General features: G+C 64.2%; 55 protein-coding genes and 1 pseudogene (1 of these 56 cut by a window edge). 30 read left to right on the top strand and 26 right to left on the bottom strand.

The genetic code is table 11. The features are described 5' to 3' along the window. Both BVH01_RS23720 and BVH01_RS23715 read right to left on the bottom strand, forming a co-directional pair. Positions 1-69: the 5' portion of an argininosuccinate synthase gene (locus BVH01_RS23720; RefSeq protein WP_075932686.1), read on the bottom strand. It extends 1,149 nt beyond the left edge of the window; the window shows 69 of its 1,218 coding nt (coding positions 1-69); it begins with the start codon at positions 67-69; the stop codon falls past the left edge of the window. A 99-nt stretch (positions 70-168) separates the two neighbouring features. Beyond that, entirely contained in the window at positions 169-1,047 is an 879-nt protein-coding gene (locus BVH01_RS23715) for an OmpA family protein (protein WP_218189127.1), read from the bottom strand. A gap of 418 nt (positions 1,048-1,465) precedes the next feature. Between BVH01_RS23715 and pyrC the strand changes: the two genes are divergently transcribed. The 5 genes from pyrC to bfr all read left to right on the top strand — a co-directional run bounded on the left by pyrC (position 1,466) and on the right by bfr (position 5,218). Beyond that, positions 1,466-2,512: a dihydroorotase gene (pyrC, locus tag BVH01_RS23710; protein WP_075932684.1), complete on the top strand. Its 1,047-nt coding sequence runs from the start codon at positions 1,466-1,468 to the stop codon at positions 2,510-2,512. Continuing rightward, positions 2,509-3,183 (top strand): ribonuclease T, encoded by a 675-nt coding sequence (gene rnt / locus BVH01_RS23705; RefSeq protein ID WP_075932683.1) that lies wholly within the window; start codon positions 2,509-2,511, stop codon positions 3,181-3,183. The genes pyrC and rnt overlap by 4 nt, the downstream gene beginning before the upstream one ends. Positions 3,184-3,188: 5 nt before the next feature. Next, complete coding sequence (argC, locus tag BVH01_RS23700; protein ID WP_075932682.1) at positions 3,189-4,121, top strand: N-acetyl-gamma-glutamyl-phosphate reductase; 933 nt, start codon at positions 3,189-3,191, stop codon at positions 4,119-4,121. Positions 4,122-4,331: 210 nt separating this feature from the next. Next, the gene (locus BVH01_RS23695) at positions 4,332-4,550 is read left to right on the top strand and encodes a bacterioferritin-associated ferredoxin (RefSeq protein WP_075932681.1); all 219 of its coding nucleotides are present in this window, start codon (positions 4,332-4,334) and stop codon (positions 4,548-4,550) included. A gap of 197 nt (positions 4,551-4,747) precedes the next feature. Continuing rightward, a complete protein-coding gene (bfr, locus tag BVH01_RS23690) occupies positions 4,748-5,218 on the top strand; it encodes a bacterioferritin (RefSeq protein ID WP_075932680.1) in 471 nt (156 codons plus the stop codon). A gap of 235 nt (positions 5,219-5,453) precedes the next feature. Here the strand turns inward: bfr and fpr are convergent, their stop codons facing one another. Next, positions 5,454-6,233, bottom strand: coding sequence for a ferredoxin-NADP reductase (gene fpr, locus BVH01_RS23685; protein WP_075932679.1), 780 nt, complete (start codon positions 6,231-6,233; stop codon positions 5,454-5,456). Between the two features lie 122 nt (positions 6,234-6,355). On the opposite strand from fpr, the gene BVH01_RS23680 reads away from it, so the two are divergent. Then, positions 6,356-7,282, top strand: coding sequence for a LysR family transcriptional regulator (locus BVH01_RS23680; protein WP_075932678.1), 927 nt, complete (start codon positions 6,356-6,358; stop codon positions 7,280-7,282). Between the two features lie 3 nt (positions 7,283-7,285). On the opposite strand, the gene BVH01_RS23675 is transcribed toward BVH01_RS23680, so the two are convergent. Both BVH01_RS23675 and erdR read right to left on the bottom strand, forming a co-directional pair. Then, positions 7,286-7,657 carry a diacylglycerol kinase gene (locus BVH01_RS23675; protein ID WP_177344627.1) on the bottom strand — a complete coding sequence of 124 codons (372 nt, stop codon included), beginning with the start codon at positions 7,655-7,657 and terminating at the stop codon, positions 7,286-7,288. Positions 7,658-7,732: 75 nt separating this feature from the next. Further along, positions 7,733-8,383 carry a response regulator transcription factor ErdR gene (gene erdR / locus BVH01_RS23670; RefSeq protein WP_075932676.1) on the bottom strand — a complete coding sequence of 217 codons (651 nt, stop codon included), beginning with the start codon at positions 8,381-8,383 and terminating at the stop codon, positions 7,733-7,735. Between the two features lie 158 nt (positions 8,384-8,541). On the opposite strand from erdR, the gene BVH01_RS23665 reads away from it, so the two are divergent. After that, on the top strand, positions 8,542-9,438 hold the full coding sequence (locus BVH01_RS23665) for a DMT family transporter (RefSeq protein ID WP_075932675.1): 897 nt from the start codon (positions 8,542-8,544) through the stop codon (positions 9,436-9,438). Here BVH01_RS23665 and BVH01_RS23660 read toward each other — a convergent pair. Beyond that, positions 9,422-10,132, bottom strand: coding sequence for a tRNA-uridine aminocarboxypropyltransferase (locus tag BVH01_RS23660; protein ID WP_075932674.1), 711 nt, complete (start codon positions 10,130-10,132; stop codon positions 9,422-9,424). The genes BVH01_RS23665 and BVH01_RS23660 overlap by 17 nt on opposite strands. Positions 10,133-10,376: 244 nt before the next feature. On the opposite strand from BVH01_RS23660, the gene BVH01_RS23655 reads away from it, so the two are divergent. Continuing rightward, complete coding sequence (locus BVH01_RS23655) at positions 10,377-10,778, top strand: quorum-sensing-regulated virulence factor family protein (protein ID WP_075932673.1); 402 nt, start codon at positions 10,377-10,379, stop codon at positions 10,776-10,778. Between the two features lie 51 nt (positions 10,779-10,829). Further along, on the top strand, positions 10,830-11,891 hold the full coding sequence (locus BVH01_RS23650) for an LOG family protein (RefSeq protein ID WP_075932672.1): 1,062 nt from the start codon (positions 10,830-10,832) through the stop codon (positions 11,889-11,891). Between the two features lie 64 nt (positions 11,892-11,955). On the opposite strand, the gene recX is transcribed toward BVH01_RS23650, so the two are convergent. The 3 genes from recX to BVH01_RS23635 form a co-directional block, all read right to left on the bottom strand. Next, positions 11,956-12,420 carry a recombination regulator RecX gene (gene recX, locus BVH01_RS23645; RefSeq protein ID WP_075932671.1) on the bottom strand — a complete coding sequence of 155 codons (465 nt, stop codon included), beginning with the start codon at positions 12,418-12,420 and terminating at the stop codon, positions 11,956-11,958. Continuing rightward, positions 12,420-13,469, bottom strand: coding sequence for a recombinase RecA (gene recA, locus BVH01_RS23640; protein ID WP_075932670.1), 1,050 nt, complete (start codon positions 13,467-13,469; stop codon positions 12,420-12,422). The genes recX and recA overlap by 1 nt, the downstream gene beginning before the upstream one ends. Before the next feature lie 83 nt (positions 13,470-13,552). After that, on the bottom strand, positions 13,553-14,065 hold the full coding sequence (locus BVH01_RS23635; RefSeq protein ID WP_075932669.1) for a CinA family protein: 513 nt from the start codon (positions 14,063-14,065) through the stop codon (positions 13,553-13,555). A 78-nt stretch (positions 14,066-14,143) separates the two neighbouring features. Here BVH01_RS23635 and mutS point away from each other — a divergent pair, with 78 nt between their 5' ends. Both mutS and fdxA read left to right on the top strand, forming a co-directional pair. Next, the gene (gene mutS, locus BVH01_RS23630; RefSeq protein WP_075932668.1) at positions 14,144-16,717 is read left to right on the top strand and encodes a DNA mismatch repair protein MutS; all 2,574 of its coding nucleotides are present in this window, start codon (positions 14,144-14,146) and stop codon (positions 16,715-16,717) included. 282 nt (positions 16,718-16,999) lie between these two features. Next, the gene (gene fdxA, locus BVH01_RS23625; RefSeq protein ID WP_070885600.1) at positions 17,000-17,323 is read left to right on the top strand and encodes a ferredoxin FdxA; all 324 of its coding nucleotides are present in this window, start codon (positions 17,000-17,002) and stop codon (positions 17,321-17,323) included. A 526-nt stretch (positions 17,324-17,849) separates the two neighbouring features. Here fdxA and BVH01_RS23620 read toward each other — a convergent pair. The 3 genes from BVH01_RS23620 to BVH01_RS23610 form a co-directional block, all read right to left on the bottom strand. Beyond that, positions 17,850-18,206 (bottom strand): PilZ domain-containing protein, encoded by a 357-nt coding sequence (locus BVH01_RS23620; protein WP_075932667.1) that lies wholly within the window; start codon positions 18,204-18,206, stop codon positions 17,850-17,852. 61 nt (positions 18,207-18,267) lie between these two features. Further along, on the bottom strand, positions 18,268-18,690 hold the full coding sequence (locus BVH01_RS23615; RefSeq protein ID WP_075932666.1) for a DUF4124 domain-containing protein: 423 nt from the start codon (positions 18,688-18,690) through the stop codon (positions 18,268-18,270). A 34-nt stretch (positions 18,691-18,724) separates the two neighbouring features. Then, positions 18,725-19,102 (bottom strand): tol-pal system YbgF family protein, encoded by a 378-nt coding sequence (locus tag BVH01_RS23610; RefSeq protein ID WP_075932665.1) that lies wholly within the window; start codon positions 19,100-19,102, stop codon positions 18,725-18,727. A 180-nt stretch (positions 19,103-19,282) separates the two neighbouring features. Between BVH01_RS23610 and BVH01_RS23605 the strand changes: the two genes are divergently transcribed. Next, positions 19,283-20,191 (top strand): universal stress protein, encoded by a 909-nt coding sequence (locus BVH01_RS23605; RefSeq protein ID WP_075932664.1) that lies wholly within the window; start codon positions 19,283-19,285, stop codon positions 20,189-20,191. Between the two features lie 71 nt (positions 20,192-20,262). Further along, positions 20,263-21,714 carry a pyruvate kinase gene (gene pyk / locus BVH01_RS23600; protein ID WP_075932663.1) on the top strand — a complete coding sequence of 484 codons (1,452 nt, stop codon included), beginning with the start codon at positions 20,263-20,265 and terminating at the stop codon, positions 21,712-21,714. Between the two features lie 61 nt (positions 21,715-21,775). On the opposite strand, the gene BVH01_RS23595 is transcribed toward pyk, so the two are convergent. Beyond that, on the bottom strand, positions 21,776-22,714 hold the full coding sequence (locus BVH01_RS23595) for an iron-sulfur-binding ferredoxin reductase (protein ID WP_075932662.1): 939 nt from the start codon (positions 22,712-22,714) through the stop codon (positions 21,776-21,778). Further along, positions 22,707-23,834, bottom strand: coding sequence for a diguanylate cyclase (locus BVH01_RS23590; protein ID WP_075932661.1), 1,128 nt, complete (start codon positions 23,832-23,834; stop codon positions 22,707-22,709). The genes BVH01_RS23595 and BVH01_RS23590 overlap by 8 nt, the downstream gene beginning before the upstream one ends. A 195-nt stretch (positions 23,835-24,029) precedes the next feature. On the opposite strand from BVH01_RS23590, the gene BVH01_RS23585 reads away from it, so the two are divergent. Then, the gene (locus BVH01_RS23585) at positions 24,030-25,553 is read left to right on the top strand and encodes a fumarate hydratase (protein WP_075932660.1); all 1,524 of its coding nucleotides are present in this window, start codon (positions 24,030-24,032) and stop codon (positions 25,551-25,553) included. A 151-nt stretch (positions 25,554-25,704) separates the two neighbouring features. On the opposite strand, the gene BVH01_RS23580 is transcribed toward BVH01_RS23585, so the two are convergent. The 3 genes from BVH01_RS23580 to BVH01_RS23570 form a co-directional block, all read right to left on the bottom strand. Further along, positions 25,705-28,113 (bottom strand): TonB-dependent receptor, encoded by a 2,409-nt coding sequence (locus tag BVH01_RS23580; protein ID WP_075932715.1) that lies wholly within the window; start codon positions 28,111-28,113, stop codon positions 25,705-25,707. Between the two features lie 118 nt (positions 28,114-28,231). Next, positions 28,232-29,203, bottom strand: a complete 972-nt coding sequence (locus tag BVH01_RS23575; protein WP_075932659.1) for a FecR family protein — start codon at positions 29,201-29,203, stop codon at positions 28,232-28,234. After that, positions 29,200-29,787: an RNA polymerase sigma factor gene (locus tag BVH01_RS23570; protein WP_083659530.1), complete on the bottom strand. Its 588-nt coding sequence runs from the start codon at positions 29,785-29,787 to the stop codon at positions 29,200-29,202. The genes BVH01_RS23575 and BVH01_RS23570 overlap by 4 nt, the downstream gene beginning before the upstream one ends. A gap of 150 nt (positions 29,788-29,937) precedes the next feature. Here BVH01_RS23570 and BVH01_RS23565 point away from each other — a divergent pair, with 150 nt between their 5' ends. Further along, complete coding sequence (locus BVH01_RS23565) at positions 29,938-30,612, top strand: DUF1028 domain-containing protein (protein ID WP_075932658.1); 675 nt, start codon at positions 29,938-29,940, stop codon at positions 30,610-30,612. An 88-nt stretch (positions 30,613-30,700) separates the two neighbouring features. After that, positions 30,701-31,249 carry a cysteine hydrolase family protein gene (locus BVH01_RS23560; RefSeq protein WP_075932657.1) on the top strand — a complete coding sequence of 183 codons (549 nt, stop codon included), beginning with the start codon at positions 30,701-30,703 and terminating at the stop codon, positions 31,247-31,249. Between the two features lie 123 nt (positions 31,250-31,372). Here the strand turns inward: BVH01_RS23560 and metE are convergent, their stop codons facing one another. Continuing rightward, complete coding sequence (metE, locus tag BVH01_RS23555) at positions 31,373-33,670, bottom strand: 5-methyltetrahydropteroyltriglutamate--homocysteine S-methyltransferase (protein WP_075932656.1); 2,298 nt, start codon at positions 33,668-33,670, stop codon at positions 31,373-31,375. Between the two features lie 191 nt (positions 33,671-33,861). Here metE and BVH01_RS23550 point away from each other — a divergent pair, with 191 nt between their 5' ends. From BVH01_RS23550 to BVH01_RS23535, 4 genes are read left to right on the top strand one after another with little or no spacing between them, the layout of a single operon-like run. Beyond that, positions 33,862-34,677, top strand: a complete 816-nt coding sequence (locus BVH01_RS23550) for an AraC family transcriptional regulator (RefSeq protein WP_075932655.1) — start codon at positions 33,862-33,864, stop codon at positions 34,675-34,677. 45 nt (positions 34,678-34,722) lie between these two features. Continuing rightward, on the top strand, positions 34,723-36,129 hold the full coding sequence (locus BVH01_RS23545; protein ID WP_075932654.1) for an FAD-binding oxidoreductase: 1,407 nt from the start codon (positions 34,723-34,725) through the stop codon (positions 36,127-36,129). Between the two features lie 30 nt (positions 36,130-36,159). Next, positions 36,160-36,501, top strand: coding sequence for a cupin domain-containing protein (locus BVH01_RS23540; protein WP_075932653.1), 342 nt, complete (start codon positions 36,160-36,162; stop codon positions 36,499-36,501). Between the two features lie 42 nt (positions 36,502-36,543). Continuing rightward, positions 36,544-37,620: a polyamine ABC transporter substrate-binding protein gene (locus tag BVH01_RS23535; protein WP_075932652.1), complete on the top strand. Its 1,077-nt coding sequence runs from the start codon at positions 36,544-36,546 to the stop codon at positions 37,618-37,620. Positions 37,621-37,665: 45 nt separating this feature from the next. On the opposite strand, the gene BVH01_RS23530 is transcribed toward BVH01_RS23535, so the two are convergent. The 7 genes from BVH01_RS23530 to BVH01_RS23500 all read right to left on the bottom strand — a co-directional run bounded on the left by BVH01_RS23530 (position 37,666) and on the right by BVH01_RS23500 (position 44,555). After that, entirely contained in the window at positions 37,666-38,049 is a 384-nt protein-coding gene (locus tag BVH01_RS23530; RefSeq protein ID WP_075932651.1) for a cupin domain-containing protein, read from the bottom strand. A 49-nt stretch (positions 38,050-38,098) separates the two neighbouring features. Further along, on the bottom strand, positions 38,099-38,923 hold the full coding sequence (locus BVH01_RS23525) for an AraC family transcriptional regulator (RefSeq protein WP_075932650.1): 825 nt from the start codon (positions 38,921-38,923) through the stop codon (positions 38,099-38,101). Between the two features lie 113 nt (positions 38,924-39,036). Beyond that, a complete protein-coding gene (locus BVH01_RS23520; protein WP_075932713.1) occupies positions 39,037-39,963 on the bottom strand; it encodes a cation diffusion facilitator family transporter in 927 nt (308 codons plus the stop codon). Positions 39,964-40,050: 87 nt separating this feature from the next. Next, positions 40,051-41,223 (bottom strand): MFS transporter, encoded by a 1,173-nt coding sequence (locus tag BVH01_RS23515; protein ID WP_075932649.1) that lies wholly within the window; start codon positions 41,221-41,223, stop codon positions 40,051-40,053. Positions 41,224-41,300: 77 nt separating this feature from the next. Continuing rightward, complete coding sequence (locus BVH01_RS23510; protein WP_075932648.1) at positions 41,301-41,789, bottom strand: DUF3237 domain-containing protein; 489 nt, start codon at positions 41,787-41,789, stop codon at positions 41,301-41,303. Between the two features lie 40 nt (positions 41,790-41,829). Next, the gene (locus tag BVH01_RS23505; RefSeq protein WP_075932647.1) at positions 41,830-43,164 is read right to left on the bottom strand and encodes an alginate export family protein; all 1,335 of its coding nucleotides are present in this window, start codon (positions 43,162-43,164) and stop codon (positions 41,830-41,832) included. 128 nt (positions 43,165-43,292) lie between these two features. Continuing rightward, positions 43,293-44,555 carry a serine hydrolase gene (locus BVH01_RS23500; RefSeq protein ID WP_075932646.1) on the bottom strand — a complete coding sequence of 421 codons (1,263 nt, stop codon included), beginning with the start codon at positions 44,553-44,555 and terminating at the stop codon, positions 43,293-43,295. 143 nt (positions 44,556-44,698) lie between these two features. Here BVH01_RS23500 and BVH01_RS23495 point away from each other — a divergent pair, with 143 nt between their 5' ends. From BVH01_RS23495 to BVH01_RS23450, 10 genes are all read left to right on the top strand, one after another. Continuing rightward, positions 44,699-45,316 carry a TetR/AcrR family transcriptional regulator gene (locus tag BVH01_RS23495; RefSeq protein WP_075932645.1) on the top strand — a complete coding sequence of 206 codons (618 nt, stop codon included), beginning with the start codon at positions 44,699-44,701 and terminating at the stop codon, positions 45,314-45,316. A gap of 69 nt (positions 45,317-45,385) precedes the next feature. After that, positions 45,386-46,060, top strand: a complete 675-nt coding sequence (locus BVH01_RS23490) for a thermostable hemolysin (RefSeq protein WP_075932644.1) — start codon at positions 45,386-45,388, stop codon at positions 46,058-46,060. Then, complete coding sequence (locus BVH01_RS23485) at positions 46,050-47,528, top strand: AMP-binding protein (protein WP_075932643.1); 1,479 nt, start codon at positions 46,050-46,052, stop codon at positions 47,526-47,528. The genes BVH01_RS23490 and BVH01_RS23485 overlap by 11 nt, the downstream gene beginning before the upstream one ends. Continuing rightward, the gene (locus BVH01_RS23480) at positions 47,525-48,211 is read left to right on the top strand and encodes a TenA family transcriptional regulator (protein WP_075932642.1); all 687 of its coding nucleotides are present in this window, start codon (positions 47,525-47,527) and stop codon (positions 48,209-48,211) included. Before BVH01_RS23485 ends, BVH01_RS23480 begins: the two co-directional genes overlap by 4 nt. Beyond that, complete coding sequence (locus BVH01_RS23475) at positions 48,198-49,001, top strand: SDR family oxidoreductase (RefSeq protein WP_075932641.1); 804 nt, start codon at positions 48,198-48,200, stop codon at positions 48,999-49,001. The genes BVH01_RS23480 and BVH01_RS23475 overlap by 14 nt, the downstream gene beginning before the upstream one ends. 66 nt (positions 49,002-49,067) lie before the next feature. After that, the gene (locus BVH01_RS25370) at positions 49,068-49,655 is read left to right on the top strand and encodes a hypothetical protein (RefSeq protein ID WP_139317906.1); all 588 of its coding nucleotides are present in this window, start codon (positions 49,068-49,070) and stop codon (positions 49,653-49,655) included. 26 nt (positions 49,656-49,681) lie between these two features. Then, the gene (locus BVH01_RS23465) at positions 49,682-50,338 is read left to right on the top strand and encodes a response regulator transcription factor (protein ID WP_075932640.1); all 657 of its coding nucleotides are present in this window, start codon (positions 49,682-49,684) and stop codon (positions 50,336-50,338) included. Between the two features lies 1 nt (position 50,339). Beyond that, the gene (locus BVH01_RS23460; protein ID WP_075932639.1) at positions 50,340-51,728 is read left to right on the top strand and encodes a sensor histidine kinase; all 1,389 of its coding nucleotides are present in this window, start codon (positions 50,340-50,342) and stop codon (positions 51,726-51,728) included. 32 nt (positions 51,729-51,760) lie between these two features. Continuing rightward, positions 51,761-52,321: a cytochrome b gene (locus tag BVH01_RS23455; protein WP_075932638.1), complete on the top strand. Its 561-nt coding sequence runs from the start codon at positions 51,761-51,763 to the stop codon at positions 52,319-52,321. 457 nt (positions 52,322-52,778) lie between these two features. After that, on the top strand, positions 52,779-54,251 hold the full coding sequence (locus tag BVH01_RS23450) for an inorganic phosphate transporter (protein ID WP_075932637.1): 1,473 nt from the start codon (positions 52,779-52,781) through the stop codon (positions 54,249-54,251). A gap of 49 nt (positions 54,252-54,300) precedes the next feature. Here BVH01_RS23450 and BVH01_RS23445 read toward each other — a convergent pair. Continuing rightward, positions 54,301-54,526, bottom strand: a pseudogene (locus tag BVH01_RS23445) (hypothetical protein); the annotation flags it as partial.

Here is a 54,526-nt window from a genome sequence, read left to right as displayed (position 1 = left end):
CCACTTGAGGATCACCGAGGTGTCCAGGCCACCGGAATAGGCCAGAACTACCTTTTTGACGTCCGCCATGCCATCCACTCCACGAGGTTGTTCGAAAGCCCGTGATTCTACTTGCCATGGGCCATGATTTACAGGGGTGCGACAGGCGATGGCGTCGAGGCGACAGGCTCAGGAGGTGGCAGCAGGCGTTGCCGGTACCGGTGGCGCCGCCGGAATGGCCTGCTCGGTGGGCTGCACCGGCGCATCCGGCACCTTGTCCAGCCGCACGGACACGCGACGATTCTTGTCCCGATTGGCGACGCTGTTGTTGGGCACCAGCGGATAACGCTCACCGTGGAAACGCATGATGATGCGCTCCTCGGGCACGCCCTGGGCCTTGAGATACTCCATCACTGCCAGAGCGCGGCGGCGGGACAGATCGCGGTTGGTCAGGCGGTTGCCACTGTTGTCGGAATGCCCGTCCAGCTCGATGCGATTGACCGTGGGGTCGGCCTTCATGAAGTCGAGGATGATTTCCAGCCGGGCCTTGGCCATGGCATCGAGTTCGGTGCCGCCGCCGGGAAAGCCGATGTTTGACTGGCGCACCTGGTCGAAGTTGACCGGCAGAAGCTTGGCGGTGCAATCGAGGTAGTCATCGTAGGCCTTGCGAAACCGCACGGGCAGCAGCCGCACTTCCAGGCTTTCACCGCCCATCGAGGTGCGGTGACGCACCAGCGGGCTACGCCCTTCCAGCAAACCAGTAAGCAGCCGCCCGGCCTGCTCCTGGCTGCTGTTGAAAGGCACCTCGCCACTGCGCACGCTCACCGCGCCCAGGTTGATATCGCCGCGCCCCGGTTGCCAGGGTGCCGCGGCGGCCAGCAAGGTGGCCGAGCCGCTGCCCAGCCAGCGCTCCCGAGCCTGCAGGCGGAAGGTGGCCTGCTCGCCGGCGCGCCGCACGAACTCCCCGGCACCGAAATCGGTGATCGGCTGGCTGAGGCGGCATTCGAACTTGTCACCGGCCACTTGCCACTCGACCTTTTCCAGCCGGGTCTGGAAGCTGATCGCCATGGCAGGCAGGCTCGCGCCAGCACTGACGATCAATCCGATGAGTAGGAAAAGAGGCTGACGCACAGCGAGCTCCGGGAAAAACGACCACTTACCCTCTGGGTATCGGTGGCCACCGGGAAAACTTGAGTGCGCAGCCTAGGGTCTGTTGCCGTTTCACGCACGGCCCCTCGGGTGGGGCCGCCTGGGTTGTGCGAGAAATCTCGCCACGCGTCGCTGGAGGACTTGCCAAGGGAAAACGCGGACAGCTAATCCATTCCTGCGCCCTCCGCCTAGCGGATCGCCGCCCGGCCTGGCGAGATTTCTCGCGGCAACGCGGCTCGCGTTGAAACGGCAACGGACCCTACCTATCTGCGGCGTGCCCCCGTCGCCCTTTTCCGGTAGCATTCCGGGCATGTTTTCGCCCCGCCTGGAAGCCTCAATGACCGACCGCATCACCCTGCTGCGTCCTGACGACTGGCACATTCACCTGCGCGACGGCGCCGTACTGCCGCACACCGTGGGTGATGTGGCCCGCACCTTCGCTCGCGCGATCATCATGCCCAATCTGGTTCCGCCGGTGCGCAACGCCGTCGAGGCGGGCGAGTATCGCCAGCGCATTCTCGCCGCACGGCCAGCCGGCAGCCCGTTCGAACCGCTGATGGTGCTCTACCTCACCGACCGCACCACGGGCGACGATATCCGTGCCGCCAAGGCCAGCGGCTACGTATATGCGGCGAAGATGTACCCGGCGGGCGCGACGACCAACTCCGACTCCGGCGTCACCAGCCTGGACAACATCAGTGGCGCCCTGGAAGCCCTGGCGGAAACCGGCTTGCCGCTGCTGGTACACGGCGAGGTGACGCGCTCGGAAATCGACGTTTTCGACCGCGAGAAAGCGTTCATCGACGAACACCTGTGTCGCGTCGTCGAGCGCTTCCCGACGCTCAAGGTGGTGTTCGAGCACATCACCACCGCCGATGCTGCGCAGTTCGTCAAAGAGGCGCCAGCCAACGTCGGGGCGACCATCACCCCCCAGCACCTGCTGTACAACCGCAACCACATGCTGGTGGGCGGCATTCGCCCGCACTTCTACTGCCTGCCGATCCTCAAGCGCAACACCCACCAGCAGGCGCTGCTCGACGCCGCCACCAGCGGCAGCCCGAAATTCTTCCTGGGTACCGACTCGGCACCCCATGCCAAACACGCCAAGGAAAACGCCTGCGGTTGTGCCGGTTGCTACACGGCCTACGCCGCCATCGAGCTGTACGCCGAAGCGTTCGAGGAGCGCGGCGCGCTGGACAAGCTGGAAGGTTTCGCCAGCCACTTCGGCCCGGATTTCTACGGCCTGCCGCGCAACACCGACACCATCACCCTGGTGCGCGAAGCCTGGACCGCCCCGGCCAGCCTGCCGTTCGGCGAGCAGACCGTCATCCCCCTGCGCGCCGGCGAAACACTGCGCTGGCGCCTGCTGGAGGCCGGCCAATGAGTGAAGAACTGTACGAAGACGATCAGGACCTGCCGACCAGCAGCGGGCCGCGCCACCCGATGGCCGCGCGCTTTCGTGGCTACCTGCCGGTGGTCGTGGACGTCGAGACCGGGGGCTTCAACAGTGCTACCGACGCCCTGCTGGAAATCGCCGCCACTACCATCGGCATGGACGAAGGCGGTTTCCTGTATCCGGATCACACCCACTTCTTCCGGGTCGAACCCTTCGAGGGCGCCAACATCGAACAGGCAGCCCTGGATTTCACCGGCATCAAGCTCGACCACCCGCTGCGCATGGCGGTCAGCGAAGAGCATGCCCTGACCGAGATCTTCCGTGGCCTGCGCAAGTCCCTGAAGGCCACTGGCTGCAAACGCGCGATCCTGGTCGGCCACAACAGCAGCTTCGACCTCGGCTTCCTGAATGCCGCGGTCGCCCGCTGCGACCTCAAGCGCAATCCTTTCCACCCCTTCTCCAGCTTCGATACCGCCAGCCTCGCCGGCCTCGCTTACGGGCAAACCGTGCTGGCCAAGGCCTGCCAGGCCGCCGGCATCGAGTTCGACGGTCGCGAAGCCCATTCCGCCCGCTATGACACCGAGAAGACTGCCGAGCTGTTCTGCGGCATCGTCAACCGCTGGAAGGAAATGGGCGGCTGGGAAGACTTCGACGAGTGAATGCCATGAAAAAATACCAGATCTTCATCGATGGGCAGGCCGGCACCACGGGCCTGCAGATTCGCCAACGCTTGGCCAATCACCCGCAGATCGACGTGGTCACCATCGACCACGACAAGCGCCGCGACGTCGACGCCAAGCTCGCACTGATGCGCTCGGTCGACGTCACCGTGCTGTGCCTGCCTGACGACGCCGCAAAAGAAACCGCGGCCCAGGCCCGCGAAGTCGGCTGCCGCGTGCTGGACGCCAGCTCCGCCCACCGCACCGCCAGCGACTGGGTATTCGGTATGGCCGAACTGGCCAAGGGTCAGCGTGAAGCGATCGCCAACGCTCGCGCCGTCAGCAACCCGGGTTGCTACGCCACCGGTGCCATTCTGCTGCTGCGCCCGCTGATCGAGGCCGGCCTGCTCGGCGCCGATCGCGAGCTGTGCATCAACGCGGTATCCGGCTACACCGGCGGCGGCACCAAGATGGTCGAGCGTTACGAGGGCGAAGGCGCGCCGGTCTACGCCGCCTACGGCCTGGGCTTCGATCACAAGCACATCCCGGAAATCCAGCACTGGAGCGGCCTGAACGCACGCCCGATCTTCCAGCCGGCGGTCGGCAGCTACGACCAAGGCATGCTGGTGATGATCCCGCTGCAAGGCAGCAACGGCGCAGAGCTGCACCAGGCGTTGGCAGCCTACTACCAGGGCGAGCAGTTCGTGCAGGTGCAGCCGTACAACGAGATTGCCGCGGACACCGCACCGTTCATCACGCCTCACGGCCTGAGCGGCAGCAACCGCGCCGAGCTGCAGGTATTCGGTGCGGGCAGCGGTCAGCAGGCGCTGTTGGTGGCCAAGCTCGACAACCTGGGCAAAGGTGCCTCGGGCGCTGCCGTGCAGAACCTGAACATCATGCTCGGCCTCGAAGAAGGGCTGTGCACGCAGATCGCCTGATCGCAGCCCCGCCTTCAATAAGAACCGGCTTCAGGCCGGTTTTTTATTGGCTGCAGCTCGCCCCGCCGGCCGAGTAGAACTAGTTGCGTGGGGTCACGCACGACCGCCTATCCAAAGGCGCCAATCAAGAGCGGTTTTATCTTTGACACGCATTCTCATTAACATTAGTATCTTTCGCCATCAGTCTCAGCCAAGCGACGGGCCAAGCCTATGTACGTCTGCCTCTGCGAAGGTGTCACCGACGGTCAGATCCGCGAAGCAATCTACGAAGGTTGCTGCAGCTACCGTGAAGTCCGTGAAACGCTGGGCGTTGCCAGTCAGTGTGGCAAATGTGCGTGTCTGGCCAAGCAGGTGGTGCGCGAAACCCTGAGTGAAGTGCAACAAAGCCAGGTAGTAATGGCCTACCCAGGAAATTTTGTTGCGGCTTGAACGCACGTTTTTTGAAGAACCGGATCTCGCATCCGGTTTTTTTATGCCTGAAATTCAATGAGTTAGCGCCAAGACGCACAACTTAACCACTCTCATTTATATTTATTTTCACTTATATTTCAATAACTTACGTTTGACAGCCGTATTTGGCAAGCCCAGAATTCGCCATCGGTTACTCAATTTCGGTGGGCACGCGCATGAAAGGCGACAAGAAAGTCATCCAGCACTTGAACAAGATCCTCGGCAACGAGCTGGTCGCGATCAACCAGTACTTCCTGCATGCCCGTATGTACGAAGACTGGGGCCTGACCAAACTCGGCAAGCACGAGTACCACGAATCCATCGACGAGATGAAGCACGCTGACAAGCTCATCAAACGCATCCTGTTCCTGGAGGGCCTGCCGAACCTGCAGGACCTGGGCAAGATCCTGATCGGCGAGAACACTCAGGAAATGCTCGAGTGCGACCTGAAGATCGAGCACAAGGCGCACATCGACCTGAAAGAGGCCATCGCCTACTGCGAAAGCGTCGGCGACTACGCCAGCCGTGAACTGCTCGAGGACATCCTCGAATCCGAGGAAGAACATATCGACTGGCTGGAAACCCAACTTAGCCTGATCCAGGCTGTTGGTCTGCAGAATTACCTGCAGTCGCAGATGGACGAATAATCGTCGACTGCAACGAAAGACGGGAGCCAAGGCTCCCGTTTTTATGCCTGCGCTCTGGGCATAAAAAACCGGAGAGCCTTAAGGGCACTCCGGTTTTTCTACTAATGACTCAGGGAGCTTGCGAGCTAGAGCCATGCAAGGCGAAAACTGGCGAAAAAGCGGAGTGTACTTTTGTACATGAGCATTTTGAGTCAGTTTTCAACGCAGCAGGGCCGACGCGCAGCTGCTCAACAGATCACTTCTCGACGAAGGCGCGCTCGATCAGGTAGTCACCCGGCTCACGCATGCGCGGCGAAATCTTCAGGCCGAAGCTGTCGAGCACTTCGCTGGTCTCGTCGAGCATGCTCGGGCTGCCGCAGATCATCGCGCGGTCGTCCTGGGGGTTGATCGGCGGCAGGCCGATGTCCGCGAACAGCTTGCCGCTGCGCATCAGGTCGGTCAGACGACCCTGGTTCTCGAACGGCTCGCGGGTCACGGTGGGGTAATAGATCAGCTTTTCCTTCAGCGCATCGCCGAAGAACTCGTTCTGCGGCAGGTGCTCGGTAATGAATTCGCGGTAGGCCACTTCATTGACGTAGCGCACACCGTGAACCAGGATCACCTTCTCGAAACGCTCGTAGGTTTCCGGATCCTGAATCACGCTCATGAAAGGCGCCAGGCCGGTACCGGTGCTGAGCAGGTACAGGTGCTTGCCCGGATTGAGGTCGTCGAGCACCAGCGTGCCGGTAGGCTTCTTGCTGATGATGACTTCGTCACCTTCCTTGAGGTGCTGCAACTGGGAGGTCAGCGGGCCATCAGGCACCTTGATGCTGAAGAACTCCAGGTGCTCTTCCCAGTTCGGGCTGGCGATGGAGTAGGCGCGCATGAGCGGACGGCCACTTTCCTGTTGCAGGCCGATCATCACGAACTGGCCATTCTCGAAGCGCAGACCCGGGTCGCGGGTGCACTTGAAGCTGAACAGCGTGTCATTCCAGTGGTGAACACTCAGAACGCGTTCGTGGTTCATGTTGCTCATGTACGGGGGCTCCTGAAAACGTCGGGCGCGCTGATTCTTGAGCGCAATTGCGCGGCATTCTAATCGCGGCCAGAATATCTGTTAAATGAATTATCAAGATATGGGTTATCGGTTATATAGATATGCGATTTACGCTACGTCAACTCCAGGTATTCGTCGCCGTCGCCCAGCAGGAAAGCGTCTCCAAGGCCGCCTCCCAACTGGCCCTGTCGCAATCGGCGGCTAGCACCTCGATCAGCGAGCTGGAACGGCAATCCAGCTGCCAGCTGTTCGACCGCGCCGGTAAACGCCTGAGCCTCAACGCCCTGGGCCGCCAGTTGCTGCCCCAGGCGGTCGCCCTTCTCGACCAGGCCAAGGAAATCGAAGACCTGCTCAACGGCAAATCAGGCTTCGGCTCGCTGGCCGTCGGCGCCACGCTGACCATCGGCAACTACCTAGCCACCCTGCTGATCGGCGGTTTCATGAAAGTGCATCCGGAGAGCCAAGTGAAACTCCACGTGCAGAACACCGCACATATCGTGCAGCAGGTGGCTCACTATGAAATTGACCTGGGTCTAATCGAGGGTGACTGCAATCACCCGGACATCGAGGTACAGAGCTGGGTCGAGGATGAGCTGGTGGTGTTCTGCGCGCCGCAGCATCCGCTGGCCAAACGCGGGCATGCGGGCATCCGCGAATTGAGCGGCGAGGACTGGATCCTGCGCGAACAGGGCTCAGGTACCCGGCTGACCTTCGATCAGGCCATGCGCCACCATTCCGACGCGCTCAACGTACGCCTCGAACTGGAACATACCGAGGCGATCAAGCGTGCGGTGGAGTCGGGCCTGGGCATCAGTTGCATTTCACGACTGGCGCTGCGCGATGCCTTTCGCCGTGGCAGCCTGGTTCCCGTGGAAACGCCGGATCTGGATCTGCGCCGGCAGTTCTATTTCATCTGGCACCGACAGAAATACCAGACCGCCGCCATGCGTGAATTTCTCGACATGTGCCGGGCGCTGACCGCCGGCATCCGCCGTAGCGACGAGATCGTGCTGCCAGCGGTGCGCTAGCCGCTAGCCGAGCAGGATCAGCGCCCATACGCTGGCGATCAGCGTCAGGGACACCAACTGCGCAGCGCTGCCCATGTCCTTGGCGGTTTTGGACAGTGGATGCAGGTCCAGGGAAATGCGGTCGATGGCCGCTTCGACCGCCGAATTGAGCAGTTCGACGATCAGCGCCAGCAGGCACACGGCAATCATCAGCGCGCGCTCGACGCGGCTGACATCGAGCAGCAGCGCAACGGGAATCAGCACCACGTTGAGTAGCACCAACTGGCGAAATGCCGCTTCGCCCGTGAAGGCCGCACGCAGGCCATCGAGCGAATAGCCCGCGGCATTGAGAATACGCTTTAAACCGGTTTGTCCTTTGAACGGCGACATGGGCAATGAGCTATGGCAGAGAAAGGCGCGCAGGGTACGCGAGCGCACCGTGAAAATCTCGTGAAATGCGCCACAAACGCATCAGGCGGCCGGCACCGATTCCAATTGCTGCAACAACAGCGCTGCCTGGGTTCGGGTGCGCACCCCGAGCTTGCGGAAAATAGCCGTCACATGGGCCTTCACCGTCGCTTCGGAAACGCTCAGCTCGTAGGCGATCTGCTTGTTCAGCAGACCTTCGCAGACCATGGTCAGCACCCGGAACTGCTGCGGCGTGAGGCTGGCAAGGCCGGCACTGGCGGCCTTGGCCTCGCTGGACAGGCTGATCGCCTCCTCACTTTGCGGCGGCCACCAGACTTCGCCTTCCAGCACCTGGCGCACGGCCTGCTGGATCACTTCGAGGGAGCTGGATTTGGGAATGAAACCGCTGGCGCCGAACTCACGGGAACGCACCACCACCGCCGCGTCTTCCTGGGCGGAAATCATCACCACCGGAATCTGCGGGTACTGGCCACGTAGCAACACCAGCCCGGAGAACCCGTAGGCACCGGGCATGTTGAGGTCGAGAAGGACCAGATCCCAATCGGTCTTTTCGGCCAGCCGGGCTTCCAGCTCGGCGATGCTGGCGACTTCCACCAAGCGCACGCCGGAGCCGAGGCCCATCGTCAGGGCTTGCTGCAGCGCGCTGCGAAACAGCGGATGATCATCAGCTATCAGGATTTCGTAAGCGACCATGGCAGATCCTGTTCTTTTTATAGGCATACCGTGCTGCAGGCCCCATCTGCCTGACAGCGTGACGTACGGCGCCCACCAGCATGCCGAGCGCAGGCGGGGTGGTCAAGCGCAGCGCTTTGCGGCAAAGTCTGCGCCCTTTTTGCAGGGAGCTCACCACCATGCCCAACCACGCGCTGCGCGCCGACCTGCTGATGCTGGTCACCGCGATGATCTGGGGCTCGTCTTTCGTCGCCCAGCGGCTGGGAATGGATGCCATCGGGCCGTTCCTGTACAGCGGCCTGCGATTCGCCCTGGCGGTGGTGGTGCTGCTGCCGGTGATCATGCTGCTGCGTCACCGCAGCGCTCAACCGGCCTCGCCCATCAGCCGCCCGGTGCTGCTTGGCGGCAGCCTGATGGGTGCGGTGCTGGCGCTGGGCATCAACCTGCAGCAGGTTGGCCTGCTGTTCACCAGCGTCACCAACTCGGGCTTCATCACCGGCCTCTATGTCATCGTGGTGCCCCTGCTCGGCCTGCTGCTGGGCCACAAGACCGGGCTGGGCATCTGGCTGGGCGCTTCGCTGGCAGTGCTCGGCATGTTCCTGCTCAGCGTCGGTGAAGGCTTCCAAGTCGCTTCAGGCGACCTGCTGCAACTAGCCGGCGCCTTAGTGTGGGGCATTCACGTGCTGCTGGTGGGGGTTTTCGCCGCCCGCCACGATGCGCTGGTCCTGGCCCTGGTGCAGTTCATCACCTGCGCGGTGATCAGCCTTGCCCTGGCCCTGATCTTCGAACGGCTGCCCGGCGCCGAGATCACCCAGGCGCTGCCCGCGATTCTCTACGGCGGCATCTTTGGCGTGGCGTTGGGCTTTACCTTGCAGGTCGTCGCCCAGAAGCATGCGATTGCCTCCCATGCGGCGATCATTCTGTCCCTGGAGGCTGTGTTCGCAGCCATCGCCGGGGCATTGCTGCTGGGCGAGTCGCTTTCCTCGCGCGGCTACGTCGGCTGCGCGCTGATGTTCGCCGGCATGCTGCTCGCCCAGCTATGGCCAAAGCCGGCAAGCATCAAAGAAACGGCTTGAGGCGCGCGTGCAGGTCGTCGTCGAGGTTCACGGCGCGGGGCGCCTTGGAGGCCAGGTAATGCTCGCTGAATACGTCCAGATAGGCGTTCAGGGCATCGGCAGCGCGCTCGTCATCGGCCAACTCCAGGCACATGGCCGCGACCTCGGCAGTGCACAGGTGATCGTCGCGCTTGGAGCGCCGTAACCGATAGCGCGACAGCGTCTCCGGCTGCAGGCTCAGAACCGGCAGGCCGTCCAGATAAGGGCTCTTGCGAAACATCTTGCGCGCCTGCGTCCAGGTGGCATCGAGCAGCACGAACAGCGGTCGCTTGCCGGCCGCCGGCTGCACGGAGGTCACCACCCGCTCGGGCTCGGCGTATTCGACAGGAAATACCAGATAGGGCTGCCACTGCTCGTCATCGAGCAAGGTCGGCAACGCCGGGTCGACCTCGGTTCGCGACCAGCCGAAGGCCGAGGTATCGGCCACCACGTCGGCGATCAGCCAGCCTGTATTGCTCGGTTTCAGCGCCTCGACATCGTGCATCACCAGGCACACACCCGCACGCGCCGGAACCTGCGGCTTCCACGCGCACAGGCAGTGGCTGCTGGCCAGCCGACACCGTGAGCAACGCGCCGCACGAGAGCCCCGGGCCAGGAACGGTTTGACGCTACGGGCCAGGCGCGCGGCACGTAAAGCGTGGACAGCGTGGCTCATGGGCGCACGCCCGGCTTGCTGGAGATCACGTGATGAAAAGCAGGGGAATACATGACTGGCAGAATCGCTGGCAGGAGGGACGACTAGTTTACCAAGTGCTGGCCGCACGGTGCCGCTCAATACGCACGCCGCAGCGGCGACAAGCTTGGTAACATCGATCACCGGCTGCCGACTTGATTCGCCAGAACGAACATAACCAGAAGAGCCCGGTCTATTACCGCTCACTGCCTTCAGGAGTCTGCCCATGCAGCGTATCGCCCTATCCGTTCTCCTCGCCAGCCTGCTCCTGCCAGCCGCTCATGCTGCGTCGCTCAAGGATTACGAGCTCACCAAAACCCTGGAAAATGTGGCCAAGGAAAGCAGCGCCGGCACGCCGCGCGCCATCAACGAAGACATTCTCGACCGTGGCTACACCGTCGAAGGCAACGAGCTGATCAATCACCTCAGCGTTCGCCCCTCCCACGCCTCGCAGATGCGCGGCAACCCCGATACCGTCCGCGCCCAGCTGACCAACAGCGTGTGCAGCAATCCGGGCTTTCGCAAGCTGCTGGCCAGCGGTGCGGTGCTGCGCTATGAGTTCAGCGAGATCCAGAGCAACCGCCCCATCACCACCGAGCGATTCGGCAAGGCCGACTGCCGCCTGTAAGTCATGGGATTGTGCTAGAACTCGGGGCATTGACGCATAAGGAGTAGCGCAATGGACGACCACGCGAATGGCAACCTGCCGGCGAGCGGCGATGCACTGGCAGCTGATCTGGACGCCCTGGCAACGCGTATAACGCCGGCTGGCAGCGCCAACGTCGAGCTGTACCGGGAAATGCTCGCCACCGTGGTGCGCATGGCCCAGGCCGACCGCAATCGCTGGGACGCCAAGATCATGCTGCAGACCCTGCGTGAACTGGAGCGAGCGTTCGCCATGCTCGATCGTTTTCGCCATCGCCGCAAGGTCACCGTGTTCGGCTCCGCGCGCACCCAACCCGGTCATCCGGTCTACGCCCTGGCGCGGGAACTGGGCGAGACACTCGCCCGCCATGACCTGATGGTGATCACCGGTGCCGGTGGCGGCATCATGGCCGCCGCCCATGAAGGCGCGGGCCGCGACAACAGCCTGGGCTTCAACATCACCCTGCCCTTCGAGCAATCCGCCAATGCGGTCATGAAAGGCAGCGACAATCTGCTGTCCTTCCATTTCTTCTTTCTGCGCAAGCTGTTCTTCGTCAAGGAAGCCGACGCCCTGGTGCTCTGCCCGGGCGGCTTCGGCACCCTGGATGAAGCCCTGGAAGTCATCACCCTGATCCAGACCGGCAAGAGCCCGCTGGTGCCTGTGATCCTGCTCGACGAGCCGCATGGCACCTTCTGGCAGGGCTTGCTCGATTACATCCAGCAGAACCTGGACAGCAACGGCTACATCCTGTCCAGTGACCTGAACCTGATGCGCCTGGTACACGACGCCGAGTCGGCCGCCCGGGAAATCGATCGTTTCTACGCCAACTACCATTCCAGCCGCTGGCTGCAGGATCAGTTCGTGGTACGCATGCGCCATCCGCTGAGCGAAGCCGCGCTGGCGCACCTGAACCTGCAGTTCAGCGACCTGTGCAAGCATGGCGACATCCAGCAGCAACCAGCCGGTGACGAACTCGTCGACGGCGCCGAGCTGCATGAACTGCCAAGGCTGACGTTCACCTTTAGCGGGCGTAATGCGGGACGTTTGCGGGAATTGCTCGACGTGATCAACCAGCCACAGCATTGGCTGAGCTGAACACAGCGTCAAAAGGAAGGGGACGCCTGGGCGTCAGAGTGGCGAACCGAGCCACGGGTGAGGGTCAGTCGTCGAACGCGCCGCGCAGCAGCTGGCCGACCAGATCCATCGGATAACCGCGATAGACCAGAAAACGCATCTGCTTGGCTCGCTCGCGAGCATCGTGAGGCAATTGACCAGCGAACTTGCGTTGCCAGGTTTCCCGCAAGCCTTCGCGCCAATCAATACCGCTGTCGCGCAGCGCCTGGTCGACATCCGCTCGCGCCAAGCCACGCTGGGAAAGATCATCGCGGATGCGCTGCGGGCCGAAACCCGAGCGCGCCCGGTAACCGATGAAACTTTCCAGATAACGCGCCTCGGACAACAGCCCTTCTTCGCTCAGGCGATCGAGGGCCGTTTCGATGTGCTCGTCGCAGGCTCCGCGCTGGCGCAACTTGCGCGCCAGTTCGACACGCCCGTGTTCACGACGCGCCAGCAGGTCCATGGCGGCATGCCGCACCGCCGCGACGTTATCCAGAACAGCGGGCATCAGAAGTCGGCTTCGGTATCCACCAGGTCAGCAGCCGTGGCATTGGCCTTGGCAGGCCCAGACACCACCAGCAGCTTGTCGCGGATCTGGCCTTCGATCTCGCGGGCCACTTCCACGTTGTCTTCCAGGAACTTGGCGGCGTTGGCCTTGCCCTGACCGATCTTGTTGCCCTTGTAGCTGTACCAGGCGCCGGATTTTTCGACCAGACCCTGCTGCACGCCGAGGTCGATGATCTCGCCGTTACGGTAGATGCCCTTGCCGTAGAGAATCTGGAACTCGGCTTGGCGGAACGGCGGAGCGACCTTGTTCTTCACCACTTTCACACGGGTTTCGCTGCCGACCACTTCGTCGCCCTCTTTCACCGCGCCGGTGCGGCGAATGTCGAGGCGAACCGAGGCGTAGAACTTCAGGGCGTTACCACCTGTGGTGGTTTCCGGGCTACCGAACATCACGCCGATCTTCATGCGGATCTGGTTGATGAAGATCACCAGGCAGTTGGCGTTCTTGATGTTGCCGGTGATCTTGCGCAGCGCCTGGCTCATCAGGCGAGCCTGCAGGCCGACGTGCATGTCGCCCATCTCACCTTCGATTTCCGCTTTCGGCACCAGGGCGGCAACGGAGTCGACGATGATCACGTCGATGGCGTTGGAGCGCACCAGCATGTCGGTGATTTCCAGGGCCTGCTCACCGGTATCCGGCTGCGAGACCAGCAGGTCGTCGACGTTGACGCCCAGCTTGCCGGCGTAGTCGGGGTCCAGCGCGTGCTCGGCGTCGACGAAGGCACAGGTGGCGCCTGCCTTCTGCGCTTCGGCGATGACCTGCAGGGTCAGCGTGGTCTTACCCGAGGATTCCGGGCCGTAGATTTCCACGATCCGGCCTTTCGGCAAGCCGCCAATGCCAAGCGCGATGTCGAGGCCCAGGGAGCCGGTGGAAATGGCCGGAATGGCCTGACGGTCGTGATCGCCCATGCGCATGACTGCGCCCTTGCCGAACTGTTTCTCGATCTGGCCCAGGGCAGCCGCCAACGCGCGCTTCTTGTTCTCGTCCATTGTATTCCTCACGTGATCAGAAGGGCCTGACGGCCAATAACTGTATAAGTAGACAGTATTATTCCACAGGGTTCAGCACTCGCCTACCCCGCAGCAGGATTTTCTTCGACCAGTAGTCGCAACAGGCCCTGCAACGCCGCTTCCACGGTTTGCAAACGCACGGCATCCCGACCGCCGGGGAACTGGAAGCGCCGGCTGAACAATGTGTCGCCATCGCCCCAGGCGATCCACACGGTGCCGACCGGCTTCTCCAGGCTACCGCCGCCCGGCCCGGCGACGCCGCTGACTGCCGTTGCATAGCGCGCGCCACTCTGGGCCTGGGCGCCGCGCACCATGGCCTCGACCACCTCGCGACTGACCGCGCCTACCGCACCGAAGTGTGCTTCGGGCACGCCCAGCTGGCGGGTTTTCTGGGTATTGGAATAGGTGACGAAGCCAGCCTCGAACCAGGCCGAGCTGCCCGCCACACGGGTTATGGCCTCGGCGATGCCACCACCGGTGCAGGACTCGGCGGTGGTGACCTGAGCGTCCTTGGCCAGCAGCGCCTGGCCGAGACGGGCGGCGAGCTCGGTGATGGACCGTTCATCGATATTCATCTGCGCTCCGGGGTTAAAGCGGGAGGGGTCGATACCGTACACTACGCGCTTTTGCGATTCAGCCGGACACTCGACACGATGAGCCAAAGCGACCTCAGTTCTCACACCCCGATGATGCAGCAGTATTGGCGGCTGAAGAATCAGCACCCGGACCAGCTGATGTTCTATCGCATGGGTGACTTCTACGAGATCTTCTACGAGGACGCCAAGAAAGCCGCCAAATTGCTGGACATCACCCTGACCGCCCGCGGGCAGTCGGCGGGCCAGTCGATTCCGATGTGCGGTATTCCGTTCCACTCGGTCGAGGGCTACCTGGCCAAACTGGTCAAGCTCGGCGAGTCGGTGGTCATCTGCGAGCAGATCGGCGACCCGGCCACCAGCAAGGGCCCGGTGGAACGCCAGGTGGTGCGCATCATCACCCCGGGCACCATCAGCGACGAAGCGCTGCTCGACGAACACCGCGACAACCTGCTGGCTGCCGTATTGGGTGACGAGCGCCTGTTCGGCCTTGCCGTGCTGGACATCACCAGCGGCCGCTTCAGCGTGCTGGAGATAAAAGGCTGGGAAAACCTGCTGGCCGAACTCGAGCGCCTCAACCCGGCCGAGCTGCTGATTCCCGATGACTGGCCCCAGGGCCTGCCGGCCGAGAAGCGCCGTGGCTCGCGTCGTCGCGCGCCCTGGGATTTCGAACGCGATACGGCCCAGAAGAGCCTGTGCCAGCAGTTCGGCACCCAGGACCTCAAAGGCTTCGGCTGCGAAACCCTGACCCTGGCTATCGGCGCAGCCGGCTGCCTGCTGGCCTATGCCAAGGAAACCCAGCGCACCGCCCTGCCCCACCTGCGCAGCCTGCGCCATGAACGCATCGACGATACGGTGATCCTCGACGGCGCCAGCCGCCGCAACCTGGAGCTGGACGTCAACCTCGCCGGCGGCCGCGACAACACCCTGCAATCGGTGGTCGACCGTTGCCAGACCGCCATGGGCAGCCGCCTGCTCGGCCGCTGGCTGAACCGCCCGCTGCGTGACCGCGCAGTGCTCGAAGCCCGCCAGGAGTCGATTGCCTGCCTGCTGGACCGCTACCGTTTCGAAACCCTGCAGCCGCAGCTCAAGGAAATCGGCGACCTGGAGCGTATTCTCGCCCGTATCGGCCTGCGTAATGCGCGCCCGCGGGATCTGGCGCGCCTGCGCGATGCCCTTGGCGCCCTGCCCGAGCTGCAACAGGCCATGGCCCAGCTCGACTGCGCCCACCTGACCGCGCTGGCAGGCACCATCAGCACCTACCCGGAGCTGGCCGAGCTGCTCGCGACGGCGATCATCGACAACCCGCCGGCGGTGATTCGCGATGGCGGCGTGCTGAAGACCGGCTATGACGCCGAACTCGACGAGCTGCAGTCGCTCAGCGAGAACGCCGGTCAGTACCTGATGGATCTGGAAACCCGCGAGAAGGCCCGTACCGGCCTGGCCAACCTCAAGGTCGGCTACAACCGCGTGCATGGTTACTTCATCGAACTGCCGAGCAAGCAGGCCGAGTCGGCGCCGGCCGACTATATCCGTCGCCAGACGCTCAAGGGCGCCGAGCGCTTCATCACCCCCGAGCTCAAGGAGTTCGAAGACAAGGCGCTGTCGGCCAAGAGCCGCGCGCTGGCCCGTGAGAAGCAGCTCTACGAAGAACTGTTGGAGCGCCTGATCGGCCACCTCGGGCCGCTGCAGGACAGCGCCGCCGCGCTGGCCGAACTGGACGTGCTGAGCAACCTGGCCGAACGTGCCCTGAACCTGGACCTCAATCGCCCGCGCTTCGTCGACGAGCCGTGCATGCTGATCGAGCAGGGTCGCCACCCGGTGGTCGAGCAGGTGCTGACCACACCGTTCGTCGCCAACGACCTGAAGCTCGACGACGCCACGCGGATGCTGATCATCACCGGCCCGAACATGGGCGGTAAGTCGACCTACATGCGCCAGACCGCACTGATCGTGCTGCTCGCCCATATCGGCAGCTTCGTACCGGCGGCGCGCTGCGAGCTGTCGATGGTCGACCGCATTTTCACCCGCATCGGCTCCAGCGACGACCTGGCCGGCGGCCGCTCGACCTTCATGGTGGAGATGAGCGAAACCGCCAACATCCTGCATAACGCCAGCGACCGCAGCCTGGTGCTGATGGACGAAGTGGGCCGCGGTACCAGCACCTTCGACGGTCTTTCGCTGGCCTGGGCAGCGGCCGAGCAACTGGCCAGTCTGCGCGCCTACACGCTGTTCGCCACCCATTACTTCGAACTCACCGTGCTGCCGGAAAGCCAGCCGGCGGTGGCTAACGTGCACCTCAATGCCACCGAGCACAACGAGCGCATCGTCTTCCTGCACCACGTGCTACCCGGCCCGGCCAGCCAGAGCTATGGCCTGGCCGTGGCGCAGCTGGCGGGCGTACCGGGCCCGGTGATCCTGCGTGCCCGTGAACACCTGGCCCGCCTGGAAACCACCAGCCTGCCCCACGACCTGCCGCCGCAAGGTGCAGGGCAGCCGGCTGCACCGATGCAAAGCGACCTGTTCGCCAGCCTGCCGCACCCCGTGCTCGAGGAGCTGCAGCTGGTCAATCCGGATGACCTTAGCCCACGCAAGGCACTCGAACTGTTATATGCATGGAAGGCGCGGGTCTAACGCCGGAGCCAACTAGCTGATAGAATCCCGCGCGCTCCGGGAGCGCTGCGGCCTTTAGCAGGCCGTTGAAAACGTAGGCGAGGCAGGCAAGACAAGGCAAAAACGGCCGAAAAAGCGCAGTTTACAGGCTGTAAATGAGCATTTTTTGGCCGTTTTTAACGCAGTATTGCCAACGCAGGTAGTTTTCGACGGCTTGTTAGCCTGGCCCGCAGCCCATTCCAGAGCCTAAGAGCGGCCGATTCAGAAACCGCTCGCTGCCGTAGCCCGAGGAGAAAACTAGAAATGACCTTCGTCGTCACCGACAACTGCATCAAGTGCAAGTACACCGACTGCGTGGAAGTCTGTCCGGTGGACTGCTTCTACGAGGGCCCGAACTTCCTGGTGATCCACCCGGATGAGTGCATCGACTGCGCGCTTTGCGAGCCCGAGTGCCCGGCACAGGCCATCTTCTCCGAAGACGAGATACCCGATGGCATGCAGGAATACATCGAGCTCAACGCCGAGCTGGCAGAAGTCTGGCCGAACATCACCGAGCGCAAAGACGCCCTGCCCGATGCCGAAGAGTGGGATGGTGTGAAAGACAAGCTGCAGCACCTCGAGCGCTGAGCGAGGCGGCATCAGCCGTCGACGAAAATGCCGCTACCCGAACGGGTGCGGCATTTTTCATGGGCGTCTGAAAAGTTGGACTGATCGCGCCCTGGCGATCCAAGGCAGCAAATGGGAAGCTGCACGAGCACTTTTCGGCAGGCAAAAAAAGGGGCGGTTTTACCCGCCCACTCTTTTGTCCCTATTCCCTGAAACTCCCAACTCATCATCCTGATGAATCGCATCCCGCGACGTCCTGGCCGTTTTCCTTAACAGCCTGTGCTTGTCCCTGAGCACGGTTCAGATATTAGCGACTCAAGGATTTATCACAACGCCATGGCAGCGGTTGGTGCCGGCCAATAAAAGCCCCGTAAAATAAAATAAATTCTTTATATTCAACTAGTTAGAAAAACCATTTTTCAACGAGTCAGTTTCCAAGCGCTAAACCGTCATCTTTGCTTACAGTACGTGTAAGCAATGTCTTACACGGGCAGGAAGAAAAGAAGCGGAACGAGCGACGCAATGCACGATCGGCCTTTTCAAGCCGTCATACCGATGCCGCGAGCGGGTGAAAGCTGAAGTAGTAACGTAGCGCCTCGACCATCTCGAGATAGTCCTCGGGTGGCGCCTCGAGTGCGAACCCCGAATCGAAACTGCCTGGCGTCACGTCTTCCTGGCACCACTGGCAGGTGGCCGTGAAGTCGATGTAGCGAAAGCTGTCGCAACCCGGGATCTTCAACCGCAGGTCGAAGCAGCCGCCAACCAGTACCGGCAATTGGCTGATCAGCATCAGGCCATCCGCCGACACATTGCCCAGATGACCGATCGGTTTGTCGGTAAAGGCATTGAAGACGTTCAGGTAGTACGGCAGTTGATGCCGCTCGATATGGCGATTGGCGTTCATGATGGCAGAGCGCTATGAGTGTTAGCCGAGTATGCCGCCTACTTGGCGAACTGACCAGCGCTCATTGGCAGCGGCCTGACAACTGGCTGCCAAGCTGGGCCCGCGCGGCGTCCAGCTCCTGATCGCTGTAATAATGGCGTTCGCCATTGGCGCCTGGCTGGTAGTAGCGACGCCCTTGGGGCATCGAGGCGAGATGAGCACGCAGCTGGGCGCACTCCTTGGCGAGTTGCGCCTGCTGCTCACGGCGAGCCTGTGCCGCCTGCGCCTGTTCGTCGCGGCGCGCCTGGAAGTAGCGTTCGGCATGCTGCTCACGCGCCTGGGTGGCGGCGTCGCGCTCGACCACCTGCGGGCGTACCTCGATCACCCGCGCCTCGGCGCCTTGAGGCTGCTGGCCGAAATGCACCTGACCGTTTTCATCGACCCAGCGGTACACCTGCCCGAAGGCCAGGCAAGGTAGCAGCAACAGACTTAGCAACGCGCGCATCGCAGCCTCTCCCCCGGCGAGCAATCCTGTGCCGTCAGAGCGCTCCGGCAGGCGATACCTTGGCGGGCTCCGGCACGCCATGATGGCCGAGCTGACGCAGGGTTTCCAGCCGCGCGCGGGCACGGAAGGCGTATTCACTGGTGGGGTAGCGGCCAATGATGAACTGGTAGGTCTGCGCCGCATCGAGGTAGAGGTTCTGCCGCTCCAGGCATTGCCCGCGCAGCAGGGAAATCTCCGGCTGAATATAGCTGCGCGAACGGCTCGAACGCTCGGCCTGAGACAGATACAGCAAGGCGTCTTCGCAATCGCCCCGGTCGTAAGCCTGGTAGGCCTTGTTCAGATGGTGATCGAGCGACATGCGGGTGCACCCGCCAACGACCAGGACACAGCACAGCAGCAACAGAATACGCATGGGTTTCTCCTCCAATGGGCAGCGTATCGGCGCGGTCCGCGAAAACTGAACAGTCGTAACATGCTGCATTGGCTTGGACGATGAACGATTGGTGGCGGTCTTCTAGGCTGATTCAGGTCAACGCATGCCCGCTAAGGATGGGCTGCAATGCCAGAAAATCACGTTGCGAGGTCGCCCCCCATGAAACTCGAAAAGCTACTGGTCGTGATCGACGCCAGCCAACCCAGCCACCCCGCCCTGGAACGTGCCGCCTGGCTGGCCCGCCGCTCCCAGGCGCAGCTGCACGTGCTGCTGGTCGAGTATAGCGCCGCCCTGGATGGCAGCATGCTGGAAAACAGCCTGCAGAACAGAGCCCGGGATGCCCTGCTCGAGCAGCGCAACAAGTGGTTGCAGGAATTGCTTGCGCCCCTGCAGAGCGAAGGCCTGGCCCTGCAACAGGAGGTTCGCTGGGGTAAACGCCTGCACGAAACGGTGCTCGAAGCCGCCGAACTCCTGCAACCGGATCTGGTGCTCAAGTCCGCTGCCCACAATAATCTGCTGCGCCGCCTGCTGCTGACCGACAGCTGCTGGCAACTGATGCGCCACTGCCCGTTCCCGCTGTGGCTGGTGCACCACGCCGAATGGCGCGGACACAACCTGTGTACCGCCGTCGATCCGCTGCACAAGGACGACAAGCCAGCCACCCTCGATCATCACCTGATCGAGACCAGCCAGGCGCTTGCCAAGGCCCTGGGCATGCATGCAGACATCGTCCATTGCCACGCGCCACTGCCACGCACGCTGCTCAACAATACCGAACTGCTGGCCACTTACGAGAAGTACCTCAGCGACGATGCGCAGCAACACCATCAGGCATTCGATGAACTGGTGCGCCAGCACGCAATCGCACCGGACGCCGCTCACCTGCTCGAAGGTGCCCCGGAGAACATGCTGCCGCGCTTCGTGCGCAAGCACGAAATCGACCTGCTGGTGATGGGCGCCATCGCCCGCGGCCGGCTGGACACCATCCTCATCGGCCACACCGCCGAGCGCCTGCTCGAATCGGTGGACTGCGACCTGCTGGTGGTCAAGCTGCCTGCCGAAAAGTAGTGCAGCGCAACGATGACTACAGCGCGGCGGCGTAGTAGCCTCGCGGTCTGCTTCAATCAAGGAGTCCGCGCATGACCGTTCGCCGCACCAAAATCGTCGCCACCCTCGGCCCAGCCAGCAACTCGCCGCAGATGCTGGAAAAGCTGATCCTGGCTGGGCTGGATGTCGCCCGTCTGAACTTCTCCCACGGCTCGCCGGACGAGCACAAGGCACGCGCCCAGCTGGTACGCGACATCGCCGCCAAGCATGGCCGACACGTGGCCCTGCTGGGCGACCTGCAAGGCCCGAAGATCCGCATCGCCAAGTTCGCCAACAAGCGTATCGAGCTGGAAGTCGGTGATCGCTTCACCTTCTCCACCAGTCATCCACTGACCGAGGGCAACCAGCAGGTTGTCGGTATCGACTACCCGGATCTGGTCAAGGATTGCGGCGTCGGCGACGAGCTGCTGCTTGACGATGGTCGCGTGGTCATGCGCGTTGAAAGCACCACCCCCGATACCCTCGAATGCGTCGTACTGATCGGCGGCCCACTGTCCGACCACAAGGGCATCAACCGTCGTGGTGGTGGCCTCACCGCCCCGGCCCTGACCGAGAAGGACAAGGCCGACATCAAGCTCGCGGCCGAAATGGACCTGGATTACCTGGCCGTGTCCTTCCCGCGTGATGCGGCGGACATGGAATACGCCCGCCAGCTGCGTGACGAGTCTGGCGGCAAGGCCTGGCTGGTCGCCAAGATCGAGCGTGCCGAAGCGGTCGCCGACGACGAAACCCTCGACGGCCTGATCAAGGCCAGCGACGTGGTGATGGTGGCCCGTGGCGACCTGGGCGTGGAAATCGGCGACGCCGAGCTGGTGGGCATTCAGAAGAAGATCATTCTGCACGCACGTCGCCACAACAAGGCGGTGATCGTCGCGACCCAGATGATGGAGTCGATGATCCAGAACCCGATGCCGACCCGTGCCGAGGTCTCCGACGTAGCCAACGCCGTGCTCGACTACACCGACGCGGTCATGCTGTCGGCCGAGAGCGCCGCCGGTGCCTACCCGCTGGAAGCCGTGCAGGCCATGGCGCGCATCTGCCTGGGCGCCGAGCGTCACCCGACCGGCAAGAGCTCCAGCCACCGTATCGGTAAAACCTTCGAGCGTTGCGACGAGAGCATCGCCCTGGCGGCGATGTACACGGCCAACCACTTCCCGGGCGTGAAGGCGATCATCGCGCTCACCGAGAGTGGCTACACCCCGTTGATCATGTCGCGTATCCGCTCCTCGGTGCCGATCTACTCGTTCTCCCCACACCGCGACACTCAAGCGCGCTCGGCCATGTTCCGCGGCGTGTACACCATTCCGTTCGACCCGGCCGCCCTGCCCCCGGGCGAAGTCAGCCAGGCTGCGGTGGACGAGCTGCTCAAGCGTGGCCTGGTCGAGCAAGGCGACTGGGTCATCCTTACCAAGGGCGACAGCTACCACACCATCGGCGGCACCAACGGCATGAAGATCCTGCATGTCGGTGACGCACTGGTCTGAGGATCAGCGCAGCAACGAGAAGGCCCGCATCGATGCGGGCCTTTTCATGTGTGTCGGATAATCAGGCGTGAGGCACAAACTGGTCGCTCAGTAGCTGGCTGCGCGGCAGGCCAGCCAAGTACAGACGCCGTGAGAACGCCTCAACCGCCTCGGAACCGCCGCAGAGCAAGGCCACCGTCTGCCGGGACGCGAGGCGCAGGGCCGACAGGAACGCGGGCAACTGCGCCGCCTCGATCAGTTCGACCTGCACCCGTGGATTATGCAGGGCGACTTCCCGCAGCGACTGCGCCAGGTAATGCTCTTCACCCGTGCTGGCCAGATGCACGACGCGGATCGGTCCCTGATGATCCTGACGCAGCGCCTCGCGCAACACGGCCCACAAGGGCGCCAGGCCGGTTCCGGCGCCGAGCAGCCAAAGCGGCCGTTCCTGCCAGTCAGCGTCGTAGCGCAGCGCCCCGCCGCTCAATGCTCCGAGGCGAAGACTATCGCCCGTCTGAAGCTGCCGGGCGGCATCACAGAAAGCGCCAGGCCGGCCACAATCGATGTGAAATTCCAGGCTGGCGTCTTCCCCAGGCAGACAGGCCAGCGAGTATGGTCGGGCGATACCCTCGGCCGTCCATAACAGCAGGTGCTGGCCCGCCCGATAGCGCAGGGGTTGCTGCGGCTGCAGGCGCAGGCGCACTACCCGCTCGCTGAGCCAATCCAGGGCCTGTACCTGTGCCGGCAGCCCATCGCGGGTCGGGTCGAATACTTCCACCTGCAAAGGCTCGACCACGCTGCACTGGCAAGCCAGCCGCCAGCCCTGCTCGCGGCGCGCGGAATCGAGGGCGTCGGGTTTGGCGTCGCGTGGCTCGCCCGCCACGCAGCGCACCATGCAGGCCTGGCAACTGCCGGCGCGGCAACTGTAGGGCACCGCCACGCCGGCGCCGAGCAAGGCATCGAGCAGATTGCTGGCAGCGCCCACCTCCCAGTGGCGCTCACCGAGGCGCAGCTCAGGCATCGGCCAGCATCCAGGTCGAGGCACTGCAATTGCGGCCACTGCGCTTGGCCTGGTAGAGCGCCTGGTCGGCCCGGTGCAGGGCTTCGTCGAGATCGTCGTGCATGGTCACCAGGGTCATTCCCACGGACAGGCTGAGATTGGGCACCTTAACATTAACCGGCTCGCACTCACTGAACGCCACGCGCAGGCGCTCGCAGCAGGCCAGGAAGGAATCGGCATCGGTATCGGGTATCAGCAGGACGAACTCCTCGCCACCGTAGCGGGCGATCACGTCACCTTCGCGCAGACAGGCGCTGGCCACGCCGGCGAAAGCTTGCAGCACGCGGTCGCCGGCGGCATGACCGTGCCGGTCGTTGATGCTCTTGAAGTGATCCAGATCGATCAGTGCCAGGCCGTGCTGGCGCAGGGGCGTCAGGCTCTCCAGCGCCTGGGCGGCCATGCGCAGGAAATGCCGGCGGTTGTACAGGCCGGTGAGTTCGTCGGTGGCCACCATGTCCTCGAGCTGGCGCATCATGCCGCGCAGGGTTTCCTGGTGCGCCTGCAGGGCGAAGCGGCGCTTGCGCATACGCTGGCGCATCTGCTGCATGTACCAGGCGAACAGGTTCAGCCAGGCCAGCACCAGGCCCAGCACGCAAACCTGCAGCACTGCCAGGCCGAGATCCCGGGTGGTGCCCGCCTGGAACTCGTAGATATTGATGGCCAGGAAACCGCCGAAGGCCAGGCACGCGCAGCGAAAGAACACCCAGGTGCGCAGCTGGAACAGCCCGAACAGCATCGACATCGGGTAGACCACCAGCAGACTGCCGCGCCCATGGTCGAGCATGGCGACCAGCGCCGTGGTCAGGCCCAGAGCAACCAGCACCTGCACCTCGGTCAGGCTCGGGTCAGCGAAGCCCAGGTTGCGACCACTGAGAAAAGCGCCGAGAAATGCCAGCTGGCTGATCACGGTAGCGCCCAGCAGCAGCGCGACCGCATTGCCGGCTGCGCTGAACAGGCCACAGAAATAAGCCACCAGCACGACGACGGAGAGGGTCAGGTAGGTGGCCACGGCCATGCCGAAGCGCTTGATCAGCAGGCGCTGCAGGGTCTTTTGATTGAGTGGATGGTTGCTGGAGGTCATGGGCTCCCTCCCATACTGGCAACTGGCCTCCACTCTAACCGTGCGCCATGCAAAAGCCTAGTGAATATGTGGAGTCATCGCGCCAGCCCAACGGGTGTCCCGCGCGCCGCCTGCGCGGTATACTGCCGCGCCTTTTAGAACGAGCCGGCAACGCTCCGGCATTTGAAGTTCCTGCCCTACAAGGGAGCGCCCTACATGACCGTGATCAAGCAAGACGACCTGATCCAGAGCGTCGCCGACGCCCTGCAGTTCATCTCCTACTACCACCCCGTCGACTTCATCCAGGCGATGCACGAAGCCTACCTGAAGGAAGAATCGCCGGCTGCCCGCGACTCCATGGCGCAGATCCTGATCAACTCGCGCATGTGTGCCACCGGCCACCGCCCGATCTGCCAGGACACCGGCATCGTCACCGTATTCGTCAAGGTCGGCATGGACGTGCGCTGGGACGGCGCCACCATGAGCGTCGACGACATGATCAACGAAGGCGTACGCCGCGCCTACAACCTGCCCGAGAACGTGCTGCGCGCCTCGATCCTGGCCGACCCGGCCGGTGCCCGCAAGAACACCAAGGACAACACCCCGGCCGTGATCCACTACTCCATCGTCCCTGGCGACAAGGTGGAAGTGGACGTCGCGGCCAAGGGCGGCGGCTCCGAGAACAAGTCGAAGATGGCCATGCTTAACCCGTCCGACTCGATCGTCGATTGGGTGCTGAAGACCGTGCCGACCATGGGCGCCGGCTGGTGCCCGCCCGGCATGCTCGGCATCGGCATCGGCGGTACCGCCGAGAAGGCCGCGGTGATGGCCAAGGAAGTGCTCATGGAGCACATCGACATCCATGAACTGCAGGCCCGTGGCCCGCAGAACAAGATCGAAGAGCTGCGTCTGGAGCTATTCGAGAAGGTCAACCAGCTGGGCATCGGCGCCCAGGGCCTGGGCGGCCTGACCACCGTGCTCGACGTCAAGATCATGGATTACCCGACCCACGCGGCTTCGCTGCCGGTGTGCATGATCCCCAACTGCGCCGCCACCCGTCACGCCCACTTCGTGCTCGATGGCAGCGGCCCGGCCGAGCTGGAAGCGCCTTCCCTGGACGCCTACCCGGAAATCGTCTGGGAAGCCGGCCCGTCGGCGCGCCGCGTCGACCTCGACACCCTGACCCCGGAAGACGTGCAGAGCTGGAAGCCGGGCGAGACCATCCTGCTCAACGGCAAGATGCTCACCGGTCGCGACGCTGCGCACAAGCGCATGGTCGAGATGCTCAACAAGGGTGAGCAACTGCCGGTCGACCTGAAAGGCCGCTTCATCTACTACGTGGGCCCGGTCGACCCGATCGGCGACGAAGTGGTAGGCCCAGCCGGCCCGACCACCGCCACGCGGATGGACAAGTTCACCCGGCAGATCCTCGAGCAGACCGGCCTGTTGGGCATGATCGGTAAATCCGAGCGCGGCCCGACCGCCATCGACGCGATCAAGGACAACAAGGCCGTGTACCTGATGGCCGTCGGTGGCGCCGCCTATCTGGTCGCACAGGCGATCAAGAAGTCCAAGGTGCTGGCATTCGCCGAGCTGGGCATGGAAGCGATCTACGAGTTCGAGGTCAAGGACATGCCGGTCACCGTCGCCGTCGACAGCAACGGCGAGTCGGTGCACATCACGGGTCCTGCGATCTGGAACAAGAAGATCGCCGAAAGCCTGGCGGTGGAAGTGCAGTAAGCATCGCCCTGCGATAGACAAGAGCCCGGCCTAGCGCCGGGCTCTTGCTTTTCTGGGGTTTGGAGCGTCAACCGTCCCCGGGTATCGCTACGCTCAACACCGGGCTACAGGCGATCAACGTAGCCTGTGGTTGAGCGAAGCGATACCCAGGTCAGAACTCCAGGGTACTGGAGAGCTGCACTTGGCGCGGCTCGCCGACGGAGACGGCAAGGTTGTTCACCGAGGAGCTGTAGTAGGTCTTGTCGAACAGGTTCTTCACGTTGAGCTGCAGCTTGAGCTTGTTGTCGCCCAGGCGCGTGTCGTAGCTGGTAAAGGCGTCGGCCACGGTGTAGGACGGCAGGGTGAAGTTATTGGCCGCATCGCCCTCCCGGTCACCCACGTAGCGGGCCCCTAAACCTGCGCGCACACGGTCGGCACCGAACACCTGACCAAAGTCATACACGCCGTACAGCGACGCGGTGTGCCGGGCCACGTTCTGCAGACCATTGCCCTTGAGTTCCGGGTCCTTGGTGACTTCGGCATCGGTAAAGGCATAGGTGCCGATCAGGCTGAGGTCATCGGTCAACTGCCCGGTCACGTCCAGCTCGACACCGCGGGAGCGCACTTCGCCAGCACCGGTGGCAATAGTTTCACCACCCACGGTCTGGGTCACCAGCACGTTTTCCTTGACGATATCGAACAGCGCCAGCGTGCCGGTAACGCGCCCGGGCATATCCAGCTTGGCGCCGATCTCCCAGCTCTTGCCCTCCTCCGGCTGCACGCCATTGATGGAAGCACCATTGGTCAGCGGCGCGATGGTCGAGTTGGGCTTGAACGATTCGGTGTAACCGCCATACAGCGACAGCTCGTCGTTGAGTTTGTACACCAGCCCTACCCGCGGTACCCAGACCTGGCCGTCGATATCGGTGTTCTTGTTGAACGGCCGACCGCGCCCGGACATCTGGTCATAGAGCTGGTAGCGCGCTCCAGCCACGAAGATCCACTGCTCGTTGAGGTGCACCGAATCCTGCAAGAACGCCGACTGGGTAACGACGCGATCGGTCTGGTCGCTGTCGCTGGCAACCACCGTGGTGGGCACCGGCACGTTGCCGTAGACCGGGTTGAACGGGTCGAAACGGACGGCGGTGTTCTGGCGCAACAGATCCTCACGGTAGAACTTGCGGTATTCGTGATCCACGCCCATCAACAGGTCGTGCTGCATACCGCCAAGCTGCACCTTGCCATCCAGATCGAAGGTGGCGAAGTGCGAGGTGCTGACCGCACCCCGGGTGCCATCCAGGCGACGAACATAGGCGTTACTGCTATCGGAGGGCGGCTCGCGAAGAATTCGCGCCTGGTAGTCGTCGTAGCTGTCACGGTTGTAGCTGTAGGCGAAGTGGGCTTTCCAGTCTTCGTTGAGCTGATGCGAGAGGTCGAAGATGGTCAGGTTCGAGCGGCCTTCGGTGATGTTGTAGGCCTCGTCCAGCCGGCGCTCGGCGGGAATGTCCAGCGGCTTGCCATTGCGAAAGAGGGTGCCGCGGTCGAACGGCACCGAATACTCGCGGTACTCGTGGCTGAGGGTGACCGTGGTGTCCTCGCCGTACCAGGCCAGGGAGGGTGCGAAGGTCTTGTCGCGGTTGTGGCCGAAGTCGCGCCAATAGTCGGCGTCGTCATAATCGGCGACCAGCCGGTAGGCCAGGCCGGTTTCGCCCAGCGGGCCGGTCACGTCCAGGGTGCCGCCGCTGCCATTCTTGCCGTGGCCGTAGGTCGAGGCACGGCCGGTGATGGCGCGGTAGCTTTCCAGCTGCGGTTTCTTGCTGACCACATTGATCACCCCGCCCGGATCGAGAATGCCGTAGAGCATCGACGACGGCCCCTTGAGCACTTCGACGCGCTCGGCGGTGGCGGTGAAGTTGCGGCCCTGGATGGTGCGCATGCCGTCACGCAGGATGGAGCCGTCGCGGTTATCGCCGAAACCGCGCTTCATCACCGCATCCAGGGTGCTGCCCAGGGTGTTGGACTGGGTGATGCCGCTGACGTTGACCAGCGCCTCGTCGAGCGTCTGCGGCTGCTGATCCTGCAGCACCTGGGTCGGCACCACCGCGACGGCCTGGGGGATCTCCAGCAGCGGCGTGTCGCTGCGCGTCAGCGAAGTGGTTTCCGGCGGCTGGTAGCTAGTGCTCGGCGTGCGCTGCGACTGGATGTTCACCGCACCAAGGTTCAGGGCGCCGTCGCTGGGCAGTGCCTGCAGGGTGACGGTACTGGCACCCGCCCGGGCGAAGGTGAAACCGGAACCGGCCAGCAACCGGGCCAGCGCCTGCTCGGCGCTCATGCGCCCCTCGAGCGCTGGCGCCTGTAACGCGTAGGGCGCTTCGTCGGTGTACACCACATTGAGGCCAGTGATGCGGCTGAAGGCATCGAGCGCCCGAGGCAGTGGCTGCGCAGCGATGGCGAAGTCGTAGGTCGCGGCCTGATCGGCGCTGGCCTGGGCCAGGGCGGGTTGCGACAGGGGCAGGATGGCCGAGCCCAGCAGGCAGGTGGCCAGACCGATGTGTTTCAAGGAGGCATCCTGCCGGCGCATGGTGCGGTGGTTCATGGTGGTGTTCATCCAGAGGCGGGCTGTCAGTGCGAAAAAGTCGCATTCAAAGCACTACACGAATGCCGTGCGGCTCTACCTCACCCCAGCCTGAAAATATTTTTCAGCGCAGGATGATCAGCCGCCCCAACACCTTGTGCTGCTCGAAGCCCACCACGCCCTGCAGGGCATCGAGAATCGCCCCGGGATCCTGGCTGGCGAAGCTGCCGCTGACCCGTTTGCCGCGCAGCGCGTCGTCGAGCAGCACGATGCGCCCCGGGTAATAACGGCGTAGTTCGTCGAGCACATCGCCCAGCGGGGCGCGATAGAAACTCAGGCGGCCATCGCGCCAGGCGGTCAGCGCACTGGTGTCGACGGCCAGGGGATTGCCGCTGACGCCATCCCGGTAACTGACCTGCTGATCGGCAGTCAGTACCCGCGGCGCCTCCAGTGGCCCGCCGCGCACCGCCACCCGCCCCTGCTGCACCGAAACTCGCGCGCCCTCCCCCAGGTGCCGCACCTCGAAGCGCGTGCCGAGCACCCGCGCCTCGCCACCGGCCGCGGCTACGGTAAAGGGAATCTCGCCCGGCACCACGCGGAAATACGCCGCCCCACGGCGCAGCTCTACGTGCCGCTCGCCCACGCTGTAGCGCACGGCGATGGCGCTGTCGGCGTCCAGCACCACGCTCGATCCGTCGCTTAGCGTCACCGTGCGTACCTCACCCGGCGCCGACACCATATCCGCGCCCAGGTCATCGACCCAGCGTAGCGGCTGCCAGCCGCCGACCCACACCACCAGCAGCAGGCAGGCGGCCATCGCCAAGCTCGGCGCCCAGTACCGGCGCCGGCGCTTCGGCGCACGCAGGTACTGCTGCAGGGCGGCGTGCTCCTCCTCGGCCAGTTGCTGGGCAGCCGGGCGGCTCAGGTGCCAGAGCGACTGCATGTGCACGAAGGTATCGACGTGCTCGGGCGCAGCGGCCAGCCATTGCTCGAATGCCATCTGCACGCCATCGTCGGGCTGGCCCTGCAGGCGGCCGAGCCACAGCCAGGCATCCTGCTCGATAGGCGACAGCGGTGGGGATGACTCGAGGCTCATGGCGCAGCGCTTCCGTGTGAATGGCTGGCCGGCATATCGATGACGCTGGCCTTGCAAGCTTCCAGGGCGCGCATCATATGTTTTTCCACCGCGCTCTGGGAAAGCGTCATGCTGCGGGCGATCTGCCCGTAGGTCTGGCCGTGGATGCGGTTGAGCAGAAAGATGTGCCGGGTGCGCTCTGGCAAGGCCCGCAAGGCCGCCTCGACACGGCGCAGATCACTGCCCGCCTCCAGCGCTGCATCCAGCGAAACGCTCGAATCGCCGCGCTGCTCAGGCAGCAGACCCGCCTCGTTACGGGAGCGAGCGCCCTCGCTGCGCAGGTGGTCGATGGCCAGGTTGTGGGCGCTGCGAATCAGATAACTGCCCATGTCTTCGAGCGGCGCACTGGGCCGTCGCCAGAAGCGCAGAAACAACTCCTGTACCAGATCCGCCGCCGTCGCCCGACAGCCGACGCGCCGACGCAATACCGCTTCCATCTGTTCGCGACGGGCGAGAAAGGTGTGCAGGAACGCGTCACGTTGCACCGGCTCCGTCACGGACGGGTCGGGCTGGCGAGATTCGGGCGAGGACGGGAGATCGACCATGTAAACGGACTGCTCGTGGCGATGCGGACAGAAGCGAGACGGCAAGGCGGCGAATGATAATGCTTATCAACAAATACCGATAGCCATACGACGAGCGGAACGATCACGCACGAGAAGCGGCCTAAGCCACACGCGCAAAAAGGAGCCGCCATGACCTTTTCCATCGTTGCCCGCTGCCCACGAACCGGCCAGTTCGGCGTTGCCGCCGCCACCGCCATGCCCGCCGTGGGCAAATTGCTCAGCCATGCAGCGGCCAGTGCCGGTGCGGTGGCGACCCAGGCCCAGGTCAACCCATACCTGGGGCTCGACGGCCTGGCGCTGCTGCGCGCTGGGCATTCGGCGCCAGCCGCCCTGAAGCGACTGATGGACACCGACCCGTGCATGCAACTGCGCCAGCTGGCGCTGATCGACAGCAACGGCGACAGCGTGTGCTGGACGGGCAGCGAGTGCATCCCCTGGGCCGGCTCGCTGTCCGGCGAACAGTTTTCCGTGCAGGGCAATCGCCTGGCCGGCCCGCAGGTGCTCGATGCCGTCGCCGATGCTTTCCGCCGCGGTGAGGACCGCCCGCTGGTCGAGCGCCTGATCGATGCCCTGGAAGCCGGCGATGATCGCGGTGGCGACCGTGAAGGAGAATCCTCGGCGGTCATCTATATCGTCGACCGCGAGGAATACCCGCTGTGGGACATCCGCGTCGACCATCACCGCGACCCGGTCGCCGAGCTGTGGCGCCTGCACGCCGTGTTCGCTCGCGAGGTGCTGCCGGAAATCCTCGCCATGCCGACCCGCGACAATCCGGCAGGCAAAGCGGCCGAAGATTCGGTGTGACGCAGCTGCGCGCAGAGATCGGCGCTTCACCCTGCCGTTTCGCCGGCTTGCAGGTTAAGGTGTGGGTATCCATACCCCGGAGAACGCCATGAGCAAGCGCGCCCTGATTCTGATCGACATCCAGAACGACTACTTCCCTGGCGGCAAGTGGTCGCTACACGAAATGGACGCTGCCACCGCCAACGCCGCGCGCGTGCTGGCCGCCGCCCGCGCCGCGGGTGATACGGTAGTGCACGTGCGCCATGAATTCGAGAGCGTGGACGCGCCCTTTTTCGCGCCCGGTTCCAGCGGCGCGCACATCCATGAACAGGTCGAGCCGCGGGCTGGCGAAAGCGTGGTGCTCAAGCACAAGGTCAACGCCTTTCTCGGTACCGACCTGAAGGCGCTGCTGGACAAGGCTGGCGTGCAGCAAGTCTCCCTGGTCGGCGCCATGAGCCATATGTGCATCGACGCCGCGGCCCGCGCCAGCGCCGATTTCGGTTACGCCACTACGGTGATTCACGATGCCTGCGCAACCCGTGATCAGGAGTTCGAAGGCAAGCAGGTGTCGGCCGACCAGGTGCAGGCGGCCTATATGGCCGCCCTGGCATTCGCCTATGCGTCGGTGGTGTCGACCGAGCAGTATCTGGCGGGCTGACGCCTGCTGGCATTTGTGGGAGCGCGCCATGCGCGCGACGATAACTCCACAACTCCGTAGCCTGCGGTTGAGCGCAGCGATACCCAGGGCAATCGCTCCCGGGTATCGCTGCGCTACCGGGTTTTACGCCAGTTCTCTGCGCAGCTGCCGCGCTGCCGCGACCATATTCACCAACGCCGCCTCGGTCTCCGGCCAGCCGCGGGTCTTCAAGCCGCAATCCGGGTTGACCCACAGGCGTTCGGCGGGAATGCGCTGCACGGCCTTGCGCATCAGCTTGACCATCTCGGCAGTGTCCGGCACCCGCGGCGAGTGAATGTCATAGACGCCCGGCCCGATGTCGTTGGGGTATTCGAAGGCCTCGAAGGCGTCCAGCAACTCCATGTCCGAGCGCGAGGTCTCGATGGTGATCACGTCGGCATCCATGGCGGCGATGGACTCGATCACGTCGTTGAACTCGCTGTAGCACATGTGGGTGTGGATCTGGGTTTCGTCGCGCACGCCGCTGGCGCACAGGCGAAACGCCTCGGTGGCCCAGCCCAGATACGCCTGCCAGTCCACCTGCCGCAGCGGCAGGCCTTCACGGAACGCGGCCTCGTCGATCTGGATGACCTTGATACCGGCCGCTTCCAGGTCCACCACCTCGTCACGCAGCGCCAGGGCCAGCTGGCGAGCCTGCACCTCGCGGCTGACGTCCTCGCGGGGAAACGACCACATCAGCATGGTCACCGGGCCGGTCAGCATGCCCTTCATCACCTTGCCGGTGAGGCTCTGGGCGTAGCGGATCCACTCCACGGTCATGGCTTTCGGGCGGCTCAGGTCGCCGTAGATGATCGCCGGCTTGACGCAGCGCGAGCCATAGCTCTGCACCCAGCCGAAGCGGGTGAACAGGTAGCCGTCGAGCTGCTCGGCGAAGTATTCGACCATGTCGTTGCGCTCGGCCTCGCCGTGCACCAGTACGTCCAGGCCCAAACGCTCCTGAATCTTCACCGCGTGGCGAATCTCGCTGTGCATCGCATCGGTGTAATCACCCAGCGACAGCTTGCCCTGCTTGAACGCCTGACGGGCCAGGCGAATCGCCGAGGTCTGCGGAAAGGAGCCGATGGTGGTGGTGGGGAATGGCGGCAGGGCCAGGCCAATGCGCTGCTTGGCGATACGCTGGGCGAAGGGCGAACGGCGCTGGCTGTCGCCCGCTTTCACGGCGGCGAGACGGGCCTGCACCTGGGGTTTGTGAATGCGCGGCGACGCCGCCCGGCTGGCCTGCACGGCGCGGCTTTCGGCCAGCGCCTTGCGTACCTCGGGGGCATCGGGCTGGTTGACGGCCAGGGCCAGCACCGCCACTTCGGCACACTTCTGGGTGGCGAAGGCCAGCCAGCTTTTCAGTTCCGTATCCAGGCCTTCTTCACGGGCCAGGTCGACCGGGCTGTGCAGCAGCGAGCAGGACGGCGCGATCCACAGGCGTTCGCCAAGCCGGCTGTGGGCATGGCCGATCACCGCCAGGGCCTTCTCCAGATCGCAGCGCCATACGTTGCGGCCATTGACCACGCCAAGGGACAGCACCTTGTAGGCTGGCAGGCGGTCGAGAATGGTCGGGTACTGCTCTGGCGCGCGCACCAGGTCGATGTGCAGGCCGTCCACCGGCAGGTTGGCGGCCAGGCCGAGGTTGTCCTCCAGGCCGCCGAAGTAGGTGGCGATCAGCTTTTTCAGCGGCTCCCGCTGCAGGCTGTTGTAGGCGCGCTCGAAGGCGTTCTTCCAGTCCTGCGGCAAATCGAGCACCAGGATCGGCTCGTCGATCTGCACCCACTCCACGCCCTGCTCGGCAAGGCGCTGGAAGATCTGCCCGTAGAGCGGCAGCAGGCGTTCGAGCAACTCCAGCTTGTCGAAGCCCTGGGCGTCGCCCTTGAGTTTGCCCAGCCACAGGTAGGTGAGCGGGCCGATCACCACCGGCTTGACGCAATGGCCGAGGGCCTGGGCTTCGGCCACTTCCTCGAACAACTGCTCCCAACTGAGGGCGAACTGCTGGTCGGCGGTGAATTCGGGCACCAGGTAGTGGTAGTTGGTATCGAACCACTTGGTCATCTCTTGCGCATGGGCACCGCCGCAGCAGGCGTCGCCACTGACGCCACGGGCCATGGCGAACAGCGTCTCCAGGGTCGGCTTGCCGCTGGCCGGGCGGAAGCGCTCGGGAATCACGCCGAAGGTCAGCGAGTGCGCCAGCACCCCGTCATACCAGGCGAAATCGCCGACCGGCAGCAGCTCGATGCCGGCGTCCTTCTGCACCTGCCAGTGGCGAGCACGCAGCTCGCGGCCTACGGCGCGCAGGCCGGCTTCATCCAGCTCTCCTTTCCAGAACGCCTCTTGAGCTTTCTTCAGTTCACGGTCACGTCCGATTCGGGGGAATCCGAGGCTATGGGCCAGGGCCATGGCGATCTCTCCAATGCATAAATGATGGTGTGCATTGTCGAGACTCTTTTAAGTTGAAACAAACTCAACGCACTAACGTTAAAAACAAGTTTCCCTCATGTTGAAAACGTCGGCTCAGGAGTTCCGCTCCCTGGCTTGAGGTGGCTGGTGCATTCGGGCAAGCTGGCCGCAGCCTTCTGGACAGAAATGGCATGCCTGAACTTCCCGACGACCCCGCCCAGACCGAGCGCACCCGCGAAACCGTGCTGCGCTATCACTACAGCTGGAAGTACCGCGACCTGGACGCAGTAATGGCGCTCTATCACCCCGAGATCGAGTACCACGACTTCTTCCTCAACCGCAGCATGGGCCTGGCCGAGCTGCGCGACTACGTGCTCGGCACCATGCCGCGCCAACCGGACGAAGCACTGGAACATACCGACCGCATCCGCATCGACGGCCATACCGCGTTCATCCAGTACCGCTACACGCTACATGGCGGCGAGGGGCTGGTATCGTTTCGCACCGCCGAGGCCATCACCGTGCGCGACGGGCTGATCTGGCGGGTCAACGAATATGCTTCGCTGGTGCACGAAGGCCCCGATGCGCGTGCGCCGATCCAGAGCAGTGCGGCAATCAGCAAGCTGGGCCTGTCGACCCGCCAGCTGGGCTTCATGGCCCAGGACCTGCAGGATTACTTTCAGCGCCGCCAGCCTTTTCTCGACCCGGCCCTGAGCCTGCAGCAGGTGGCCAGTGCCACCGGCTACAGCCGCAACCAGATTTCCTACCTGCTCAACCAGGTGCTCGGCCAGAGCTTCTACCGCTACGTCAACCAGGCGCGCCTGCAGCATCTGCTCGATCGCCTGCAGGCCGGCAACGACCTGCGGCGCATGGACGAGTTGGTCTTCGAAGCCGGCTTCAACTCCCTGACCGCCTTCTACAGCACCTTCCGCCGCCATACCGGGATGACGCCCAAGGCCTACCTGAAGGAGCTTTACGCGCGGGCACGCACGCAAGACAACACCTGAGCCGGCCACTAGTCTTGCCCCATACATCTTGTGTGGAAGCGGTGCATGAACGACTGGCGCAACATCAGCCTGTGGATGGATCAACTCGATGAGCCACTGACGCCGCGCCCGTCGCTGTCCGGCGATCTGCAGGTCGACGTGGCCATCATCGGCGCGGGTTACACCGGCCTGTGGACGGCCTACTATCTCAAGCGCCAAGCGCCCAATCTGCGCATCGCCATCCTCGAGGCGAAGATCGCCGGTTTCGGCGCTTCCGGTCGCAACGGCGGCTGGCTGATGGGCAACCTGCTTGGTGAGGATCGTCTGCTCGCCGGCCTCACCCCGCAGGCACGACGGGAATCCTACGACCTGCTGCACGGCATTCCCGACGAGGTCGGCCAGGTGCTGGAGCGCGAAGGCATCGACTGCGATTACCGCAAGGGTGGCGTGCTGTACTGCGCGGCCCGCTACCCGGAGCAGGAGCTGCGCCTGCGCGAGTACCTGCGCGGCTACCGCGATGAGGGGCTGAACGAGGACGATTACCGCTGGCTGCCCGCCGAGGAGTTGGCCCAACAACTGCGCATTCCCGGTGCCTACGGGGCCATCCACACACCCCATTGCGCGACCATCCAGCCGGCCCGCCTGGTCCGTGGTCTGGCGCGCTGCGTCGAGGCCATGGGCGTGAGCATCTATGAAGGCACCCCAGCCCTGAGCTGGCAGGCCGGCAGCGTGCGCTGCGAGGCTGGTGAGGTGCGCGCCGACTGGGTGGTGCCGGCCGTCGAAGGCTACTCACCCAAGCTGCCGCCGCTGGGTCGCTATCAGATTCCGGTGCAGAGCCTGATCGTCGCCACCGAACCGCTCCCGGCCTCGACCTGGGCGGAAATCGGCCTGGAGCGCGGCCAGGCGTTCAGCGAAGCCAGCCGCCAGGTTACCTATGGCCAGCGCAGCCGCGACGACCGACTGATCTTCGGCGCCCGCGGTGGCTATCGCTTCGGTAGCCGCCTGCGCAGCGACTTCAACCTCAACGACGAGGAACGCGGCCTGCGCCGCTACCTGTTCAGCGAACTCTTCCCGCAGTTGCGCAGCGTGCGCATCACCCACGCCTGGGGCGGCAACCTGGGTATGGCGCGGCGTTTCCACCCGCACATGCTCTGCGACCGCAGCGCCGGTATCGCCCTGTCCGGCGGTTATGGCGGCGAAGGCGTGGGCGCCAGCAACCTCGGAGGGCGCACCCTCGCCGACCTGATTCTCGGCCACCGCACCCTGCTTACCCGCCAGCCCTGGGTGCGCCACGACACCCGCGTGCAGGACCTGCCGCGCTGGGAGCCGGAGCCCTGCCGCTGGCTGGGTTACAACGCGATCATCCGCAGCTTCGTGCGCGAAGACAAATTGCTAGCCGACCCAGCCAGCCGGCCTTGGCAACGCAGCATGGCGCAGCGTGTGGCCAGTCTGATGGAAGGATTCATGAAGTAGACGCCCCTCCCCAACCCAAGGTTGCAAGCCATGACCATCACTCACTTCCGCGACACCGCAAGCGTCGCACTCGATGAACACAACCCGGTCGCCGTGCCGCTCAGCGAACCCGCCGCCGTCACCTCGGTGACCTGCGTGGAGCGCGACGATGGTGTGGAAACCGGCATCTGGGAATGCACCCCCGGCCGCTGGCGCCGGCAGATCGTGCAGCAGGAGTTCTGCCACTTCATCGCCGGGCGCTGCACCTTCATCCCCGATGTGGGCGATCCCATCGAAATCAAAGCTGGCGACGCCCTCATGTTGCCGGCCAACACCACTGGCGTGTGGGACATACAAGAAACGCTGCGCAAAACCTATGTACTGATTTTCTGACTGCTGCCTCCAAAACATCGACAACAATCGTTGAGGTCTCCCATGCTGAAAACGCTCATCCCGCTAATGCTCGTCGCCTCGGTCAGCCAGGCAGCGCAGGACGTACGCATCTACAACTGGACCGACTACATCGCCCCCGACACCCTGAAGAGCTTCCAACAGGCCAGCGGTGTCACGCCCCACTACGACGTCTACGACAGCAACGAAACCCTCGACGCGAAGCTGATGGCCGGGCGCTCCGGTTACGATGTGGTGTTTCCCTCCAACCACTTCATGGCCCGGCAGATTCAGGGTGGCGCGCTCAAGGAGCTGGACAAGAGCCAGCTGCCCAACTGGAAGAACCTCAACCCGACGCTGCTCAAGGCCCTGGAAGGCAACGACCCGGGCAACAAGCACGGCTTCCCCTACCTGTGGGGCAGTACCGGCATCGGCTACAACGTCGAAAAGGTCAAGGCCGTGCTCGGAAGCGACGTGCCGTTGGATTCCTGGGACTTGATCTTCAAGCCCGAGCTGATGGCCAAGCTGAGCAAATGCGGCGTGGCGATTCTCGACAACGGCCCGGAAATGCTGCCCATCGCCCTGCACTACCTGGGCCTGCCGCACCACAGCCAGAAGGCAGAGGATTACAAGAAGGCCGAAGCGCTGCTGATGGAGATGCGCAAAAACGTCGCCTATTTCCACTCGTCCAAATACGTGGGCGAGCTGGCCAACGGCGACGTGTGCATGGCGGTCGGTTTCTCCGGCGATATCATGCAGGCCAGCGCCCGTGCCAAGGAGGCCGGCAACGGCGTGAACATCGCCTACGTGATCCCCAAGGAAGGCGCGCCGATGTGGTTCGACATGGTCTCCATGCCAAAGGACGCGCCCAACGAAAAGGCCGCCTACGCCTTCATGAACTACCTGCTCGAGCCAAAGGTAATTGCCGGCATCAGCGATTACGTGCATTACGCCAATGGCAACAGCCAGGCCGACGCGCTGGTCGACCCGGCGCTCAAGGCCGACACCACCGTCTACCCACCCGATGACGTCATGGAAAAGCTCTACGCCTTGGAGGCCATGCCGCTAAACATCGACCGCATCCGCACACGGATCTGGACCAAGGTGAAAAGCGGCACCTGACACGCGTGCCAAGGGTTGGCGCTCGCAGGAGCGCCAACCCGGCCGTCAGATCCACAGATCATTGATCGCCGTACGTTCCCCACCCTCCGCCCCGGTGTTCAGCACGCCGCGCGGCTCGATCAGCAGCAACTTCACCTCATCCTCGGCATAGGGTTTGTGCTCCACGCCCCTGGGCACCACGTACAGCTCGCCGCTGCCCAGGGTTACCGAACCGTCGCGAAAATCCAGGCGCAACTGGCCGTCGAGCACCAGAAAAGCTTCGTCGGTCTCGGCGTGGGCGTGCCAGATGAAATCGCCCTGCAGGCGCGCAACCTTGAACTGGTAGTCGTTCATTTCCGCGACCACCCGCGGCGACCATTGCTCGGCGATCAGGTCGAACTTGCGGATCAGGTTGATGGATTGTTTGGCAGACGAAACTGGCGGGTTCATGGAGCGTTCCTCGGTTGGTTTTCACCACTCTAGCGAGGCGCCCCAGGCGCTATCTTGTACGATCCTGCAACTTCTGCATGGCCAGCCAGCGCGCCGGGGCCAAGCCGAAGCTGGCCACGAAATGCCGGGTCATGTGGCTCTGGTCGAAGAACCCGGCAATCAGCGCCGCATCGGCCAGGCCGACACCCGACAGGGCCAGTTCACGGCAGCGCGCCAGGCGGCGCATGGTCACGTAGCGATAGGGGCTGGTACCGAACAGGGCACGAAAATCCCGCGACAGGCTCCAGCGATCCCGCCCGCTGACGCGCTCCAGCTCGTCCAGGGTCACGCTCGCGCCGTTGCGGCTGTGGATGTAATCGCGCGCCCGCTGCGTGGCGGGGTAATCGAAGGCGCGGCGGCCACGGGGCTTGCCGGCAACCGCCTGCAGGGCATGGGCCAGGTCGTAGATCGCGTCGTCTTCCTGCAAGGATTCCAGCGGGTCGTCCATTGTCTGCAGGAAGCGCTGCGTCGCCCGGCGCAGGCGTACGTCATCGCTCAAACCACCCTGAATGAACGGCAGCGGCTGGCCGCCCAATACCTGCTGGATCAGCACGGGGTCGATGTACAGCATGCGGTAATGAAAGCCGGCGTCGGTGCCGGCCATGCCGTCGTGGAGCTCATCCGGGTGCAGCACCAAAGTGCCGCCGGGCAGGCTGTGACGCATGGCGCGCCGGTAACGAAAACTCTGCACACCGGACAGCGTGCAACCGATGGCGTAAGCGTCATGGCGATGAGGGTCGTACCCATGGCCGCTGAAATACGCCTCGATGCGCTCCACCCGCCCCTGATCAGGGCTGCGCAGCAACCAATCGCTGCGGCCTGTCGATTTGCCCATGTCGCCGTTCTCCGTGCCGCTGCCAGGCAGGCGATACGGTAAACCGTCGGGCGCTAAAAAGCTCGTGGCTCGATAACCCGGGCGACGTCAAGGCATCCGTTGCGCCGCCCTCCTCAGCGCGACCACTGCGGGTCCGTGGTGAAGGCGATGGTCAGCCAGCGGTTGGGGCCTTCGTCGCCGATGGCCTGGCCGATGACGTCGCGCACGGCGTCCCATTCGTCGAGGGTTTGCGCCGGCCAGTCGACCGGCACGATGAAGTACAACTCGATCTGCCGGGCGCGGCCAATCCGCGCGACATAAGCCTGGTAGCTGATGAAGCCGTACTGCTCGACGATGTCCTGGGCCACGGCGTCGACATGCTGTTTGAGATCCGGCGGGGTGGCCAGCAGGATGTCCGACAGCGCCTGGCGTATGGTCGCCAGCGGCATCGGCAGGATCACCAGGCAGATCAGCGCCAGCACCGCCGGGTCAATGTAAGGGCCGAGCCAGGCGTAGCGCGTCTGCTCGGTCAGGTAGCCGACGGCGAAGGCGATCAGAAGGGCCAGGGAAATGCACCCGGACATCACCCAGCCTTTGGCATCCAGGGCGAGAAAATCCGAACGGATGCGCCGGTTGGCGCGAAATTCGTAGCTGGCGAATGCGAAGCAGATCAGTGTGGCGGCCCCGGCATACAGCGAGGCCAGGCCGAACTCCAGCGGCGTGCCGCCGGACAGCAGGTTGGCCACGGCGTTGATCAGCGCGTAGGCCGCCACCCCGCACAAGAGCGTGCCGTTGAGCGCCAGTACCATGGGCTCCAGGTGCCAGAAGCCCATGTTGAAACGCTCGGCCAGGCGGCGGCTGGCCTCGTTTTGCGTGGTGTGCCGGAGAATCAGGGTGGAGACCACCAGAGCCAGGCCGCTCATGCTGGCGTCGGCCAGGGAGTAGACGCCATCGAAAACGATGGAGAACGATCCGGATGCCAGGCCGATGACGATTCCCAAGCCGCCCACCAGCAGGGTCATGGCGATCGAGCCGCGCAAGATGCCCTGTTCCGTTTTCATCGCCATCTGCACGCTCCCTTTTCGGAAAAAACCGTAAGGATACCGGTCCCGTTCAGCCGCTGCTGGCAGGCTTGTTTAGCGCCTGTTTCAGGCCGAGGAGTTCAGCGGTTTACCGTGCAGGCTGCGCCGCCCGAAGATCAGCATGATGACCACCAGCACGCAGCCGATCAGGATCGCCCCCGCGGACAGCACGAAGATGCTGTGCCGGTCATTACCCTCGATGAACAGGCTCAGCAGGGTCGGCGCCGCGGCGGCCGATGCCACCTGCACCACGCCGACCAGCTTGGTCAGGCGGCCGGCCGGGTCGTGGGTCACCACAGAGGACATGTAGTAGGACAGCGCCAGGTTCCAGCCGAAGTTCATCAGAAACACCGCGATCATCAGATCGGACGCCGTATGGATGCGCGTGGCCAGCATATAGATGGCGCCCAGCACGGCCAGCGAACCAGTGAGGATCATTGGCACGCGGCCCAGGTGCCGCCCTGCCACACTGGGCAGCGCCGCGCCAGGCAAGCCGCCGAGCAAGCCGATGCTGATCGCCCAGCCGATGTCCACCGGCGCGACGCCCGCCTCGCTGGCGATGCCCTCGACGAAGCCCCACAGCGAGTAGATCGACAGTTGCAGGAACAGCATGCCGAGCAAGGAGCAGACTCCGATCAGGGGCAGTCCGGACAGCAGCGGCTCGCTGGATACCTGGCGATCCTCCAAACGCTGCCTGACCGGCAGGCAGAAGCACACCAGGCAGACCAACAGGAACCAGGCGGCCAGGTAGTAAATCGCCCCCGCGAAGCCCTTCCACTCGGCGATCATCGGCAGAATCACCGCGCTGCTGGCGAACAGGCCGGTCTGCACGAACAGCAGGATGCCGAAGGAGCGATCCGGCCCGTTCATGCGGCCCAGGCAATAGATGGCGTAGGAATACAGGATGCCCGAGCAAATGCCCGAGATGCAGCGCAGCACCAGCAGCGTGTCGAGCCCGCTGATACCGGCAGTGGCGGCGTTGGCGACCAGCAGCAGGAGCGCCGTGCTCAGGGCGATGGTGCGTGGGCCGAGAAAGCGCAGCATCGGCACGTACAACAGTGTGCCGACGATGGAGCCGCACATCTCGGCGGACATGGTCCAGCTCTGCTGGGTCAGCGTCAGTGCCAGGCGCTCGGTCAGCAGGCCGATGAAGATCGGCTGCACGCCGATGACGAGAATCGAGGCCGCGGCAATGAAGATGCACGCGGCACGCACTACGGTTTGATTAGCGATGTTCATGGTCGTTACCCGCCGGCTCGGCCACGGGGTGGCCTGCCGCTTCAGTGAAATTCATCAATGCCGATAAGGAAAGCTGGTCAGGTGAGCCGATAGCAGTGAATGGCGACCTGCTCCGCAGTGGGGTAGATCACCTTGCCGATCATCACGCTGCGGGTCAGCCAGTCGAGCCGTCCGCTCGCCACCTGAAAACGCGGTGAGCAACTGCATCGGTACTCCTGCTCGGGAATGGGCCAGATGCCCTGCGCTTCCAGCTCGCGGCCCTTGTCGCTGAGCACGATCAGGCCGGTGTTGTGGATGTTGATCCACTCACCGCGGTCGCTCAGCAGGCTGTATCGAGCATCCAGCTCACCCACGCCGTCGCTGCGCTGAAGATAGAAATCGGCGCCGCCGGCGATCACCTCGCCGCGCACCTCCAGGCCTTCGAAATGGCCACCGCGTATCCGGTAGTTGCTGCGTTGGCCATCCGGGCAGGTGCCCAATCCATCGCCCGGGGCGATCGCCACATGGATACTCATCACCCATTCCAGGGTCGGCACGCCGAGCCCGGTTTGCGCTGTCGTCGTCATCACGCACTCCTGCGCCCCGAGGGGCGTCTGTGGCTCGGTTTCAGTAGCGGTAGGTGAAATACAGTTCAAGGGCGCTGAATTGATCGTCGTCGCCAAACGCCTGCCTGGCCGCCGACTTGGCCTGCACCCAGTTGTACGAGAGCGAGCTGTAGAAACGCTCGTTGGGCGTCCAGTCGAGATACACCACGGTCTCGTCGGCGAAGCGGCGGTCGTCCACCGCGGCGCCGCGGAAGTTCTTTTCGTCGAGCCAGAACTGATAGTGGATGGCGCCCAGTGTGAGGGTATCGGTGAGGCGGTTCTTGATGGAGAACTGCTGAACCCGCTCGTTGCTGTTGAACAACAGGTAGTTGCCCACCACGTCACCGACCAGCCAGGTGCTCCAGTCCACGAAGCCCTTGCTGAGCGGGTCCCAGGCTTTCTGGGTGTTGTCGCCCAGGTCGTCGTCACCGGAGAACACCGCATAGCGATAGCCGAGCGTGGGGGTGAAGGGTAGCGCCTGGAACTGGTAGTCGGCCTGGGCGTACCAGGCCTTGGCGTCGTACTTGAGGGAGCCGTCGCCGCCGCGCTGCACGGCGTACTCGCCATTGAGGGTCAGGTTCGGCACGCCCGGCAGGTGGCCGCTCAAGGCGCGCAGGTTGAAGACCTGCATGCCGTCGCGGCGCACGGCGTTGCTGCGTGTGCTGGCCAGGGTGTCGACTTCCATGGCCATGGCGCCGAGCGTCACCTGGCCGTCGAGGTCGTAGTCCAGGTTGGCGCCGTTCATGCGGTAGTCGCCATAGTGGTCGTCGGTGCGCAGGGTGAACGCTTGCGCCTGCACCGGGCCATGGCTCCAGGCCAGGATGGCCGAGTCCTTGAAGGCGGTGCGCGGGCCGAGCCAGTAGGCGCCGTCGTCGAGCAGATCGAGGTTGCCGTCCATGACGATGAAGCCGCTGCCGATGATGTAGTTCTGCCGGCCAGCGGTGAACCTCCAGTCGCCCGCTCGCACGCCGGCGTAGAGTTCTTCGGTGGTCACCCGACCATCGGAGCTGCGCGAAGTGCCGCCGGCGTCACCGTCGCCAAAGGTGGTGGCGCCGACCACCGAGCCGCCGGCGAGCAGGCTGACGGTGTCGCTGAGCGAGTAGTCGAGGGTGATACCAGGCTTGAAGTAGAACTCCTGCCAGCCGATCTTGGTGCCGTCGTTTTCGCCGTTACGGGCGTCGATACGACCGGCACCGAAGTTGACGCCGCGGGTGGTGACGGAGGCGCCACCAACCGTCAGGTTGAGTTCGCCTTTGAGGTTATCGTGCTCGAACTGATAGCCCGCCAGGGCCGATTGGCTGGCCAGCGGAAAGCCGAGTGCGAGCAACACGCAGGGAAAGCGCTTGGACGTGTACATATGAAGCTCCTGTGTATTTTTCTTGTATTACAGGGCAGTGAGCGGTGGCCGAAAGCGACCACCGAATACCTGACGCAGCAGGCAGGAGCACTGGCGAACCGGCGCTCTTGAATCTTGTAATGGTTGATTCAGCCGTGCAGATGGGCGGTGATCGCTCGCAGCATGCGCACGGTGTCGATATCCAGTTCGGTGACCGCTTCGGGCAGCGACGACTGCTTGACGATCACCACGTCCGAGGCGCAATCGACGAACAGGTACTGGCCATGGATGCCAGCGGCCATGATGGCTGGGCTGTGATCGTTGAAGACGTACCACTGGCTGCGGTAAGAAGCGCCCGGCGTCCACTCGGAGAAGTCCTTGTGCACGCCGTAGACTGCCGGATCGGCGCCGGCCGCGATCGCTTCGATCACCTGTTTATCGATGACCTGCCGACCGTCGACCATCCCGCCGTTGCCGAGCATCAGGCCGAAGCGTCCCATGTCGCGCAACGTGGCATTGAAGCCGGCACCGGCGACGCTGCGACCCCAGGGATCGGCCATGAAGTAGCCGTCGCGCTCGCAGCCTAGCTGTTGCCATACCGCCTGCAACTGCTCGGCGCAGGCCACACCGCTGGCGCGCTCCATCACCCAGGCCAGCACCTCGGTGGTGGCCGTGACGTAGTGGAACAGGCCGCCGTGCTCGCAGCGTTTGCGCAAGGAAGGCAGGTACTGATACAGCGACGCGTACTGGGCATATTCGGGCAGCGCCGGTTTGAAGCCACAGGCGTAACCGTATTGGGAGCTTTCCGAACTCGGGTCGTCGTAGATCTCGCTGTAGTGAACGCCTACCGCCATGTCGAATAGCTGGCGCACGGTGGCGTCGCCAAAGGCGCTGCCGGCCAGCTCCGGCACGTAGTGCTGGGTCTGGGCGTTGGCGTCAAGCAGGCCGTCGTGGATCAGTTGCTCACCGAGCACGCCGATCAGCGACTTGGTGACCGAGAACATGATGTGCCGGTCGCTGGCGACCTGACCGTTGAAGTAGTTCTCGTAGACCACACGCCCCCTGTGCAGCACCAGAAAGCTGTCGGTCTTGCTGGCCTTGAGGTGGTCTCGCACCTGCACGGTACGACCGCAGACACTTTCGAAACTCAGGCCTTCGACTTCCACCGGAGCGTGGGCCAGCACTGAGCTGGGCCGCGAGCCGGCGGCGACGTCGATGCTCGGGCGCAGACGCGCCAGATTGCGAAAGCCCCAACGGTTGAAGGGTGGCGACATCCAGTTGGCCCAGGTCACACGCTTTTCGGGCTCGGCAGGGAAACCCTGCATCAGTACGGGTTCTTGTTCTTGTCTGTCGTACATCTCGCTGACTTCCGTATGACGGGAAACCAGGGAGCGGTCGAGAATCTGGTTCATGTGACGGATCCTGGAAGTGGCCCTGCGTGAAGCAGGTACGAGCAAATAATTAATCCTATTAATTTCTTTAGTCAATAAAATATTTTCCCAAGAAAACCTGGCCAGCTATGATGGCCCCATCTCATAAATGCCCAGGAGCGACGGTGAGCGGATTACGCGAGCGCCAGAAGGAATTACGCCGCACGGCCATTTCGGCAGCGGCCGTGGCACTTTTTCAGCGACAGGGCTTCCGCGAGACCACGGTCGAGCAGATCGCCCGTGATGCAGGCGTCTCGGCGCCCACGGTGTTCAAGTATTTCGGCAGCAAGCACGAGATCATCCTGGAGATGATCAAGGAGTCCGATCGCCGCGCCCTGGTGGATGTACGCCAACGCATCCGCGAGTTCGACGACCCGGTCGATGCGCTTTGCCATCTGGAACACCTGCTGGTCAGCTATGCCCTCGAAGTGCTGCCCGCCGCACTCTGGCGCGAGCTGCTGCCGCTGGTGCTGGTCGGCGGCGACACGGGCCTGCCCGAGGCTTACCGGCAGACGAACCGCGGCCTGCAGGGCGAGATCGCCAATGTATTGCGCGAGTTGCAGGAGACCGGCAAGCTGCGCGCCGATCTGGATGTCGAACTGGCTGCCTTTCTGCTCAACGATTATTCCCACCTGCAACTGCTGCGTCTGACCGCCAACGACCGGATGGACCGCCAGGCCCACGCAGCCAACGTGCGCAACACCACACGCCTGATCTTCGAGGGCATGCGCGCGTCGCCGTGATGGCCTTCAGACTTCATTAAGGTTGCGCCTCGATAGTGTCTCCACCGCCTGGTCGCTGGAGCACCACCGATGATCGATACCGAATGGAACCTTGCCTTTCCCCTGCCTATCGGCCCCCACGCCGGGCGTGATCTGTCGCTGGCGCTGGTGCCGCAACAACACGCCGATCGTGAACCACTGGAGTGGTTCGTTCGCGAGTGCTTCGCCAACGTCCACCAGGCCGATATACGCCATTTCATGCCTACCCTGCTGGCCCTGCGCGACCCGCACGGCGCGTTCTGCGCTGCCGCCGGTGTGCGCACCGCCGACAGCGGCGCGCTGTTTCTCGAGCAATACCTGCAACAGCCGGTCGAGCGCGTGGTGTCCCGGCTCGCCGGCAGCACGGTGGAGCGCCGGCAGATCGTCGAGGTCGGCAACCTGGCGGCTCGCAGTGGCGGCAGCGCACGGCTGATCATCGTGGTGATGACCTGGCTGCTGGCCCACCGCAAACTCGACTGGGTGGTGTTCACCGGTGCCGCCTCGCTGATCAACAGTTTCCAGCGCCTGGGTCTCAACCCGCTGCTGCTCGGTGATGCCGATCCGCAGCGCCTGGGCAGCGAACAGCACAATTGGGGCCGCTACTACGCCGGGCGCCCGCAGGTGTTCGCCGGCAGCATCCGCGCCGGTCTGGCCCATCTGCAGGTCAGTGGCATGGCCGCGCGCCTGGGCCTGCCGGCCTCCCTGGAGCACAGCCATGCTGCCTGAGCTGAATGATTTCAAGGCGCTGTTGCTGCTACATGCTCATCGCCAACCATCGCGCCCGGCGCTGCGCGACGAGACCGAAAGCATCGACTACGGGCAACTGTGGAGCGAGATCGAAACACGCAAGGCGCTGCTGCTCGCCCAGCCCGGCAGAACCTTCGCACTGATCATGGACAACGGCCCGCAGATGCTGCTCTGGGACCTGGCCGCGCTATTCGCCGGCATTCCCTGCGTGACCCTGCCGCCGTTCTTCACCTGGGCGCAGACCGCCCATTGCCTGGAGCAAAGCGGCGTCGACTTGCTGCTGAGCGACGCGCCCCTGGCCGAACGACTGGGCGCAGCGGGCTTTCGCCAGGCCGGTGGTTTCTGGATGCGCGAGCCCTCGGCGGGCGAGCCGTTGCCGAGCGGCACCGCCAAGGTCACCTACACCTCGGGCACCACCGGCGCGCCCAAAGGCGTGTGCCTGAGCGCCGAAGCCCTGCTGCGCGTGGCCAGGGAGCTGCACGCCGCCAGCCGAACGGCCGCGCCACGTAATTACCTGGCGCTGCTGCCGCTGGCGGTACTGCTGGAAAACCTGGGTGTATACGCGGCCCTGCTGGCCGGCGCCAGCGTCACCCTGCTGCCCCAGCCGAGCCTGGGCATCGAAGGCGCCACGCGGGTCGACTGGCCGCGGCTGCTCGGCCAACTGGTGCGCCAGCAGGCGCAGAGCCTGATCCTGGTGCCGCAATTGTTGCTCGGCCTGATCACCGCCCTCGAACACGGCCAGCTGGATGCCGGGCAATTTCATTTCGTCGCCGTCGGCGGCGCGCGGGTCAGCGATGAGCTGCTCGAACGTGCCGCGCAGCTCAACCTGCCGGTGTACCAGGGTTACGGGCTGTCCGAATGCGCCTCGGTGGTGTGCCTCAACACCCCGGCGTACAACCGCCCTGGCAGCGTCGGTCGCCCCCTGCCCCACGTGCAGCTGCGCATCGCCGATGACGGTGAAGTGTGGGTGCGTGGCTCGGCGCTGCTGGGTTACCTGGGCGAGGCACCATTGGCCGGCGACTGGCTGGCCACCGGCGATATCGGCCTGCTCGACGCCGACGGTTATCTGTTTCTCAAGGGCCGCAAGAAACACCAGTTCACCACCAGCTTCGGCCGCAACGTCAACCCCGACTGGGTCGAGGCCGAACTCACCCAGCGCGGGGTGATCGCCCAGGCCTTCGTGCACGGCGAGGCCATGGATCACAACATCGCCCTGCTCTGGCCGGTCGACCCCGAGTGCAGCGACGAGGCCCTGAAGCACAGCGTTGCCTGGGCCAACATCGAGCTGCCCGACTACGCCCGGGTGCACCAGTGGCAACGCCTGGCCGAACCCTTCACCGCGGCCAACGGCCTGCTCACCAGCAACGGTCGCCTGCGCCGCGTGGCCATCCTGGCCCGCTATGCCCATCGCTTTTCAACCCCCGTTGCCCCCAAGGAGCAGCCATGAGTTTCTTCGACGAATTGCAACAAGCCACCGCCCGTGAACGCCAGGCGCTGTACGCCACGCCGGTGATCCGCGATGCGCTGGCCGGCCAGGTCAGCCTGGAGGCTTATCGCGCCTTCCTGACCCAGGCCTACTACCACGTGCGCCACACCGTGCCGCTGATGATGGCCTGTGGCGCGCGCCTGCCGGCACGGCTGGAATGGCTGCGTGGCGCAGTGTGCGAGTACATCGAGGAGGAATACGGCCACGAGCAGTGGATTCTCGATGACATCCGCGCCTGCGGCGGCGATGCCGACAGCGTGCGCGACGGCCAGCCGTCGTTGCCCATCGAGCTGATGGTGAGCTTTCTCTACGATCTGATCGCCCGCGGCAATCCGGTCGGTCTTTTCGGCATGGTCAACGTGCTCGAAGGTACCAGCATCGCCCTGGCCACCCAGGCTTCCGAAGCCATCCGCGAAGGCCTGCAACTGCCGCCCACCGCGTTCAGTTACCTGGCATCCCACGGTTCGCTGGATGTCGGCCACATGAATACCTACCGCGGCCTGATGGACCGTCTCGACGAGCCCGCCGACCAGCAGGCGGTGATTCACGCCAGCAAGGTGGTCTATCAGCTCTACGCCGACATGTTCCGCGGCCTGCCGCGCCTCGAGCCGGCCCAGCGAGAGACCCGCCATGCGGCTGTCTGACTGCCGGGTAGTGCTTACGGGCGCCAGCGGCGGCATCGGCCAGGCGCTGGCCGAACAGCTATGCGCCGAGGGCGCTCAGGTGATCGCCGTGACGCGCCAGCCCCAGGCACTCGAGGCCCTGCAGCGCCTCTACCCGCAACGCATCCATCGGGTGGAGGCCGACCTGCGTGATGCCGCCGGCCGCTACGCCGTGCTCGATGCGGCGCGGCGCCTGGGCGGCATCAACCTGCTGCTCAACGCCGCCGGAGTCAACCGCTTCGCCCTGTTCGAGCAGGTCGATGACCGGCAGATCGACGACCTTCTGGCCGTCAACCTGGTCGCCACCCTGCAGCTGACCCGCGCCCTGCTGCCGACCCTGCGCAAGCAGCCCCACGCGCTGATCGTCAACGTCGGCTCGACCTACGGCTCGATCGGCTACCCGGGCTACGCGGTGTACTGCGCCAGCAAGTTCGCCCTGCGCGGCTTCTCCGAAGCCCTGCGCCGCGAGCTGGCCGATACCGCAGTGGACGTGCTCTATGTAGCCCCGCGGGCGACCCGCACCAGCATGAACAGCAGCGCCGCCATGGCCCTCAACGAGGCCCTCAACAGCCGCGTCGACGAGCCCCAGCGCGTGGCGTGGCAGGTGACCGGCGCCATCGAGCGCAACCTCGCCGAGCTGTACCTGGGCTGGCCGGAAAAAATTCTGGTGCGCCTCAACGGCCTGTTGCCCGGCCTCGTCGACCGGGCGATCCGCAAGCAACTGCCGATCATCCATCGCATCATTCACTCCACCGAGATGCCACCCCGATGAAAAAGACCCTGGTTCACCTCGCCCTGGCCCTCGCCGCCCTGGGCATGCAAACCCGGCGCCTGGGCGCTGGACGCCGCCGGCACCCAGCAGCTGCAAGACATTCAGCAACGCTGGGCGCAGATTCAGTACGCCACCGCAGACGACCACAAGGTCGCCGAATTCGAGAAGCTGGCCGGGCAAGCCGAGGCCTTCACCCAGGCCCAGCCGAAAGCCGCCGAGGCGTGGATCTGGAAAGGCATCGTCACCAGCAGCTGGGCCGGAGCCCAGGGCGGCCTCGGTGCGCTGGGCAAGGCCAAGCAATCGCGCAGCGACCTGGAAAAGGCCCTGCAGCTCGACCCCGACGCCTTGCAGGGCTCGGCCTATACCAGCCTGGCGGCACTCTATGATCGGGTGCCGGGCTGGCCCATCGGCTTCGGCGATGCACAGAAGGCCGACGAGTTGCTCCGGCAGGCACTGCTGATCAACCCGGACGGCATCGACAGCCTGTATTTCTGGGGTGATCATCTGGCCCGCGAGGGCAAGTACGCCGACGCCAAGGCGGCGCTGCTCAAGGCCCGCCAGGCAGCGCCACGCCCCGGTCGCGAGCTCGCCGACAAGGGTCGCCAGCGCGAGATCGCTGCTTTACTGGAGCAAGTCGAGCACAAGCTCGACTGATCGCCACCACCTGACCGAGGACACCCATGCGACTGCTTCTGGTGGAGGACGACCTGCCGCTCGGCGAAGGCCTGCGCGCGGGCCTGCAAGCCGAGGGTTACACCGTCGACTGGCTGCACGACGGCGCCAGCGCGGTGCACGCCCTGCTCAGCGAAACCTTCGACCTGCTGGTACTCGACCTGGGCCTGCCGCGCCTGAGCGGCATCGGGGTGCTGCAACAGCTGCGCAAGAGCGGCTCGCACCTGCCGGTGCTGGTACTTACCGCGCGGGACGAAACCCGCGACCGCGTCGCCGGCCTGGATGCCGGTGCCGACGACTATCTGGCCAAGCCGTTCGACCTCAACGAACTCAAGGCGCGTATCCGTGCCCTGCTGCGCCGCAGCGCCGGTCGTGGGCGGGCGTTGATCGAACACGCCGGCATCACCCTCGACCCGACCAACCAGCAGGTGCATTACGCCGGCAACCCGGTGCCCCTGACGCCGAAGGAATACCTGCTGCTCCACGAACTGCTCGCCCATCCGGGCAAGGTGTTCACCCGCGAGCGCCTGGTGCAGCTGCTCTACGGCTGGGACGAAGAAGCGGAAAGCAACACCCTGGAAGTGCACATCTCCCACTTGCGCAAGAAACTGTTCAGCGAGCTGATCAGGACCGTGCGCGGCATCGGCTATCTGGTGGAGACCTGAGATGACTTCGTTGCGTCGCCGCACCCTGGTGCTGGTGCTGGGCCTGTTGCTGCTCGGCACCCTGACCATCAGCGGCTACAACTTTCATGACAGCCGCCACGAAATCGGCGAGATCTACGACGCCCAGTTGGCCCAGAGCGCCCGGCTGCTGCAGGGTGCCATCCAGGCGAAGCTGCCGGACGAGCAGCGCCAGGCGCTCTACCGCGCCTTCAACGCCGCATTGAGCCAGGCCGGCAGCCACCGCATCGGCCACCCCTACGAGGGCAAGATGGCCTTTCAGGTGTGGGACAAGGAGGGCCACAGTCTGATCCGTTCCTCCAGCGCGCCGAGCTTCGAGCGGCCGCCGATCACCCCCGGCTTCTCCGACCAGACCCTGTACGACGTCAACTGGCACGGCTTCCTGCTGCCCGATGACCGCCACGGCCTGCTGATCTGGGTGGGCGAGCGCGAGGACGTGCGCCAGGACCTGGTCAATCGCATCGTGCGCCACACGCTGATTCCCAACCTGATCGGCATCGTCGTGCTGTCGGCGCTGATCTGGCTGGCCATCGGCTGGGGCCTGCGGCCCTTGCAGAACATGGCGCAGATCATCCGCAAGCGTCATGGCGGCTCGCTGGAACCCTTGGAGCTCACCCCATTGCCCAGGGAGCTGGAACCGATGCAGGCAGCGCTCAATCGCCTGTTGTCGCAGATCGAGCAGTTGCTGCAACGCGAGCGACGCTTCATCGGCGACGCTGCCCACGAAATGCGCACACCTCTGGCGACCCTGCGCATCCATGCCCAGAACGCCCTGCAGGCCACGCAAGCCGAGCCACGCGACAAAGCCCTGAATCATCTGGTTGGCGGCGTCGATCGACTGACCCGGGTGGTCAACCAGCTGCTGACCCTGGCCAGGGTCGAGCCGCAGGTCGCTCGCCAGGCCTGGCAACCCGTCGACCTGGAAATCACCGTACGCGAGGCCCTGGTAGAGCTGACGCCCTGGATGCTCGGCAAGGGCCTGGAGCTGGCCCTGGAGGTGAAGCCCGGCCGCCACCTGATCCACGGCGATGCGCAACTGGTCGAAATCGCTCTGCAGAACCTGGTCACCAACGCCGCCAACTTCTCGCCCGCAGGCGCCGAGGTGGAGGTGGAGGTGAGGCTGGAGACCGACGAGCGACAGCAGGTCTGCCTCAGCGTGCGTGACCACGGGCCGGGCATCGACGAACAGAAGATCGAGCGCCTGTTCGAGCGCTTCTACAGCCGCGACAACCCTGGCGGCGCGGGCCTGGGCCTGTCCATCGTGGAGATGATCGCCAGCCACCTGGGCGGCAGTATCGCCCTGAGCAATCACCCGGACGGCGGCCTGCAGGCCACCCTGGTGCTGCCCTGTGCGCCCCACGACGAATCCTGATTTTTTTCCAATCGTAATCCCGAGAGGTCACCATGAGCAGTACCGGCACCCCCCATCGCGACGCCGCTCGGACGCCGCCCCGCTACAGCGCCGCCAGCCGCCGGCTGCACTGGCTGATGGCCGTCCTGGTGGTGCTGGCCTACATCCTGATCACCAGCCGCAGCTGGTTCGAAAGAGGCAGCGATCCGCGGCTATTCGTGGTGCAGGGCCACTTCTGGGTAGGCATCGCGGTATTCGCCCTGGTGTTGCCTCGCCTGCTGGCACGCTTCGCCAACCCGACACCGGCAATCGTGCCGCCGCTCGCCCCGCTGACCCACCTAGCCTCCAGGATCACCCACGTTGCTCTGTACGCCTTCCTGCTGCTGCAACCGGCGTTGGGCATGCTGGTGGTGTTTCTAGAACGCGGCGGTATTCCCCTCGGCGGGCTGATGCTGCCCTCACCCTTCGAGCTGAACCCGCACCTCGCCCACCGCATCGAGGACCTGCACATCACCGTCGGCACCGCGTTCTACTACGTGATCGCCCTGCATGTCGCCGCTGCGCTCTGGCACCACTTCGCGCGCCGCGACAACGTGCTCAAACGCATGATCTAGACGCAGCCCAGCCATCGGACGGCCGCCTGGAACACCCCGGCGCAGATCAAAAAATACGGATTCTTTATGCGCCACTAGTTGTGTCCGGAGCGTTTTTCGAGGTAAATCGCGTCCAGATATTTCAGGTGGCGTGATTCGCGCCTGGGCATGCAACGGAAAAAACTTTGGTCACGGGCAGATTCAGCCCGCCCCAGGCACCGTTCGGCCCTCGCAGACGCCACCCGCGAACCGACTGCACGCTGCCGGGCATTGCCTGGTGGCGTGCCTTGGCATTCCACGGGTAGAGAGCATCGCAGGCATGGCAAACCGCTTCAGCGCTCACCCTACGACCGCCGACCGCAACGCAGGCTGCCCGGCCCTTCACCAGGGCCGGCAGCTACCAGGCACCGCATCGATCAACAACACCACGCGCTGCCTGGAACAACCCACCTCTCTCACGAGCCAGACGTAACCTTCCATGTTCGAACTATTCAGCGGGCTTGATGCCTGGTTGGCGCTGAGCCTCGCACTCGCCCTGCTCTTCGTCCTCACCTTCGAATTCATCAACGGTTTCCACGACACGGCCAACGCCGTGGCCACGGTCATCTACACCAAGGCCATGCCGCCAAACCTGGCGGTGGTCATGTCCGGCATCTTCAACTTCCTCGGCGTGCTGCTGGGCGGCGTCGGCGTGGCCTATGCCATCGTTCACCTGCTGCCGGTGGAGCTGCTGATCAACGTCAACACCAGTCGCGGCCTGATCATGGTGTTCTCGCTGCTGGCTGCGGCCATCACCTGGAACCTGGGCACCTGGTATTTCGGCATCCCGGCGTCCAGCTCGCACACCCTGATCGGCTCGATCCTCGGCGTCGGCCTGGCCAACGCGCTGCTCACCGACATCCCGCTGGGTGACGGCGTGAACTGGCAGAAGGCGATCGATATCGGCCTGTCGCTGGTGTTCTCGCCGGTGGCCGGCTTCGTGGTCGCCGCCCTGCTGTTCCTGGCGCTCAAGTACTGGATGCCGACGCCCAAGGTGCACAGCACGCCGGTGGTGCGCAAGGAAACCAAGGGCAAGAACAAGCCGCCGTTCTGGAACCGCCTGGTGCTGATCGTTTCGGCCATGGCGGTGAGCTTCGTGCATGGCTCCAACGACGGCCAGAAAGGCATCGGGCTGATCATGCTGGTGCTGATCGGTATCGTGCCGGCCAAGTTCGTGCTGGACCTGAACAGCACCACCTACCAGATTTCCCGTACCCGCGATGCGGCCGTGCACCTGGGCGAATTCTACCAGCGCAACGCGCCGACCCTCAGCGAATACCTGGCCCTGGGCCAGGCTGCCAATACCGAGCTGCCCAAGCAGTTCCGTTGCGATCCCAAGCTCACCGAGCCGACCATCAACGGCCTGCTGCGCACCCTCGATGGCGTCAACGACTACCGCGACCTCAGCGAAGAAGCGCGCATCGACATCCGTCGCTACCTGCTGTGCCTCGACGACTCGGCCAAGAAGGTCGGCAAGCTGCCGGACCTGCCGGCGCGCGAGAAAGCCGACCTCGACAAGCTGCGCAAGGACCTGACCGCCACCACCGAGTACGCGCCCTTCTGGGTGATCCTCGCCGTGGCCCTGGCCCTGGGCATCGGCACCATGGTCGGCTGGAAGCGCGTAGTAAAAACCGTCGGCGAGAAGATTGGTAAACAGGGCATGACCTACGCCCAGGGCATGAGCGCGCAGATCACCGCGGCCTGCGCCATCGGTCTGGCCAACGTCTACAGCCTGCCGGTGTCGACCACCCACGTGTTGTCCTCGGGCGTGGCCGGCACCATGGTCGCCAACCGCAGCGGCCTGCAGGGCAGCACCATCAGCAACATCCTGCTGGCCTGGGTGCTCACCCTGCCCACCTCCATGGCCCTGGCCGCCGGCCTGTTCTACGTCTCGACGCTGATCTTCGGCTGATCGAATAAACGAGGCCACCGTTCCGGATGCCTCGTCCTTTCACCAATCGTTACTTGCAGCCCCAGCGCATGCTCTGCGCGAGAATATGCGGGTGGCTGTCGATCGGTTCCCACTCATCCAGGAATTCGAAACCGTGCCGGCGGTAGAACTGCACGGCCCTGACGTTCTCCGGGGCGACTTCGAGAAACAGTGCATCGAGGGTCTGTTCCCGTTTCAGCGCGAGCCGCGTTGCCGCGAGAAATGGCCTCCGGTTAGGCGCAGGACGCAGGGAATGG

Origin of the sequence: Pseudomonas sp. PA1(2017), assembly GCF_001945375.1 — a bacterium.
Lineage (GTDB): Bacteria > Pseudomonadota > Gammaproteobacteria > Pseudomonadales > Pseudomonadaceae > Aquipseudomonas.
Note: the sequence above shows the minus strand (reverse complement) of the source record. Positions and strands in the feature narration are given on the sequence as shown.

Excerpts from the sequence above, each read along its gene's own strand:
- BVH01_RS23575 (WP_075932659.1), bottom strand. The coding sequence starts at position 29,203 with ATGAGCCTCGAGTCATCCCCACCGCTGTCGCCTATCGAGCAGGATGCC.
- fdxA (WP_070885600.1), top strand. The coding sequence starts at position 17,000 with ATGACCTTCGTCGTCACCGACAACTGCATCAAGTGCAAGTACACCGAC.
- recA (WP_075932670.1), bottom strand. The coding sequence starts at position 13,469 with ATGGACGAGAACAAGAAGCGCGCGTTGGCGGCTGCCCTGGGCCAGATC.
- BVH01_RS23485 (WP_075932643.1), top strand. The coding sequence starts at position 46,050 with ATGCTGCCTGAGCTGAATGATTTCAAGGCGCTGTTGCTGCTACATGCT.
- pyk (WP_075932663.1), top strand. The coding sequence starts at position 20,263 with ATGACCGTTCGCCGCACCAAAATCGTCGCCACCCTCGGCCCAGCCAGC.
- BVH01_RS23540 (WP_075932653.1), top strand. The coding sequence starts at position 36,160 with ATGACCATCACTCACTTCCGCGACACCGCAAGCGTCGCACTCGATGAA.
- pyrC (WP_075932684.1), top strand. The coding sequence starts at position 1,466 with ATGACCGACCGCATCACCCTGCTGCGTCCTGACGACTGGCACATTCAC.
- BVH01_RS23550 (WP_075932655.1), top strand. The coding sequence starts at position 33,862 with ATGCCTGAACTTCCCGACGACCCCGCCCAGACCGAGCGCACCCGCGAA.
- BVH01_RS23520 (WP_075932713.1), bottom strand. The coding sequence starts at position 39,963 with ATGAAAACGGAACAGGGCATCTTGCGCGGCTCGATCGCCATGACCCTG.
- BVH01_RS23455 (WP_075932638.1), top strand. The coding sequence starts at position 51,761 with ATGAGCAGTACCGGCACCCCCCATCGCGACGCCGCTCGGACGCCGCCC.
- metE (WP_075932656.1), bottom strand. The coding sequence starts at position 33,670 with ATGGCCCTGGCCCATAGCCTCGGATTCCCCCGAATCGGACGTGACCGT.
- bfr (WP_075932680.1), top strand. The coding sequence starts at position 4,748 with ATGAAAGGCGACAAGAAAGTCATCCAGCACTTGAACAAGATCCTCGGC.
- BVH01_RS23570 (WP_083659530.1), bottom strand. The coding sequence starts at position 29,787 with ATGGTCGATCTCCCGTCCTCGCCCGAATCTCGCCAGCCCGACCCGTCC.
- BVH01_RS23650 (WP_075932672.1), top strand. The coding sequence starts at position 10,830 with ATGGACGACCACGCGAATGGCAACCTGCCGGCGAGCGGCGATGCACTG.
- BVH01_RS23480 (WP_075932642.1), top strand. The coding sequence starts at position 47,525 with ATGAGTTTCTTCGACGAATTGCAACAAGCCACCGCCCGTGAACGCCAG.
- BVH01_RS23680 (WP_075932678.1), top strand. The coding sequence starts at position 6,356 with ATGCGATTTACGCTACGTCAACTCCAGGTATTCGTCGCCGTCGCCCAG.
- argC (WP_075932682.1), top strand. The coding sequence starts at position 3,189 with ATGAAAAAATACCAGATCTTCATCGATGGGCAGGCCGGCACCACGGGC.
- recX (WP_075932671.1), bottom strand. The coding sequence starts at position 12,420 with ATGCCCGCTGTTCTGGATAACGTCGCGGCGGTGCGGCATGCCGCCATG.
- rnt (WP_075932683.1), top strand. The coding sequence starts at position 2,509 with ATGAGTGAAGAACTGTACGAAGACGATCAGGACCTGCCGACCAGCAGC.
- erdR (WP_075932676.1), bottom strand. The coding sequence starts at position 8,383 with ATGGTCGCTTACGAAATCCTGATAGCTGATGATCATCCGCTGTTTCGC.
- BVH01_RS23505 (WP_075932647.1), bottom strand. The coding sequence starts at position 43,164 with ATGTACACGTCCAAGCGCTTTCCCTGCGTGTTGCTCGCACTCGGCTTT.
- BVH01_RS23580 (WP_075932715.1), bottom strand. The coding sequence starts at position 28,113 with ATGCGCCGGCAGGATGCCTCCTTGAAACACATCGGTCTGGCCACCTGC.
- BVH01_RS23715 (WP_218189127.1), bottom strand. The coding sequence starts at position 1,047 with ATGGCGATCAGCTTCCAGACCCGGCTGGAAAAGGTCGAGTGGCAAGTG.
- BVH01_RS23465 (WP_075932640.1), top strand. The coding sequence starts at position 49,682 with ATGCGACTGCTTCTGGTGGAGGACGACCTGCCGCTCGGCGAAGGCCTG.
- BVH01_RS23475 (WP_075932641.1), top strand. The coding sequence starts at position 48,198 with ATGCGGCTGTCTGACTGCCGGGTAGTGCTTACGGGCGCCAGCGGCGGC.
- BVH01_RS23595 (WP_075932662.1), bottom strand. The coding sequence starts at position 22,714 with ATGCCTGAGCTGCGCCTCGGTGAGCGCCACTGGGAGGTGGGCGCTGCC.
- BVH01_RS23665 (WP_075932675.1), top strand. The coding sequence starts at position 8,542 with ATGCCCAACCACGCGCTGCGCGCCGACCTGCTGATGCTGGTCACCGCG.
- BVH01_RS23490 (WP_075932644.1), top strand. The coding sequence starts at position 45,386 with ATGATCGATACCGAATGGAACCTTGCCTTTCCCCTGCCTATCGGCCCC.
- BVH01_RS23695 (WP_075932681.1), top strand. The coding sequence starts at position 4,332 with ATGTACGTCTGCCTCTGCGAAGGTGTCACCGACGGTCAGATCCGCGAA.
- BVH01_RS23565 (WP_075932658.1), top strand. The coding sequence starts at position 29,938 with ATGACCTTTTCCATCGTTGCCCGCTGCCCACGAACCGGCCAGTTCGGC.
- BVH01_RS23610 (WP_075932665.1), bottom strand. The coding sequence starts at position 19,102 with ATGCGTATTCTGTTGCTGCTGTGCTGTGTCCTGGTCGTTGGCGGGTGC.
- BVH01_RS23545 (WP_075932654.1), top strand. The coding sequence starts at position 34,723 with ATGAACGACTGGCGCAACATCAGCCTGTGGATGGATCAACTCGATGAG.
- BVH01_RS23530 (WP_075932651.1), bottom strand. The coding sequence starts at position 38,049 with ATGAACCCGCCAGTTTCGTCTGCCAAACAATCCATCAACCTGATCCGC.
- BVH01_RS23620 (WP_075932667.1), bottom strand. The coding sequence starts at position 18,206 with ATGAACGCCAATCGCCATATCGAGCGGCATCAACTGCCGTACTACCTG.
- mutS (WP_075932668.1), top strand. The coding sequence starts at position 14,144 with ATGAGCCAAAGCGACCTCAGTTCTCACACCCCGATGATGCAGCAGTAT.
- BVH01_RS23585 (WP_075932660.1), top strand. The coding sequence starts at position 24,030 with ATGACCGTGATCAAGCAAGACGACCTGATCCAGAGCGTCGCCGACGCC.
- BVH01_RS23605 (WP_075932664.1), top strand. The coding sequence starts at position 19,283 with ATGAAACTCGAAAAGCTACTGGTCGTGATCGACGCCAGCCAACCCAGC.
- BVH01_RS23460 (WP_075932639.1), top strand. The coding sequence starts at position 50,340 with ATGACTTCGTTGCGTCGCCGCACCCTGGTGCTGGTGCTGGGCCTGTTG.
- BVH01_RS23515 (WP_075932649.1), bottom strand. The coding sequence starts at position 41,223 with ATGAACATCGCTAATCAAACCGTAGTGCGTGCCGCGTGCATCTTCATT.
- BVH01_RS23500 (WP_075932646.1), bottom strand. The coding sequence starts at position 44,555 with ATGAACCAGATTCTCGACCGCTCCCTGGTTTCCCGTCATACGGAAGTC.
- BVH01_RS23510 (WP_075932648.1), bottom strand. The coding sequence starts at position 41,789 with ATGACGACGACAGCGCAAACCGGGCTCGGCGTGCCGACCCTGGAATGG.
- BVH01_RS23525 (WP_075932650.1), bottom strand. The coding sequence starts at position 38,923 with ATGGGCAAATCGACAGGCCGCAGCGATTGGTTGCTGCGCAGCCCTGAT.
- BVH01_RS23635 (WP_075932669.1), bottom strand. The coding sequence starts at position 14,065 with ATGAATATCGATGAACGGTCCATCACCGAGCTCGCCGCCCGTCTCGGC.
- BVH01_RS23660 (WP_075932674.1), bottom strand. The coding sequence starts at position 10,132 with ATGAGCCACGCTGTCCACGCTTTACGTGCCGCGCGCCTGGCCCGTAGC.
- BVH01_RS23450 (WP_075932637.1), top strand. The coding sequence starts at position 52,779 with ATGTTCGAACTATTCAGCGGGCTTGATGCCTGGTTGGCGCTGAGCCTC.
- BVH01_RS23560 (WP_075932657.1), top strand. The coding sequence starts at position 30,701 with ATGAGCAAGCGCGCCCTGATTCTGATCGACATCCAGAACGACTACTTC.
- BVH01_RS23615 (WP_075932666.1), bottom strand. The coding sequence starts at position 18,690 with ATGCGCGCGTTGCTAAGTCTGTTGCTGCTACCTTGCCTGGCCTTCGGG.
- fpr (WP_075932679.1), bottom strand. The coding sequence starts at position 6,233 with ATGAGCAACATGAACCACGAACGCGTTCTGAGTGTTCACCACTGGAAT.
- BVH01_RS23590 (WP_075932661.1), bottom strand. The coding sequence starts at position 23,834 with ATGACCTCCAGCAACCATCCACTCAATCAAAAGACCCTGCAGCGCCTG.
- BVH01_RS23655 (WP_075932673.1), top strand. The coding sequence starts at position 10,377 with ATGCAGCGTATCGCCCTATCCGTTCTCCTCGCCAGCCTGCTCCTGCCA.
- BVH01_RS23535 (WP_075932652.1), top strand. The coding sequence starts at position 36,544 with ATGCTGAAAACGCTCATCCCGCTAATGCTCGTCGCCTCGGTCAGCCAG.